This window comes from Flintibacter sp. P01028 (genome assembly GCF_041925235.1).
GTDB lineage: Bacteria > Bacillota > Clostridia > Oscillospirales > Oscillospiraceae > Lawsonibacter > Lawsonibacter aceti.
Genome location: NZ_JBHEVC010000002.1, coordinates 170713 through 226883, shown reverse-complemented (window position 1 = coordinate 226883; position 56171 = coordinate 170713). Strand labels below are relative to the sequence as shown.

57 protein-coding genes and 1 riboswitch (1 of these 58 running past the window's edge) are annotated in these 56171 nt (G+C 53.7%); of the genes, 15 read left to right on the top strand and 42 right to left on the bottom strand.

Features of this window, described 5'->3' with window-relative positions; genetic code table 11:
* The 6 genes from ACEVJK_RS05325 to ACEVJK_RS05300 all read right to left on the bottom strand — a co-directional run.
* Positions 1-714, bottom strand: partial view of a hydroxyacid dehydrogenase gene (locus ACEVJK_RS05325; RefSeq protein WP_374740152.1) — the 5' portion only. It extends 246 nt beyond the left edge of the window; only the first 714 of its 960 coding nucleotides appear in the window; it begins with the start codon at positions 712-714; its stop codon lies off the left edge, out of view.
* 23 nt (positions 715-737) lie between these two features.
* Positions 738-2273, bottom strand: a complete 1536-nt coding sequence (locus tag ACEVJK_RS05320; protein WP_374740151.1) for a tripartite tricarboxylate transporter permease — start codon at positions 2271-2273, stop codon at positions 738-740.
* Positions 2274-2292: 19 nt separating this feature from the next.
* Positions 2293-2754 (bottom strand): tripartite tricarboxylate transporter TctB family protein, encoded by a 462-nt coding sequence (locus ACEVJK_RS05315; protein ID WP_374740150.1) that lies wholly within the window; start codon positions 2752-2754, stop codon positions 2293-2295.
* Between the two features lie 162 nt (positions 2755-2916).
* Positions 2917-3939, bottom strand: coding sequence for a tripartite tricarboxylate transporter substrate binding protein (locus ACEVJK_RS05310; protein ID WP_374740148.1), 1023 nt, complete (start codon positions 3937-3939; stop codon positions 2917-2919).
* 57 nt (positions 3940-3996) lie between these two features.
* On the bottom strand, positions 3997-5043 hold the full coding sequence (locus tag ACEVJK_RS05305; RefSeq protein WP_374740146.1) for an Ldh family oxidoreductase: 1047 nt from the start codon (positions 5041-5043) through the stop codon (positions 3997-3999).
* A gap of 2150 nt (positions 5044-7193) precedes the next feature.
* Positions 7194-7388, bottom strand: coding sequence for a hypothetical protein (locus tag ACEVJK_RS05300; protein ID WP_374740144.1), 195 nt, complete (start codon positions 7386-7388; stop codon positions 7194-7196).
* Positions 7389-8821: 1433 nt separating this feature from the next.
* Here ACEVJK_RS05300 and ACEVJK_RS05295 point away from each other — a divergent pair.
* A complete protein-coding gene (locus tag ACEVJK_RS05295; RefSeq protein WP_374740142.1) occupies positions 8822-9004 on the top strand; it encodes a hypothetical protein in 183 nt (60 codons plus the stop codon).
* A 214-nt stretch (positions 9005-9218) separates the two neighbouring features.
* Here ACEVJK_RS05295 and queA read toward each other — a convergent pair whose 3' ends face one another.
* Together queA and ACEVJK_RS05285 are read right to left on the bottom strand one after the other, a co-directional pair.
* Positions 9219-10241 (bottom strand): tRNA preQ1(34) S-adenosylmethionine ribosyltransferase-isomerase QueA, encoded by a 1023-nt coding sequence (queA, locus tag ACEVJK_RS05290; protein WP_374740141.1) that lies wholly within the window; start codon positions 10239-10241, stop codon positions 9219-9221.
* Between the two features lie 24 nt (positions 10242-10265).
* Positions 10266-12077, bottom strand: coding sequence for a SpoIID/LytB domain-containing protein (locus tag ACEVJK_RS05285; protein WP_374740139.1), 1812 nt, complete (start codon positions 12075-12077; stop codon positions 10266-10268).
* A gap of 66 nt (positions 12078-12143) precedes the next feature.
* Positions 12144-12323: riboswitch (Lysine riboswitch) on the top strand.
* Positions 12324-12487: 164 nt separating this feature from the next.
* Between ACEVJK_RS05285 and asd the strand changes: the two genes are divergently transcribed.
* From asd to dapB, 3 genes are read left to right on the top strand one after another with little or no spacing between them, the layout of a single operon-like run.
* Positions 12488-13576 (top strand): aspartate-semialdehyde dehydrogenase, encoded by a 1089-nt coding sequence (gene asd, locus ACEVJK_RS05280; RefSeq protein WP_147571760.1) that lies wholly within the window; start codon positions 12488-12490, stop codon positions 13574-13576.
* Positions 13577-13629: 53 nt separating this feature from the next.
* Complete coding sequence (dapA, locus tag ACEVJK_RS05275; RefSeq protein WP_147571759.1) at positions 13630-14520, top strand: 4-hydroxy-tetrahydrodipicolinate synthase; 891 nt, start codon at positions 13630-13632, stop codon at positions 14518-14520.
* 13 nt (positions 14521-14533) lie between these two features.
* On the top strand, positions 14534-15289 hold the full coding sequence (gene dapB, locus ACEVJK_RS05270) for a 4-hydroxy-tetrahydrodipicolinate reductase (RefSeq protein WP_147571758.1): 756 nt from the start codon (positions 14534-14536) through the stop codon (positions 15287-15289).
* Between the two features lie 100 nt (positions 15290-15389).
* Here the strand turns inward: dapB and ACEVJK_RS05265 are convergent, their stop codons facing one another.
* The 8 genes from ACEVJK_RS05265 to ruvC form a co-directional block, all read right to left on the bottom strand.
* Positions 15390-15671, bottom strand: coding sequence for a zinc-ribbon domain containing protein (locus tag ACEVJK_RS05265; RefSeq protein WP_147571757.1), 282 nt, complete (start codon positions 15669-15671; stop codon positions 15390-15392).
* Positions 15672-15764: 93 nt separating this feature from the next.
* Positions 15765-16349 carry a sigma-70 family RNA polymerase sigma factor gene (locus ACEVJK_RS05260; protein WP_262670311.1) on the bottom strand — a complete coding sequence of 195 codons (585 nt, stop codon included), beginning with the start codon at positions 16347-16349 and terminating at the stop codon, positions 15765-15767.
* Positions 16350-16458: 109 nt separating this feature from the next.
* Positions 16459-17817, bottom strand: a complete 1359-nt coding sequence (gene glmM, locus ACEVJK_RS05255) for a phosphoglucosamine mutase (RefSeq protein ID WP_147571756.1) — start codon at positions 17815-17817, stop codon at positions 16459-16461.
* 34 nt (positions 17818-17851) lie between these two features.
* Positions 17852-18925, bottom strand: coding sequence for a Holliday junction branch migration DNA helicase RuvB (gene ruvB, locus ACEVJK_RS05250; protein ID WP_340405704.1), 1074 nt, complete (start codon positions 18923-18925; stop codon positions 17852-17854).
* A 21-nt stretch (positions 18926-18946) separates the two neighbouring features.
* Positions 18947-19279 carry a DUF6054 family protein gene (locus tag ACEVJK_RS05245; RefSeq protein ID WP_340405703.1) on the bottom strand — a complete coding sequence of 111 codons (333 nt, stop codon included), beginning with the start codon at positions 19277-19279 and terminating at the stop codon, positions 18947-18949.
* Between the two features lie 106 nt (positions 19280-19385).
* Positions 19386-19994 (bottom strand): Holliday junction branch migration protein RuvA, encoded by a 609-nt coding sequence (gene ruvA, locus ACEVJK_RS05240; RefSeq protein ID WP_147571753.1) that lies wholly within the window; start codon positions 19992-19994, stop codon positions 19386-19388.
* A gap of 33 nt (positions 19995-20027) precedes the next feature.
* Positions 20028-20459, bottom strand: coding sequence for a hypothetical protein (locus tag ACEVJK_RS05235; RefSeq protein WP_147571752.1), 432 nt, complete (start codon positions 20457-20459; stop codon positions 20028-20030).
* Between the two features lie 4 nt (positions 20460-20463).
* A complete protein-coding gene (gene ruvC / locus ACEVJK_RS05230) occupies positions 20464-20985 on the bottom strand; it encodes a crossover junction endodeoxyribonuclease RuvC (RefSeq protein WP_147572012.1) in 522 nt (173 codons plus the stop codon).
* 199 nt (positions 20986-21184) lie between these two features.
* Here ruvC and ACEVJK_RS05225 point away from each other — a divergent pair, with 199 nt between their 5' ends.
* From ACEVJK_RS05225 to ACEVJK_RS05215, 3 genes are read left to right on the top strand one after another with little or no spacing between them, the layout of a single operon-like run.
* Complete coding sequence (locus ACEVJK_RS05225) at positions 21185-21688, top strand: RNA polymerase sigma factor (protein ID WP_147571749.1); 504 nt, start codon at positions 21185-21187, stop codon at positions 21686-21688.
* Entirely contained in the window at positions 21681-23222 is a 1542-nt protein-coding gene (locus tag ACEVJK_RS05220; RefSeq protein ID WP_374740136.1) for a hypothetical protein, read from the top strand. Before ACEVJK_RS05225 ends, ACEVJK_RS05220 begins: the two co-directional genes overlap by 8 nt.
* 57 nt (positions 23223-23279) lie before the next feature.
* A complete protein-coding gene (locus ACEVJK_RS05215; protein ID WP_147571747.1) occupies positions 23280-23825 on the top strand; it encodes a nitroreductase family protein in 546 nt (181 codons plus the stop codon).
* A gap of 49 nt (positions 23826-23874) precedes the next feature.
* Here the strand turns inward: ACEVJK_RS05215 and ACEVJK_RS05210 are convergent, their stop codons facing one another.
* The 14 genes from ACEVJK_RS05210 to ACEVJK_RS05145 form a co-directional block, all read right to left on the bottom strand.
* The gene (locus ACEVJK_RS05210; RefSeq protein WP_147571746.1) at positions 23875-24591 is read right to left on the bottom strand and encodes a Bax inhibitor-1/YccA family protein; all 717 of its coding nucleotides are present in this window, start codon (positions 24589-24591) and stop codon (positions 23875-23877) included.
* Positions 24592-24605: 14 nt separating this feature from the next.
* Entirely contained in the window at positions 24606-24932 is a 327-nt protein-coding gene (gene hisE, locus ACEVJK_RS05205) for a phosphoribosyl-ATP diphosphatase (RefSeq protein WP_147571745.1), read from the bottom strand.
* Between the two features lie 61 nt (positions 24933-24993).
* Complete coding sequence (gene hisI / locus ACEVJK_RS05200; RefSeq protein ID WP_147571744.1) at positions 24994-25314, bottom strand: phosphoribosyl-AMP cyclohydrolase; 321 nt, start codon at positions 25312-25314, stop codon at positions 24994-24996.
* A 5-nt stretch (positions 25315-25319) separates the two neighbouring features.
* Positions 25320-26075 (bottom strand): imidazole glycerol phosphate synthase subunit HisF, encoded by a 756-nt coding sequence (gene hisF / locus ACEVJK_RS05195; RefSeq protein WP_374740134.1) that lies wholly within the window; start codon positions 26073-26075, stop codon positions 25320-25322.
* The gene (locus tag ACEVJK_RS05190) at positions 26069-26404 is read right to left on the bottom strand and encodes a hypothetical protein (RefSeq protein ID WP_374740132.1); all 336 of its coding nucleotides are present in this window, start codon (positions 26402-26404) and stop codon (positions 26069-26071) included. Before ACEVJK_RS05190 ends, hisF begins: the two co-directional genes overlap by 7 nt.
* A 41-nt stretch (positions 26405-26445) precedes the next feature.
* A complete protein-coding gene (locus ACEVJK_RS05185; RefSeq protein ID WP_374740131.1) occupies positions 26446-26568 on the bottom strand; it encodes a hypothetical protein in 123 nt (40 codons plus the stop codon).
* Positions 26565-27284 (bottom strand): 1-(5-phosphoribosyl)-5-[(5-phosphoribosylamino)methylideneamino]imidazole-4-carboxamide isomerase, encoded by a 720-nt coding sequence (gene hisA, locus ACEVJK_RS05180; RefSeq protein WP_147571741.1) that lies wholly within the window; start codon positions 27282-27284, stop codon positions 26565-26567. Before hisA ends, ACEVJK_RS05185 begins: the two co-directional genes overlap by 4 nt.
* 64 nt (positions 27285-27348) lie before the next feature.
* Positions 27349-29463 carry an LTA synthase family protein gene (locus ACEVJK_RS05175; protein ID WP_147571740.1) on the bottom strand — a complete coding sequence of 705 codons (2115 nt, stop codon included), beginning with the start codon at positions 29461-29463 and terminating at the stop codon, positions 27349-27351.
* Positions 29464-29493: 30 nt separating this feature from the next.
* Positions 29494-30102, bottom strand: a complete 609-nt coding sequence (gene hisH / locus ACEVJK_RS05170) for an imidazole glycerol phosphate synthase subunit HisH (RefSeq protein ID WP_147571739.1) — start codon at positions 30100-30102, stop codon at positions 29494-29496.
* Between the two features lie 19 nt (positions 30103-30121).
* Positions 30122-30697: an imidazoleglycerol-phosphate dehydratase HisB gene (gene hisB / locus ACEVJK_RS05165; RefSeq protein WP_374740128.1), complete on the bottom strand. Its 576-nt coding sequence runs from the start codon at positions 30695-30697 to the stop codon at positions 30122-30124.
* 112 nt (positions 30698-30809) lie between these two features.
* A complete protein-coding gene (hisD, locus tag ACEVJK_RS05160) occupies positions 30810-32111 on the bottom strand; it encodes a histidinol dehydrogenase (RefSeq protein ID WP_374740127.1) in 1302 nt (433 codons plus the stop codon).
* Positions 32108-32749: an ATP phosphoribosyltransferase gene (gene hisG, locus ACEVJK_RS05155; RefSeq protein ID WP_147571736.1), complete on the bottom strand. Its 642-nt coding sequence runs from the start codon at positions 32747-32749 to the stop codon at positions 32108-32110. The genes hisD and hisG overlap by 4 nt, the downstream gene beginning before the upstream one ends.
* A complete protein-coding gene (hisZ, locus tag ACEVJK_RS05150; RefSeq protein WP_374740125.1) occupies positions 32746-33915 on the bottom strand; it encodes an ATP phosphoribosyltransferase regulatory subunit in 1170 nt (389 codons plus the stop codon). The genes hisG and hisZ overlap by 4 nt, the downstream gene beginning before the upstream one ends.
* Before the next feature lie 132 nt (positions 33916-34047).
* Positions 34048-35430 (bottom strand): sodium-dependent transporter, encoded by a 1383-nt coding sequence (locus tag ACEVJK_RS05145; RefSeq protein WP_186852537.1) that lies wholly within the window; start codon positions 35428-35430, stop codon positions 34048-34050.
* Positions 35431-35633: 203 nt separating this feature from the next.
* Between ACEVJK_RS05145 and ACEVJK_RS05140 the strand changes: the two genes are divergently transcribed.
* Together ACEVJK_RS05140 and ACEVJK_RS05135 are read left to right on the top strand one after the other, a co-directional pair.
* Entirely contained in the window at positions 35634-36245 is a 612-nt protein-coding gene (locus tag ACEVJK_RS05140) for a TetR/AcrR family transcriptional regulator (protein ID WP_374740124.1), read from the top strand.
* Between the two features lie 130 nt (positions 36246-36375).
* A complete protein-coding gene (locus tag ACEVJK_RS05135; RefSeq protein ID WP_147571732.1) occupies positions 36376-36858 on the top strand; it encodes a hypothetical protein in 483 nt (160 codons plus the stop codon).
* A 229-nt stretch (positions 36859-37087) separates the two neighbouring features.
* Here the strand turns inward: ACEVJK_RS05135 and ACEVJK_RS05130 are convergent, their stop codons facing one another.
* The 10 genes from ACEVJK_RS05130 to pyrH all read right to left on the bottom strand — a co-directional run bounded on the left by ACEVJK_RS05130 (position 37088) and on the right by pyrH (position 48497).
* Positions 37088-37600 carry a ferritin gene (locus ACEVJK_RS05130; protein ID WP_186852534.1) on the bottom strand — a complete coding sequence of 171 codons (513 nt, stop codon included), beginning with the start codon at positions 37598-37600 and terminating at the stop codon, positions 37088-37090.
* Between the two features lie 124 nt (positions 37601-37724).
* On the bottom strand, positions 37725-41909 hold the full coding sequence (locus ACEVJK_RS05125) for a PolC-type DNA polymerase III (protein ID WP_374740123.1): 4185 nt from the start codon (positions 41907-41909) through the stop codon (positions 37725-37727).
* 64 nt (positions 41910-41973) lie between these two features.
* Positions 41974-43011: a flavodoxin-dependent (E)-4-hydroxy-3-methylbut-2-enyl-diphosphate synthase gene (gene ispG, locus ACEVJK_RS05120; RefSeq protein WP_186852532.1), complete on the bottom strand. Its 1038-nt coding sequence runs from the start codon at positions 43009-43011 to the stop codon at positions 41974-41976.
* 29 nt (positions 43012-43040) lie between these two features.
* Positions 43041-44105 (bottom strand): RIP metalloprotease, encoded by a 1065-nt coding sequence (locus tag ACEVJK_RS05115; protein WP_186852531.1) that lies wholly within the window; start codon positions 44103-44105, stop codon positions 43041-43043.
* A gap of 22 nt (positions 44106-44127) precedes the next feature.
* On the bottom strand, positions 44128-45264 hold the full coding sequence (locus tag ACEVJK_RS05110) for a 1-deoxy-D-xylulose-5-phosphate reductoisomerase (protein WP_147571727.1): 1137 nt from the start codon (positions 45262-45264) through the stop codon (positions 44128-44130).
* A gap of 1 nt (position 45265) precedes the next feature.
* The gene (locus tag ACEVJK_RS05105) at positions 45266-45448 is read right to left on the bottom strand and encodes a hypothetical protein (protein ID WP_147571726.1); all 183 of its coding nucleotides are present in this window, start codon (positions 45446-45448) and stop codon (positions 45266-45268) included.
* 85 nt (positions 45449-45533) lie between these two features.
* Positions 45534-46355 carry a phosphatidate cytidylyltransferase gene (locus ACEVJK_RS05100; protein ID WP_186852530.1) on the bottom strand — a complete coding sequence of 274 codons (822 nt, stop codon included), beginning with the start codon at positions 46353-46355 and terminating at the stop codon, positions 45534-45536.
* 1 nt (position 46356) lies between these two features.
* Positions 46357-47103: an isoprenyl transferase gene (locus ACEVJK_RS05095; protein ID WP_262670293.1), complete on the bottom strand. Its 747-nt coding sequence runs from the start codon at positions 47101-47103 to the stop codon at positions 46357-46359.
* 80 nt (positions 47104-47183) lie between these two features.
* Complete coding sequence (gene frr, locus ACEVJK_RS05090; RefSeq protein WP_147572011.1) at positions 47184-47738, bottom strand: ribosome recycling factor; 555 nt, start codon at positions 47736-47738, stop codon at positions 47184-47186.
* 42 nt (positions 47739-47780) lie between these two features.
* Positions 47781-48497: a UMP kinase gene (gene pyrH / locus ACEVJK_RS05085; protein WP_147571723.1), complete on the bottom strand. Its 717-nt coding sequence runs from the start codon at positions 48495-48497 to the stop codon at positions 47781-47783.
* A 200-nt stretch (positions 48498-48697) separates the two neighbouring features.
* Here pyrH and ACEVJK_RS05080 point away from each other — a divergent pair, with 200 nt between their 5' ends.
* Both ACEVJK_RS05080 and ACEVJK_RS05075 read left to right on the top strand, forming a co-directional pair.
* On the top strand, positions 48698-49525 hold the full coding sequence (locus ACEVJK_RS05080; RefSeq protein ID WP_374740122.1) for a putative RNA methyltransferase: 828 nt from the start codon (positions 48698-48700) through the stop codon (positions 49523-49525).
* Between the two features lie 11 nt (positions 49526-49536).
* Positions 49537-50325, top strand: coding sequence for a ZIP family metal transporter (locus tag ACEVJK_RS05075; protein WP_147571721.1), 789 nt, complete (start codon positions 49537-49539; stop codon positions 50323-50325).
* 144 nt (positions 50326-50469) lie between these two features.
* On the opposite strand, the gene gltX is transcribed toward ACEVJK_RS05075, so the two are convergent.
* Entirely contained in the window at positions 50470-51957 is a 1488-nt protein-coding gene (gene gltX / locus ACEVJK_RS05070) for a glutamate--tRNA ligase (protein WP_240287725.1), read from the bottom strand.
* A gap of 157 nt (positions 51958-52114) precedes the next feature.
* On the opposite strand from gltX, the gene ACEVJK_RS05065 reads away from it, so the two are divergent.
* The 4 genes from ACEVJK_RS05065 to ACEVJK_RS05050 are packed head-to-tail and all read left to right on the top strand — an operon-like array spanning position 52115 to position 55112.
* Positions 52115-52855: an SH3 domain-containing protein gene (locus ACEVJK_RS05065; protein WP_147571719.1), complete on the top strand. Its 741-nt coding sequence runs from the start codon at positions 52115-52117 to the stop codon at positions 52853-52855.
* 27 nt (positions 52856-52882) lie between these two features.
* Positions 52883-54202, top strand: coding sequence for a LysM peptidoglycan-binding domain-containing protein (locus ACEVJK_RS05060; RefSeq protein WP_374740119.1), 1320 nt, complete (start codon positions 52883-52885; stop codon positions 54200-54202).
* Positions 54203-54235: 33 nt separating this feature from the next.
* Positions 54236-54628, top strand: a complete 393-nt coding sequence (locus tag ACEVJK_RS05055; protein ID WP_147571717.1) for a thioesterase family protein — start codon at positions 54236-54238, stop codon at positions 54626-54628.
* 4 nt (positions 54629-54632) lie between these two features.
* Complete coding sequence (locus ACEVJK_RS05050) at positions 54633-55112, top strand: YbaK/EbsC family protein (protein WP_240287729.1); 480 nt, start codon at positions 54633-54635, stop codon at positions 55110-55112.
* An 83-nt stretch (positions 55113-55195) separates the two neighbouring features.
* Here ACEVJK_RS05050 and ACEVJK_RS05045 read toward each other — a convergent pair whose 3' ends face one another.
* Positions 55196-55963, bottom strand: a complete 768-nt coding sequence (locus tag ACEVJK_RS05045) for an SDR family NAD(P)-dependent oxidoreductase (protein WP_186852525.1) — start codon at positions 55961-55963, stop codon at positions 55196-55198.
* Between the last annotated feature and the right edge of the window lie 208 nt (positions 55964-56171).

The window sequence follows — 56171 nt, the reverse complement described above, 5'->3', positions numbered from 1 at the left end:
ATCTACGACTGCCCCTCTGGAGGTGTTAATGAGGTAAGCGGTAGGCTTCATCCAAGCAAACTGCTGGGCACCAACCGATTTGATCGTTTCCTTGGTGGCAGGGGTATGTATGCTGATAAAGTCCGCCTGCTCATACACTTCCCGGATGTCATGCACCACCAGTACACCATCCTCCCGCTTTCCCTGGGGGAGGAAGGGATCATAGGCCACAACCGACATGCCAAAGCCGCCCGTGGCGATGGAGGCCACCCGGGAGCCAATATTTCCAAAGCCAATCAGGCCCAGCACCTTGCCGGTGACTTCATTACCCAGCATCCGGTCCTTAACGCCATAATCCTCGCTGCGGTAGCAGGCGGATTTATAGTTGATCTGTTTGGCACAGGCGAGCATCAGGGTGATGGCATGCTCGGCCACGGACAGGCTGTTAGCGTGAGGAGTGTTCACCACCACAATCCCGTGGGTACGGCAGTAGTCCAGATCAATGCTGTCCACTCCAACTCCGTGCTTCCCAATCACCTTCAGTTGGGGGTTGGCCGACAATACATCGGCATCCAGTCTGGCTACCCGCATGATGACTCCATCGCAGTCCTTCAAATCTGCGATCAAATCCTCCTTGCGGATACTGCTTGTTTGTTTGATCTGAAGACCATGTTCCTGTAAAAGATTAAGACCTGATTCTGCCACCACTTCCGGCACTAAGATTTGATGTTTCATATGCAAACAATTCCTCCCCGCCGTCAGTCGTCGCTGTTGGCATCTGCACCCGTCGAAGCCACATCAGGCTTATTCATCTTTTTCGACAATGCATTCATCAGTACAGGCGCAAACACAGCCAAAATAATCATGGCCAGGAGCACCACACAGATGGGCCGACTCAAGTAGTACACCAACAGATTGGTATCCTTGGACATAATGATCGAGCGGAGCAAGCCTTGCTCTGCCATATCGCCCAGGATCAGGCCCAGTACAACAGGAGCAGTGGGGAAGTCAAACTTCCGCATATAGTAGCCTACAAAGCCAAAGGCCAGCATAACACAGCAGTCCACAAAGCTGATGTTAATGGCATAGGCACCCACCACGGACAGCACCACAATAACAGGTGCCAGAATTGCATAGGGAACTTTAACCACATTGACAACATACCGAGAGGCAAGCATACCCACAAGGCCCATGGCAATATTGGCAATGATAAAGCCAATAATAATGGAGTAAGTAATATCTGCCTGATCGGTAAACAGGGCAGAGCCGGGAGTCAGTCCATGGATCATCAGACCGCCCAGCAGAACGGCAGCGGCGGAGCTACCCGGAATACCCAGGGTGATCAAAGGAATTAGTGCACCGCCTGTTACTGCGTTGTTTGCAGTCTCAGAGGCACAAATACCCTCAATAGAACCGTTTCCAAATTCTTCCTTATGCTTAGAGAAGCGTTTCGCCTCGTTATAGCCCACCCAGGAGCCGATGTCGCCGCCGGCACCAGGGAGAATACCCACAATCAGGCCCAGCAACGCAGAGCGGAAGAAATTGGGGATCAGCATCACCATTTCCTGAGCGCTGGGCAGAAATCGTCCTTTTAGTTCTGCCGTTTCCAATACTTTGTTTTCCTTGGCGCCTATGTTCTCTGCCTGAATCATTACCTGGGACAGGGAGAACAAGCCAATCAGAGCAGGTACAGTCTGGATACCGCTTTGCAAAGCGGTAATACCGTAATCAAAACGGGGGGTTCCATAGACAACATCATAGCCTACCAATGCCAGACACAGGCCAAGCACACCGGAAATAATGCCTTTCAGCAAATTGTTGGCTGACAGTGTACCAATAATAGACAGGCCGAAGATGGCAAGGAGAAAATACTCCGGAGCGTTGAACCGCAGAGAGAATCGGGCCAAGGGCGGAGAGATGAGCAGCAGCATAACACCGCTGATGGTACCGCCGATCATGGAGCCTACAGTGGACATACCGATGGCTCGCAGGCCCTCGCCGCGCAGGGTCAGCTTGTAGCCGTCCATAGCGGTTGCGGCAGACGCAGGAGTGCCGGGCGTGTGCAGCAGAATGGCGGTGATAGATCCTCCATAAATGGCAGAGGTGTAGATGGCGGTGAGCATGACGAGTGCTGGCACAGGTTCCATGGTATAGGTCACAGGAATTAAAATGGCAATACCCATGGTTGCCCCCAGGCCAGGCAAAGCGCCAATGACAATGCCGCCTACCACGCCAACAAATAAGGCCATCAGGGTTTGCAGCGTAAACAGATGTGTCAATACTTCAGCTATCATAGTTCAACCTCCTCCCCTCTCACATGGGGAAATATACGTTGAGCAGCTGCACAAACAGCAGGTAGACAAACAGCTCCAGTCCTACCACAGTAAGCAGCATGCGCAAAATCTTTCTCTCCCCAAAAATCCACATAATTAAAGGAATAAAAATTGCGGTAGCGACAAAAAAGTTGATAAAATCAAATAAAATCAAATAAATTACCGTGGCTCCAAACACAAACAAGGGATGGGTCACTACACTCCAGCGAATGGATTTATTGCTCTGTCCGTACCGCTTATCGTACCGTTCCGGATTAAACGTATAGTAAAGACCCTGAATCAGCAAAGCTGCCGAAAGGACCAGCAGCACTGTCAAAATAATTCTGGGATACTGGGCCGCATTCTGATTTAACGTGCTGCACTGCTGCAGGAAAAAGGCAGAAAACAGCACCAAACCAAGTCCAAGCCACACTTCACGCACAATGGCACAGCGTTTCTTCATCACTTGACCTCCTCTCGCCCCCCAGGGCTTTCCCGAAAAATGCACTTATGTAGCAACTATGTTCCCAAAAGACAGGGACGGCGCGCCTTCATATGTACCCCGAAAGCGGAGGCGCGCCGTGTCCATTTTCATGCCATACCTACAAAGAAGACTTGTCTGGAATCAGGTGGTCTCCCAGCCCATAATGTCGGACATACCAATCAGAGTCTGCTCCTGCTCCTTAATGAGGGCAGTATAGTCATCAGCAGCAATGTAATCGGTCTTCAAACCCAGCTTTTCCATCTCGGCAATGTACTCCGGGTTATTGATGGCGTTTTCAAAAGCAGTATCCAGGATCTCCAGGATGGCAGGATCCGTGCCGTCCTTAACAGCATAACCGCGCTGGCTGGAGTTCACAATGCTAGTGTCACACAGGCCGAGGGAATCGAAAGTGGGAACACCGAAAAGCAGTTCATTCTCTTCCTCGGCAAAGACACACAGAACAATCAGCTCACCGTCATTGGCCAGGGTCATAACCTCGCCAACGTTGGCAGCAGTAGCATCAATGTGTCCACCCTGAATGGCGGCATTGTTGTCCGCCCAGCCGGAGCTGGCCACCTGAACCAGGTTGGTGCCCAGAGCGTCGTTCAACATACACATCAGGATATGGTCATCCGTTCCGTTGCCGGTGGTACCGAAGGTAACCTCGTGGGTTTTAGCGTACTCAAAGAATTCCTCTGCGGTGGTGTAGCGGGTCTCATCCTTATTGATAGCGATCACGCAGTCATCGGTAACTGCGTTGGCAATCAGCTGGAAGTCATCCAGAGTGTACTCGCGGCCATAGGAGGGATCCAGATAGCCGGGCAACAGGGTGGGCCAGTTTACCAAAGAGATCATCATACCATCCGCATCCGCATGAAGCATCTGCTCCCAGCCAACCCATCCGCTGCCGCCGGTGGGGTTAATCACGGTGATGGTAGTGTCCAATTCCTTCTCCAAGTAGGGCACCAGTAGACGCACACCATTGTCACTGCCGCCGCCGGCCGACCAGGGACAAATCATGGTAATGGTCTTCCCGTTGGGATAAGACACTTCGCCGCCGCCAGCGGTACTGCCTGCATTACCGCTGGAGTTGCTTTCCTTGCCGCATGCGGTCAGGGAAAGGGCCATTGCAAGTGCAAGTGCTAATGCTACAATCCTTTTCATAATAATTCTCCTTCTCTGATCATATTTGAGGTGTTTTCTACACCAAGGGGTACAGGTTTAAATAGAAGGCTTCACACCATATGTGCGCCCCAACTCCACCAACTCGTCATATACCACATCAGAAAGCTGGATGCCGTTTTTCAATGCAATCTCTTTCCGGCCAAGCTCTACCTCACCGGGCAGGAAAATCTGATCCACACCAGGATTTTTGGGCAATGCCTTAATGTCCGCCTCCATTTTTTCCAACCGGTCTTTGAAGGTTTCCAAGTCGGTAAACTTGCTGATGTCAGCGGCAAAGAAAATGTGCCCCACATTTTGAGGATTGACAAAATCGTTCCACATATTGCCTAGATAGGGACCGAATTGAGCGCCGCTTAACAATCCGCACAGGATATCCATAAAGAGCGACAAGCCGTAGCCCTTGGGGCCACCGATGGGGAGGACGGTTCCTTTCATGCCCCGATTCGGGTCGGTGGTGGGACGGCCGTCGGCAGTGATGGCCCAGCCCTCGGGAATGCTCTTGCCTAGCTTGGCCGCCAAAATTACCTTTCCCATGGCCACTACACTGGGGGCCATATCTAAGAGCACAGGATCTCCGTGCCGTGGCGCGGCAATTGCCAGCGGGTTTGTTCCCACATAAGCTTTGTAGCTGCCCCAGGGGGCGATATTGGGAGGAGCATTGGTGCCGCAGACACCAATCATGCCCTGTTCAGCAGCCATTCTGGCATAGTAGCCTGCCATGCCGAAGTGATTGGAGTGATTAACGGCAATAAAGCAGCAACCGCTCTCCCGTGCCTTTTCCATACACCGTTCCATCGCCTTCACACCGGTGACCATTCCCATGGAGTTGCAGGCATTCCACTGTACGGTGGCCGCATATTCCTGCTCGACCTGGTGGCTCCACCTTGGATTGACCACACCTTCTTTCAGGCGCTTTAAATAAATGCTGGTCCGGCTCACACCGTGGGAGAGGACGCCGTATAGCTCTGCCTCAACCAAGTGATCAGCAATCAGTTCAGCTTCATCCTCTGGCACATTCTGTGTCTGCATCAGCTTGTTGCAGTACGCTGTCAATGCCTGCCAATCCACCACATGTCCGCTCATCTTTCATATACCTCCTACGTTGCGCCCGTGCGTCCTCTTTTCCTCCCAATGAGCGATCTTCAAACACCATTGGACACATGAATTTAGTCGCTCCGTTGTATAATGCATGATGCATTGTATGTTAATTATGACACTGCTAACCTCTTTTGTAAAGATGCTTTTTACATTTTCGTTTAATATTCTAGTTTTTTTCTGTTTATTTTAGCTATATTGCTGCATCAATACACAAACATAATCTAAACTATTCTTTGTCGGTTCTAAGAATTTTTCATTATTACCGTCCCCTAAGCAGGTGTTTAAGGGGCACTTAGGGTGTTCATCAATAGAAATTGAATTTCCAATTTTCTCGATGAAGAAATACCTATTTTGTTTCAAGTTGCAAAGCCAGAGACCATACCTCCAAACGTCTACTAATATAGTCCCTAAGAAATTCAGAAGGTACTAAATAATAGAAAAAACTTGGAGGCATCTACTAAATTCGTAGACACCCTCTAAAATCGGTCTTGTTGTTGCCTCATTGCTAGGGCACCTTTGAGTAATCGCCTGTAAAGTTAAATGGTTGTATGTTCAGGAGCTTTCGTATCGACGGAATATCAATTTCTATGTCATCTGGTCTTTTTCTGGTGTGCATACTCATAGTTTTCAAAGACCAATGCTCTACCCGGCTACAAGAAATATGTAATTTTTCCGCAGTATGGACCAAATTCAACCCTTCCAGACACAGTTTCAGTACCTCCAAGCCAAGCTGGGGCATGGATGATTTACCGGGCCGGTATGGATCATGGAAAAGCTCTACTAATTTTTTGTCGGATGGGATATCCTCCAAAATCTGGAAATTAAAATTGCCTTTTTAGCCATTGCTATCTTCAGAAATGGAATGACATTGCTACGTTTCTTCGGCGGTCTTCTTTCTCTCAAGCCAGGTTTTTCCGCGACTATTTCTGGGAGAAAATCGCTCGCCTACCTGTGGCCATTTCCATACTTCCCCTTTTATTTCTGATTGTGTCCATCATCCAAACTGGGCGTGTCCCTTTCTTGGAGCCACAAGGAGCTGTACGGGACTGGATCTCCGAGTCTAGGTCTACAGGTTTTCAGTTTGCGAATAGCTCATACAGGATCATCGAGCCAACACTGTGAACGAACCGAAGCTCAAATTCATTTCCGTACTCAGATGTGAAGTAGTAATCCCCGTCTTGCCACTGGTACAGCTTGTCGGCCATCGCCCTGATGTAGGCCGCTGCATCCTAGAGGTTTTCGTTCACCCGCTTCATCCCTTCCTTGCGGGCTTTCTTCTGCCTGTCCCCTGCTGCTTGATGGTTTCGACCTGAGCCATCTGCTACGCATCTTCTTTGGTCATCGTATCGGCTGCCATGTAGATTTCTTCCACTCTCTTGTACTCTCTGCATAGGTAGCTTCATTGTCTACCGCCTCGGTGCCGTTCAAAAACTCACTGTAAAGCATTTTTGCTATCCCTTCTATGTGGGACGGAGGCTTTCCAGAACTATTGCTCCGGCTACCTTCCGGCCATCTGCAATTTATTTACCGTAACTTAACTATACATTACTATCTGGTAAAGTCGATATAAGATCTTTATAATTTTTTAATTTTTTCAAAATATTCATATTCATTTATAATAAGCCGTAGAAAGCTGTTAAATCAGTTGTGGCGGTTTTCCCGTCCAAGGGTATAAGTGTATCTGGAGTTTCTAAAATGCCCATAAGAACAATTTTGTAAAGACGTGTTTTCTTTTTTTTGTGCAGAATGGAGAGCTTATAGAAAAGCAAATCTCCCTCTTGGCTACAGCAAGGGGGAGTTCAGCAAATCATATTCAGTTCTGATCGCTTTCTTCGGCAGCCTTCGATCCACGGTGGAGGTCAGTCCCATACTTGTTGATGAAAACGGCCGCATCCCTAGCGGATACCATCGTGATCCGATCCTTCATGCCTTCCCAATTCGTATACTCAGTAAAGAAGTATCGTCCTTCATTGTCTACATAATATAGCTCCATAGCCTTTCCATCGGTGTATTCGTTTACACCGTCGGCGTAGAAGTTGTTTGCAAGGGCACTGGCACTTCAGTGTCATACTTCACCATGTCCACCATGGCACGGATACGGCGGACGACACCAGCGATATGGGTCTTCAAGGCCTTCACCTCTCTCTTACGGTGCAGGCCACATCAATCCCGATGGCATCCATAAAGTCGAGGAATTCATCAGCCCTCATAGAGTTTCGTATAGACCTGCCGCTCAGTTGCTGTGCCGACCAGCCAAGCCGGGTGACAGTCTCAGCTTGAGTAGTCCCTGTTGCTTTCAGACCAGCGATGATGGCTTCCTTTGATGTCATTGATACACCTCCGTTCGATACTATAGGCCCATAATCTTGAACTTTTTCAGACCGGCGATCTGATCGCTGGAGCCTCGCACCCGTTGGTCCACACCGCAATCTCGCCAGACCATGTAATCAAAGTAACTTTCTCTTGGACACATCGCCACGAGCTTATTCCGGGATAGACCATGCTTCTAGCAGGCTAAAGCGATGTCTTTCTCCTGGTGTGACGGAACGGTATATGCAACAGTCCCATCCGTCTGAATCAACACCTCTAGGTAGTAATGTACTTGGCTTTTTGCTTCTCCGCATCAAATGGGCAGTAGATGTCATATTCATTCTCCGTTTTTAACGCCCCCCTCCCCGCAATTATCGCCGCATCTTCGAGCTTTTCTACGACCATTTCGTACATTTTTCGGTGTGTATCTCTCTACCCGGAGGGCGGTGACTTCTTCGGCTTCCTCCTGTCGGTTGCCCATTGGAGGAGCATAGTTTGGGTTCGGGTTCTCTGCTTTGTCGGCCTGAAGTCCGAGCGAGGCCTAGATACAACGGCCAATCTTCTTCATCTCGCCCTCAGAACATTTCCCAATGTAGTTTCCAATCCACTCTATCCGCTCCCCTCTCCACATTGCGCTTCGTTCTTCAAGTTCCTCCTCGCTGCTCGGCCAATTAGGGTCAAGTCCCCGGCGCTGGTTGCTTCTTTGCCATACACCTTCATATCTCTCTCATCAATGCTGTATCCGTAGCCGACAGATGTCCGATCATGGATGATAAGGGGACGTAGATAGCCTTACCGCCGTGCCCGCATCACTTCATACCGCCCTACCGGCGGCTCCAATTTCCAACCGCTCTGCGTCAGGTATGCCCTTAGATTCCCGAGCATCCCGTGGCGCACCGTGATCCTGTTCTTCAAAACGGAACCTGCTCCTCTCCACATTTTCTGCAAACTCTGGCCTCCCCAAGCTTCATCCACTTTTTACATGACGGGCAGTATCACTCATTAACAGATTTCTGTATAGTTCCTGGCCGAGTCGCTCCAACACAGGTTGGGCATAGTGTCCGCTTCCCCTTCGTCCAATTCTGAAGACTGGTACGGCCGCAGCGGTCACACATTACTCCCTTTACCATCGGCGTATCAATCATCCTCCAAATACTTCCGGACAAGATCATCCTTGCCCCGGCCGGTGAAGTAGCCAAACAGAAACTCCCTTTGCGCCTTTGGGAGTCTCACACCTTCCTCCGGGGTTATTAAGGCCACGCCCATGCCTAGGTTATGCAGAAGTACCCATCCCTTGCTCTCCGAAAAGGCCCCAGCGCCATCAAATGGAACGGTCTTGCTCCAGAATCGGAAATCCTCAACCCAATCCGGCCTGCTCTCTGTGATGTATCCAACAGGAGTACCACCAGACTGTAACTAGAGATAAATTCATCAAAAGGCAAGCTACTTCATCATGGTCGAAAAACTGCTAGATAACCGCTATGTGGATTATGAGAAGTACATCCGTCGAATTGACCCAAGCGTTCCCCACAATTTCCTCAACAACATCATCAACCAGATTGAAGTCACCAATGGCCGTGTCACATCCATTTCTTTCAAGAACGGTATGACATACCAGTTCTTATACAAGGCATAAAATAAACCCAGGATTCCATTTTGGAACTCTGGGTTTATTCATCGTTATATACCTATTTTTGTATAAAAAATGTCTTTTTTATAAGTATCGGATACTTGACTTCAGTAAAGATGACTCATTTCAGCCCATTTTTGTACTGTATCCCTATTCGGCAGCAAGTCAAAACCGCCTAAAATCCGGTCGTTTTGGGTAATTGAGCTAAAATCTCCATCCTTTATAGTATCAGCATCGCGTCTCCGAAGCTAAAAAAGCGGTATTTCTCTTTCACCGCCTCTTGATAGGCGTTCAGTACATGTTCGTGGCCCGCCAGAGCGGATACCAACATGATAAGGGTGGACTGAGGTAGGTGAAAATTTGTGACCAGCGCGTCCAACACCTTGAAGCGATACCCAGGATAGATAAAGATATTTGTCCATCCAGACCGCTGTGTCATGGTGCCGTCCTCCGCCGCAAAGCTCTCAATGGTGCGGCAGGAAGTGGTACCCACACAAATCACCCTGCCTCCATTTCTTTTGGTTTCATTGATGATGTCCGCGGTTTCCTGAGATATCATGCAAAACTCAGAATGCATCTCATGGTCGCGGATGTCCTCCGCTTTGACAGGCCGAAAGGTACCAAGGCCGACATGGAGCGTAACGTAGCATACCTTCACACCCATTTCCTGGATATTATCCAGCAGTTCCGGAGTAAAATGCAGTCCGGCGGTGGGCGCTGCGGCGGATCCTACGACTTTAGAATAGACCGTTTGATAACGCTCCTGGTTCTCCAGCTCGGCCTTGATATAGGGCGGCAGGGGCATTTTCCCCAATTCCTCTAATATTTCAAGAAAAATTCCCTGGTAGTGGAACTGGACCAGCCGCTTGCCGTCCTCCAGCTCCCGTTCAATCGTTGCAGTCAGCTGCCCTTGTCCAAATATTATCTGGGCGCCTGTCCTAAGTTTTTTTCCTGGACGGACTAAGCATTCCCAGCACCCCTCGCCCCGGTCCACCAGCAGCAATACCTCACAGGTCCCTCCCGTGGGTCGGTGCCCGATCAGACGAGCGGGCAGCACTCTGGAGTCATTGAGGACTAGGCAATCTCCGGGGCGCAGGAAGTCCGGCAGATCATAAAAGTGGTGATGTCCGACTGCTCCTGTGTTCTTGTCCAGTGTCAGCAGCCGGGAGGAATCACGCCGCTCTAGAGGAGTCTGAGCGATCAGCTCTTCTGGCAGTTCAAAATTGAAATCAGAGGTCTTCAAAACAGTTTACGCCTTTCTCTTCTTTTAATAGGTGCCCACTTGGACGCCAGGAAAATAAAATTTCAGTATCTCGTCATAGTCAAACCCTTCGCGGGCCATGGCGTTGGCACCAAATTGGCTCATTCCCAATTGGTGCCCCCAGCCCGCTCCGTCAAATACATAAGTATCTCCAGAGACGGTCACTGTGCCGCCTCCCACATTGGTCCCGGAGGCACCGGTATTCCCCTCCGCCAGCGAGCTGATCTTTCCAGAACCGGAGATCACATACAGATCGCTTCCAGCTCCAGATACCGAACCGGTACCAGAAATCACATATACATCGTCCGTACCACTCAGTGTACCGGAACCATTGACTGCATAGCTTCCAGATCCGTTTCCGGCTGGCTGGCTGACCATCTTTCCATTTACTGTAAACCGGATCGACTTAACACCAAAATTTCCTCGGATACCCATATCTATACCGCCAGAGGATGCACTTGGCTTGAACGTGTTGCTGTTCCCATTTTTCCAGTGTACCTGAAGTCGAATGACGTTTCCCATCTCAGAGTAGGTCAGTTCTAGGTAATCGATGGAAGTACCAACCCCAAAGCCGTTGCTCTGAAGTTTACTGGTCAGCTCCTCTGAGGTATAGGTAACCGTCCAGGGAGAATAGGGATTTAAGTCGTCTACTAGGGATTCGTAAGGATCTATCACACCCTTCAGGTAGGGATGGGTGTTGACTGTATCCGTCCCCCAGACATTCTTTGCGTCCTCTGTGGCTCCGCCCGCGCTGGAGGAATATACGGTCTCTGCCAATTTTCCGTTATAGAGAACCACCTGGCCCGCTGTTTCCTCTACCGCCTGGTCGCTTACCTCACTGGGTCCGGAGTTGGAACGTCCATCTCCGCAACCATGGTATGCCTGACATTCCGTACTGCCACATACGTCAAATCCGTAGCTCTGGTGCCGGCCCATGTTCCTCAGAACATAAGTCCTGGCACAGGTGGCTTGGGCCTTCAGGGCCTCCAAGGGCCAGGTGCGGCCCATCTCATAACAGACCACACCCTTTACATAGTCCTCCAGCTCCACCACATTGACTACCGAGATATTTCCTCCATTGAGGCGCTGATAAAGAAAGCCACCTCGGTATTTATAATTGGAGAACCAAGTCCTGACATCCTCTGCTCCGGTCACGTCTGGCAGGATCGCCAGGATACCACCTGTTCCCTGGTCAAATTGAAACAGGATATGATCCGTCCCTGTTTCCACAATACTCATTCCGTAGGAAGTAGTCCCTACAACGGTCCCTTCCCCTAAGGTATCGATTGCGTCCAGCGCCTCGCCCTTTGAGAGATAGGCTCCCACCCGAACCTGGTATTCTTCATCTATCCAGGCCACGAAGCCATCCTCATAGTCTTCCGCGTCCCGCCGTGCGTCCTCGTAGTCTCCATACCCGCTATCGATCAAAATATGATAGCAGCCCACCGCGATATTGCTGGTAATGGAGGAGGAGTAGGTAGTCTTGCCCAACGAGGCGTCCCGTCCATAGTAGAGGTTTTGTGTCTTAAGCACCGCCACCTGGTCAATGTCCTTCTCCGTCCGTCCCAGCTCAACGAAATCCATATTCCCGTCGTAGTAGCCGAAGCGGAAACCGGCGCCATACCCTGTATTATTTTGGAGGTGAGCGGCCTCCAGCTCTCCCGTTTCTACGTACTGGTACGAGGATGCCAGCCCTACACGGATCATAACCTCACCGTCACTGTTGGTTCTTACGGCCCATCCGGTGGGGACTGCCAGGGTTATTGCAAGTACAGCGGCGGCAAGCCGCATCCAATTTCTCCTCATGGTCTGCTCCATTTCTCCACTTCTGCGGTTTTGTACTATTGACACCGACCTTCAAACGTGATAGGATAGGGTCAAATTCTGCAAGATAGAGGTGCGGCTACATCAGTAGACATGGCCAGGGAGCCGGTTCCCGCTGATCCATGTTCAAAGGGGACGCCGCCGAAGAGCTGCTCTTCCGGTCGAGAGTTTGCTCTGGTCGTCTGGTTAACAGCCAGCCGACTGTCATCAGGGTCAGGCTGATGGAGAGCTGTCTGCTTTTGTGAATATTTTGCCGGTCGAGCAATTTGCTCTTAGTCGACATTATAGTACAAAATCAGCCGCTTGAAAAGCCGCTGATTTATTTTTTTCTTTTCCCTGGTCGACTCATCTATGTTCAGACTTTGTCATACCCTTATATAAGAGAGATTTGGAGGTTGCTTTACATGGAAAAGTATAAAGTAGGTATCATTGGCGGAACCGGTATGGTTGGTCAGCGTTTCATCACACTGATGGAGGGTCATCCCTGGTTCCAGCTTACAGTCATCGCAGCCAGCCCCCGTTCTGCTGGAAAGACCTATGAGCAGGCTGTCTCCGGACGTTGGGCCATGGAGAAACCCATTCCTGAAGAGGCCAAGGGCTTGGTTGTCATGGATGCTCAGGCCGACGTGGAGAAAATCGCCGGTCTGGTGGACTTCGTATTCTGTGCTGTTGATATGAAGAAGGATGAAATCCGCGCTTTGGAGGAGCGGTACGCCAAAGCCGAGTGTCCCGTGGTCTCCAACAACTCCGCCCACCGTTGGACCGATGACGTGCCAATGGTGGTCCCCGAGATGAATCCTCAGCATATTGAGATCATCCCCGCACAACGCCGCCGCCTAGGTACCAAACGCGGCTTTATCGCCGTCAAGTCCAACTGCTCTATCCAGTCTTATGCTCCCGCCATCACCCCCCTGCTGAAGTACGGTGTGGAAAAGGTCCTGGTCTGTACCTATCAGGCCATCTCTGGCGCCGGCAAGACCTTTGAACGTTGGCCCGAAATGGTCGATAACCTGATCCCTTATATCGGTGGCGAGGAGGAAAAGAGCGAGCAGGAGCCGTTGAAGATCTGGGGACGCATCGAGAACGATAAATTTGTCAAGGCGGATGGCCCCTCCATCACCGCCCAGTGTCTGCGCGTCCCAGTATCCGACGGACACACCGCCGCCGTATTTATCAAGTTTTCCGGTGAAAAGCCCTCCATCGAGCAGATCAAGTTAGACTGGGCCAATTTCAAGGGCAGAGCCCAGGAGCTGGAGCTTCCCTCCGCGCCCAAGCAGTTTATCCATTACTTCGAGGAGCCAGACCGTCCCCAGGCCAAGCTGGACCGTGAGCTGGAAGGCGGAATGGCGGTTTCCATGGGGCGGCTCCGTGAGGACACACAGTATGACTATAAGTTCGTGGGCCTGTCCCACAATACCCTGCGGGGTGCTGCAGGCGGCGCTGTCCTGTTGGCCGAGCTGCTGTGCGCCGAGGGCTATATCGATCATAGGTGAGCCAGGAGGTCACCCTCCTTACTTCCCGCATTTGAAGAAAGGGTGTATTGTTTATGAGAAGTCCTGTTTTTACCGGTTCCTGTCCTGCGCTGGTCACTCCCTTTGACCAAAACGGCAGCATCAACTACGACGCCTTCGGAAAGCTGATCGACGACCAGATCGCCGCCGGCGTGGATGCGGTGTGTGTCTGCGGCACCACTGGTGAGTCCGCTACCATGTCTATTCGTGAGCACATTGCTGCCGTGGAATTTTGTGTCAAGCGGGTAGATCACCGTGTCAAGGTCATCGCTGGTTCCGGCAGCAACGACACCTCTGCCGCCGTCTACCTGTCCCAGCACGCACAGGATTCCGGTGCAGATGCCCTGCTCCACGTCACCCCCTATTATAACAAGGCAAGCCAGACCGGTCTGATCAAGCACTATGAGTATATTTCCGACCGGACTGACCTTCCCATCATCCTGTATAATGTTCCCAGCCGCACCGGCGTATCCTTTACTGCCGACACCTATAAGGTGCTGTCCGAAAATCCCAAGATCAACGGCGTCAAGGAGGCCAGTGGCAATTTCTCCCTCCTGGCCCATACCCGGTATCTGTGCCCTGACGACTTCTATATCTGGTCCGGCAATGATGACCAAGTGGTCCCTATGATGGCGCTGGGAGCCAAAGGCGTCATCTCTGTGGCCTCTAACATCATCCCTGAGGTCATGGTACAGATGAGCCACTGGTGCCTGGACAATGACTTCGAATCCGCGGCTAAACTCCAGATCGAATATATGGATCTAATCGACGCCCTGTTCTGTGAGGTCAATCCCATCCCCGTCAAGGCGGCTATGAATCTAATGGGGATGGAGGCTGGTTCACTTCGGCTGCCTCTGTGCGATATCTCTGACAAGAATCTGGCCGTACTCCGCACCTCGATGGAGCGGATGGGCCTGCTGAAGTAAGGAGCGTCCACACGTGCTAAAGATAATCATTTCCGGCTGTAATGGTCATATGGGCCGGGTGGTGACCTCTCTCTGTGAGGCAGATCCCCAGGTGCAGGTCGTCGCTGGCTTTGATGTACTAGGCGCCAGTGACCGAGAATTTCCGGTGTACTCCTCCCCTGCCCAATTTCATGGAGAAGCGGATGCTGTCATTGATTTTTCCTCTCCGGCCGCGCTGGATGGTCTGTTGTCCTTTGCCAGGGATACCCGAATTCCCATGATTTTGGCCACCACCGGATATACTCCTGAGCAAGTCGCTCAAATTGGTGCGGCCGCTCTAGAAGTTCCAATCTTCCGCTCGGCTAATATGTCCCTTGGCATCAATGTACTGCTTGAGTTGGTCAAGAAGGCTTCCACAGTATTGGGAGACAGCTATGATATCGAGATCATCGAGCGGCACCACCGCCGCAAGGTAGATGCCCCTTCGGGAACTGCCCTTATGATTGCGGACGCTGCCGCCTCCGCCTGTGGGCATGAAACCGAATACGTCTTTGACCGACACTCCGTCCGTCAACCACGGGATAAAAAGGAGATTGGCATCTCTGCTGTACGTGGAGGCACCATTGTAGGAGAGCATGAGATCATTTTTGCCGGCCACGATGAAGTAATGGAGATCCGTCATATCGCCCATTCCCGTGAGATTTTTGCCAAAGGGGCTCTTGAAGCCGCAAAATTCATGGCCACAGTGGATGCTCCGGGCCTGTACGATATGAGTATGCTAGTCAAATAAGTCCATCAAAAACGCTCGGACGCCGATGTGGCGATCCGAGCGTTTTTGATGGGGCAAGAAAAAGGACGCCCGATTGGGCGCCCTTTTTTCTTGGCAGATATCAGCCCTGCTGCTCACGCATCTTGGCGAAGCAGTCGCTGCAGTAAACGGGACGGTCAGACTTGGGCTCGAAAGGAACCTTAGCCTCACCACCACAGGCAGCGCACACCGCGGTAAAATACTCACGGGGGCCGCGAGCAGCGTTCTTGCGGGCATCACGGCAGGCCTTGCAGCGCTGGGGCTCGTTCTGGAAGCCGCGCTCGGCGTAGAACTCCTGCTCACCAGCGGTGAAGGTGAACTCGTTGCCACACTCTTTACATACCAGGATCTTGTCTTCGTACATGGACTTTCCCTCTCTTTGACTCGTTGCCCAAATCAATTCGCTTGGGCGATTGTAATATGCGATCAGCTCACGCTGGATACGCCGGGGATAAAATCACCGCGCCATTTTGCGGCGAATGCGTTGGATGGCGTTGTCTACCGACTTTTGGGAGCGGTCTACCTGCTTTGCAATCTCTCCACAGGAGAGGCCGTTTAAATAGAGCGGCAAAATATTGGCTTCAAGCTCAGACAACTGGCCCTTCAGAGCATCTAGCCGCTCTTTCAGTTCCTCCCTGCCGATGATGACGTCCTCCGGGCTTTCCACGATGGAAAACAGTTGCGCGTTGGTCCCGTCAAAAAGAGGGGGTTCAAAAGAGATGCTGTGATTCAATGGGGAATGCTTGCCGCCTTGGGCGGCGCGGACAGCAGTAATCAGACGGCTTCGGATACAGATTTCAGCATAAGTGCGAAAAGCTGTGTCCCGCCGGAGATCAAAGCCACGGATGGCAGTCAGTAGGCCCAACATACCTTCCTGGATCAGGTCCTCGCTATCACCGCCTGCTAAGAACAGAGGGCGGGCACAAGCACGTACCAGCTGACCATATCGAAGGACCAATTCATCCTCCGCCTCACGGCAGCCATTGGAAATCTGCTGACATAATTCCTCATCGGACAAACTCTGGAATCGCGTTACTTCCATATCAATAGGATGGCTCTTAATCATAATAAACAAAATCAACGGATTTGTCAAGCCCTTGGCAGAAATATTTTGTCAAAACCTCCAAGCTCGACCATATCCGATTCATCTTTTATAGTTGGGGGATCAGATCTGCCAGCCGTTTGGCAGCCGCCTGGGCAATCTCCTCTGTCTTGGCCTCCACCATCACCCGCATCAGGGCCTCGGTTCCTGACGGGCGGACCAGCACCCGGCCCTCGCCGTTTAGGGCGCTCTCCTCCTGCTGGACAGCCTGGGCCAGTAACGGGCTGGCCATCGCCGACTTTTTTACATCGTTATCCGTGACCGGAACATTGATAAGCACCTGTGGGAAACGGGGACAGCATCCAAACAGCTCCGAAGCCCTTTTTCCACTCTCCTTCAGCAGGGCCAACATCTGTAACGCAGTCAACTGGCCGTCGCCAGTAGTTGCGTACTCCAGGAAAATCATGTGGCCAGACTGCTCGCCGCCTAGACGGTACCCCTTTTCCAGCATCCGCTCTAGAACATTCCGATCGCCTACCGCAGTACATTCCAGGTCCATACCTTTTTCCTTGCTGTAAAGATGTAGGCCCAGATTGGACATGACAGTGGCCACGATGGCATTCCCAGGCAGCTTTCCCTTGGCTTTCATATCCAGTCCACAGGCGGCCATGATCTGATCCCCGTCGATGAGATTTCCCAGTTCATCGACCGCCAGACAGCGGTCCGCGTCCCCATCAAAGGCGATGCCAATGTCGTAGCCGCCTGCCTTGACCATAGCGGCCAATCCATCAATATGGGTAGAGCCGCACTTTTCGTTGATATTGATTCCATCCGGGTCGGCGTTGATGACATCGGTACGCAGCTTAGAGAAGCGGTCAAACAGCCGCGCGGCAGTGGTAGAGGCCGCTCCGTTGGCACAGTCTACAAGGATACGCAGGCCACCCAGGGTGGAGTCTATAGTGCTCTCCAGGTGGTCGATGTAGTCCTCGCTGGCCTTGGGGGCCACATAGCTCACCTTGCCAATATCGCCACCTGTTTTCATAGGGACATTGTTGTGGCCAAAGAGGACAATATCCTCGATTTTTTCCTCCAGTTCATCGGACAGCTTGAAGCCCTGGCCGTTGAAGATCTTGATGCCGTTGTGCTCAAATGGATTGTGACTGGCGGAGATAACGATGCCAGCGTCCGCCCCCTCGTCCACAGTCACCCAGGCCACGCCTGGGGTGGGAAGAGTGCCCAAGTCCAGCACATCGGCCCCAGCAGTGCACAGCCCAGCGATGAGGGAGCCTTTCAGCAGATCCCCGGAGATTCGGGTATCCTTCCCGATGGTAACCAGAGGCTTCTCCCCCGGTTTTTTGTCCTTGGACAGCACAATAGCGGCAGCCAGTCCTACTTTATACGCCAAATCGGCATCAAGCCCGGCGTTGACTACGCCGCGGATTCCGTCAGTCCCAAATAATTTACCCATAAATTCGCACCTCTATCATACAAAATGTGTCAAGTCAGAATGTCAGTTGATCCAGCTGGTCCACGGCTGCCGCTCCCGCGACAGGCAGTCCTAAATGTCGATAGGCTTTTTCCGTGACGCACCGCCCTCTTGGGGTACGGGTGAGGAAGCCAAGCTGCATCAGATAGGGCTCATAAACGTCCTCTAGGGTAACAGCCTCCTCGTTGATGGTAGCGGCCAGAGTTTCTAACCCCACTGGTCCCCCCCGATAGTTTTCAATAATGGAGCGAAGCATCCGGTGATCGATGGAATCCAGCCCCAGGTAGTCGATCTCCAGGGCGGTGAGGGCTTCATCAGCCACCTTCTTGGTGATGACACCGCCAGCCCTCACCTGGGCGAAGTCCCGTACCCGGCGTAGCATTCGGTTGGCGATGCGGGGGGTTCCACGGCTACGGCGCGCGATCTCCATGGCCCCGTCGGCTTCAATGGGCACCTCCAAGATGCCGGCGGATCGGGTAACGATCAACGCCAGTTCCGCCGGGGTATAGAGTTCAAGCCTTAAGGTCACACCGAACCGGTCCCGCAATGGGGCAGACAGTTGGCCAGCCCTGGTAGTAGCCCCGATCAAGGTAAACTTGGGCAGGTCCAAGCGGATAGAGTTGGCTGATGGGCCCTTGCCGATGATGATGTCGATGGCATAGTCCTCCATGGCCGGGTACAGAACCTCCTCCACCGAGCGGTTAAGGCGGTGGATCTCATCCACGAAAAGAATGTCGTTCTCATTCAGGTTGGTGAGCAGGGCGGCCAGGTCCCCAGCCTTTTCAATGGCGGGGCCGGAGGTAATACGCACATTGACTCCCATCTCGTTGGCGATGATACCGCTAAGGGTAGTCTTTCCTAATCCGGGTGGTCCGTGGAGAAGCACATGGTCCAGGGGCTCATGGCGCATCTTGGCCGCTTGGATGAACACCTCCAGGTTTCCCTTTGCCTTCTCCTGGCCGATATACTCCCGGAGGGTTCTGGGCCGAAGGGAATACTCCCCCTCGTCCTCCCTGGTGAGAGAGGTGGTCACCAGCGGTTCACCCGGCTCCTCACGGTCAAATTCTATGTTGGAAAAATCGATTGCCATGGGTTCACTTCCTGTTTGATTTTAGAGCTTTTCTACCAGTTCCCGGAGGGTATCTAAAAAGGCCTTCTCCCCCCAGGTGTTGAGCTTCAAAAACATGGCCTGGCTGCCGCCAGAGGTAATGGCGGACAGGAACAGCTCATCCCCATCCCCTGCCAAGGTCATGGCCAGGGACACTCGGTTACCACCGCCGAAGCTGTACCGCTCGTACACCCGTACACAGCAGCGCACTCCGGCGGACTGGAAATAACTCTCATCCTCAAAGCTTGCCGACATGCTGGCGTTCAAAATGCCTTCGTGGATATACCGCAAGGTGTCGTCAAAGTCCCCATGAAGCCTTGCTTCATACTTGGCCATAGCGTTTCACCTCAATCTCTTTTTTGAAATCAGTCCGCCCACACAATGGTACAAGGTACCTTGCGTCATATCGGGCCTTCACTACCTCGGAACTCAAGTCTGGCGCTCATCCCTTCATCATCTTTTTCAGGGCCTGCTTGATAATCTCCTCCAGCGCCAGGCTGTCCAAATCGATTCCCTTCAAAGCCAGATTGATCTCTCCCTGGGAATAGCCCAGTACCGCCAGAGCGGCGGACGCCTCTGACAGCTTATTCTCCGGGATGACGGTGATGCCCGTTCCGCCATAGGCCTCTCCCTTGGCAGAAATGGTCTGTCCTTTGGCCAGTTTATCTTTTAATTCCAAAATCACCCTCTGGGCAATTTTTTTGCCAATCCCTTGGGCGCAGGTAAGGGCCTTTTCGTCCCCAGTAATGATAGACAGCGCCAAATTGGCCGGTGTACTGGCAGACAGAATGGACAGCGCCGCCTTGGGCCCCACGCCGGACACAGAGATAAGATGCTGAAACAGGTTCAGCTCCTCCTGGGTGGCGAAGCCGTAGAGCTCCATGGCGTCCTCACGGACATTCAGGTATGTAAAAAGTTTTCCCTTGTTTCCTTTTTTCAGCGCTGACAAGGTGTAGCTGGTGGTACGGCAGGCAAACCCTACCCCGCCGCAATCAATCACGGCCAGGTAGGGCTCAATATGGGCCACCGTGCCGCTGAGATAGTAAAACATAAGTTCCTCCGCATACCGCCTTTTGGGCGGTGTTTATTCTTTTAGCAAATACCGTATTTCCCCGGTATAGTAGATCTCCAGTTTAAATTCTAATATGTGGTCCTGCAGATTCAGAAAACCGCTCAACATGGTCAGCCGAAAGCCATAGCTCTCGTCCATAATGTCCAGAGTACCGTCGGAATGCTCCAGCAGGAAGGTCTCCAGGGTCATTTTTTTGCCAGTAAAAGCTCCACAGTTGCCGCACAGGACGTCCTGGTACTCTATTATGTAGATGTAAGAGGAGTCCCAGTCCACCCCGGTGAGCTCCACATCCCCATCCACCTGTCCATAGGGGGCGGCGGTGCACACATAGCCGTACTGGGTCACCAGACGCAGGGTATCCTTCTCCGCCTGCAGTTCCATAATATGGGCGTCATGGAGGCTGTACTCCGGTTCTGAAGCGGGCTTTTTGACGATCATCCTCATCCCATTACCTCGTATCGTACTTTTTGGGGTCAAAGACCCGCTCAGTGTTCAGCAGAGATGTGGCCGCCCGGCTGTGGCAGATGGCGATGGCCAGGGCGTCGGCGGCATCGTCAGGCCGGGGAATCTCCTTCATGTTGAGAAGCCGCTGGGTCATGAGCATGACCTGCCGCTTGTCCGCCCCTCCGTAGCCAGCGACAGCTTGTTTCACCTGCATAGGGGTGTACTCAAAGACGGGCACGCCCAGCTTCTCCGCGGCCAGCAAAATAACTCCCCGTCCATGGGCTACGGCAATGCCAGTGGTAATATTTTTGGTAAAAAACAGTTCCTCCACGGCCATCTCGTCCGGATGAAAGGTGTGGATCAGCTCCTCCATATCGTCAGATATCTGACAAAGGCGGCGGGACAGAGGGAGCCCCGGCGGTGTGGTGATGACACCATATTGGAGCAGAGCGTTCCTGCCCCGATCAGCCCGAATGAGGCCAAAGCCAATGGTAGCGACCCCAGGGTCGATGCCTAAGACGACCATAATTCCCTCCGTGTCCATATCAATACATTGTAATGATAACATACTTTTGTTAGAATTGGAAGTTGGAAATAAACTTTGTTTTTATAGGTGGTCGTCACAGGACTTCAGGGGCTTGCGATCTATCCGTCTAAAAATATTTCTTAAGGCGGTGACATTTGGCCTTCCAGAGTTGAGTTATGGTAGAAAGGAGGTTTTGCCGATGGACGCTAAACCACTGCGCACGGGCGGCCAAGTGGAGGATATCCTGGTCCGCTATCAAAATACGGTATACGGTCTGGCTCTGGCTAGGACCGGCAGCCGAGCAGACGCAGAGGATGTATTTCAGGAGGTCTTTCTCGCTTACTTCCAATCAAACAAAGCTTTTCGAGATGAGGAACATCAAAAGGCATGGCTGCTTCGGACCACGATCAATTTCTGCCGGCGGGTCACCTCCTCCAGTTGGAGGAAAAGGACGGTCCCTCTTTCCCAGCGGGAAGACAGGCCTCTTCCCTTCCAGTCCGCGGAAGAAAACTCCGTGTGGCAGGCTGTGATGGAGCTGGAGGAGTCCCTCCGTGTCCCCATCTACCTCTTTTATTTTCAGGGGCTGACCACACAGGAAATCGCCCGCGCTCTGTCTATCCGTCCTGGTGCGGTCCGAATGCGGTTGTCCCGTGGTCGGGAGAGGCTGCGCCAGACTCTGAAAGGAGATTATTTCGATGAATAAGAATCTGTTTTGCTCCATGCAGAGAAAACTGATACCCAGCCAACAGGCAGTGGACCAACTGAAAGAGCGGCTTGTCCAATCCGCTCCCGCCGGACGGCAGCCCATCCCCTGGAAGTATGGGGCGCTGGCTGCCTGCGCCGCTTTATTGATCGCCGCGTATCCCATTTATCACACACTCTCCCCCACACTTCATCCTGTGTTGGATGGTGGTCAGGGCGGATATGGCACCTATGAGATAGCCAACGAGGATGCCTATGGCGAAATCGGGACAGAGCTGCCCCGGCTTAACATCTGGGATACCCAGGCACCATCCCAAGCCAGCGCGCACAGCTACGCCGCTGGAGAGGGGGTAAACCGAGAGGTTACTCAGTCCGACTTGGAGACCCTGCTGGGCGGCTTTATTCCCCAGGTATTGGGGTGGGAGGGGTTTGACCAGCTCTCCGGTATGTTAGCCTTCGGACCGGGGCACGGCGACCCCTTGGACACGCTGTTTTATGGTCACTTCTATGCCGACTGCGACTGGGGTAAGCTGACCCTAATGGTAGGAGGTCTAGGCACCAAGGTCTCTCCTGATGCCATTGGCCGCCCGGAGGGCTATCCGGGGGATGCCCTCACAGTCATCGAGGGTATCGAGGTCTTGGCAGCCCGATTCACCGATCTGGACGGCACAAACTATGGAGAGGTGTCCTTTACCACTAGGGACGGTTACAGCGTTTTTTACGCGGTAAACACTCCATCCCCGGAGCAGACGGAGGAACTTCTCGCCCGGCTGGTTAAGCTTGCGGTGTTGGAGGACGGCCTATCCCCTGAGGCTCTGGCCCCCGACCCTGACGCCTATGCCCAGGGCAGAGGAGAAACCGACCCCATGGAATCCAAAGACGCGGCCGCGCCGCCTCCTCTAGCCGGGGTATCTGCCTGGCAGAGTCAGCCTTGGTTCGGTGGATACTATTATGACAATGACACTGGCCGGTACGTCATCGTGCAGGTAGAGGGTCAGCCGCTCCCTGACCTGGACTTCGGAAACGCCGTCTTTGTCCCTGGAAAATATTCTTACACCTGCCTCAGCGGGCTGATGGACCAGCTCAACGAGCTTGTCCGTACTGACCCAGTGTGCAAGGCTGTCATGTCTGGCTGGTGGATCAATGAAATCGACAACCGTATCGACCTGACCATCACAGAGGAAGATCCCCATCTGCTGGCCATTCTGGCCCAGCTGGACCCGGAGGGGGACGCTATCCAGGTCTCTCTGGGCGGTTTTGCTGCTACAGACGAGGATGTGTCCGTGTCCTATCAGGTCCTTCCCAGCGCCCTTCCAGGCAGCCTACGAGACGGAGATCCGGCAGGCTGCCCCACTTCGGAGGAACCAATAGTCATCGAACCTACCGAGCCACAGGACGGTGGGGAAGTCAGTCAGCCGGCCCGTGAGGATTTAGCGCAGGAGCCCTTCTGTAATCAGACTGCCTCCTCCTACTCCGGCAGCATACCTTCAGGCGCACGGGCGGCGAATACCGGGTCCTATGAGCCCCAGGCTTGACAATCCCTTTCGGGCGAGATACCATGAATACAGCTTATGAAAAAGGAGCGTGTCGATATGGACGCCCAACAGTGTATTTTGACCCGGCGCAGCGTGCGCCAGTTTGCTGACCGGCCGGTCAGCCACGAGCTGCTGGAGAAAGTCGTTTCTCTGGCCTCCTATGCCCCAAGCTGGAAAAACACTCAGATCAGCCGCTATATCGCCATCGAGGATCCGGCCACACGGGAAACCATCGCTTCGGAGTACTGTCTGCCAGGGGCTAACAACCCCACCATTATCCGTGCTTGTCCCCTGCTTGTGGCCCAGACCTTCGTGAAGGCACGCAGCGGCTATGAGCGGGACGGCAGCTTTACCACAGACCGAGAGGCCGGTTGGCAGTATTACGACTGCGGTATCGCAGCCCAGACCTTCTGCTTGGCCGCTCATGAATTAGGGCTAGGTACCGTCATCATGGGAATCTTTGACCGGAAGAGGCTTCAAGCCTATCTAGAGGTGCCAGAGGATCAAGAGCTGATGGCCCTCATCGCGGTCGGCTGGCCAGGAGGGGCCGAGCTGACTGCTCCAAAGCGGAAGGACGTAGACATTCTGCTCTCCTATCGATAAATTGAGACAAAAAGCTCCCCAGTGCTAATTTAGCACCGGGGAGCTTTTTTTACCGTCTGCGATTTCCCAGGAAACGAAGGAGATATAAAAACAGGTTCAGGAAATCCAGATAAAGCTGCAAAGCGGAGAAGATAGACGCCTTGGCCAGCATGTCGGGATAGCTGGCATAATATTGATAGAAAGCCTTGATCTTCTGCGTGTCATAGGCGGTATAGGCCAGGAACACCGCGATGCCGAACAGGCAGGCCACCCGGTCGAACATTACCAGTCCAGGGATAAACATGGATAAAAGGCCAAAGGCGATGAGGAAAAGCAGCCCAAAAAACAGAAACGGCCGCAAATTGGACATGTCCCTGCGTGTCAAAAAGCCGTAGGCAGACAGGGCGCCAAAATAAAGCCCCGTGAGCAGGAAACTCCAAATGACTGACTCTATCTCATAGACAAACAGGTAGATGGACAGTGTAAAACCAAACAGGACGGAGAACAGAACGAATATCAGAACAGCCGTGCTGACCCGCATCCGCTCGATCCTTCGAGCCATGGTAAAAGATAAAATCATTGTAGCCACCAGAGCCAGCAGATGGAGATAGGGGACAGAAACCAAAGCATAGATGGTGAAATAGGACATCCGGCAGGCCAGCGCCGTACCAAAGGTGATTAATAGGCCCAGCATCACCCACAGGAAGGTCTTGGCTGTATACTGACCAAGGGGCTCAACATAACCGCTTGCGTAGCTGCGGTCAAATTCATTGGGATCAAAACTCAATAGAAACACTCCTTTCAGGTCTCATGATCGCTGACATGGAATTGTTTTAAGTTGCCGATCTTGGTGCTGCGGCGATCCAGCTCCTCCATGACCGCCTCCAACGGGATATCCTGTTGGACCATCATAACAGTCAGATGATAGAGAAGATCGGAAATCTCCCCCACCGTTTCCTCCTGCCTGCCGTTCTTGGCGGCAATAATGGTTTCCGAACACTCCTCCCCTACTTTTTTCAATATCTTATCCAGGCCCTTTTCTAACAAATAGCAGGTGTAAGAACCCTCTTGCGGTTGCGCTCTCCGGCTCTCTATCACCCGGTATAGCTGGGCCAAAGTATCATTCATCCTTATCGCTCCCATCCTAGGACAGTTTTCCCTCATTGAAAAAGGATACACTGTGTTTTTATTATATCTCGATTTCCCGGAAAAAGCAACTGTGTGCTCCGGTGTGGCAGGTAGGTCCATCTGGAATGCAGAGGTAGAGCAGGGTATCGGTGTCACAGTCTGTCATAATGCGCTTCACATGGAGAAAGTTGCCGGAAGTGCTCCCCTTGTTCCAGAGCTCCTGCCGACTTCGGCTCCAGAACCAAGCCGTCCCCGTTTCCAATGTCAGCTCCACCGCTTTTCTATTCGTGAAACCCAGCATCAGGACATCCTTGGTGTCCACATGCTGAATAATCACCGGAATCAGCTCTGACTTTTGAAAAAGGAGGTCTAAATCAAACATATCCATCACCTCACCGGGATATTCTTGCCCCGGAGAAAATCCTTGACCTGGGGCACCGTCAGCTCGCCAAAATGAAACAGGGAAGCCGCCAGGGCCGCATCGCAGCCTGTTTCCTGGAAAACCTGAGCAAAATGCTCCAGAGTGCCGCAGCCGCCGGAGGCAATCACCGGGATCGATACCGCCTGAGTGACCGAACGGGTCATTTCCAGGTCAAAGCCGGCCTTGGTGCCGTCCGCATCCATGGATGTAAGGAGGATCTCCCCCGCGCCCAGAGCTTCCCCCTGTTGAGCCCACTCCACAGCGTCCAGGCCAGTCGGAGTCCGGCCTCCGGCGGTGACCACCTCAAAGGTGCCGTCGGTCCGCTTGCGGGCATCGATGGCCAAAACGACACATTGGGAGCCAAAGCGTTCCGCGGCTCTGGAAATCAGAGTCGGGTCCTCAACCGCAGCCGAATTCACAGATATCTTATCCGCTCCCGCCCGGAGCAGACGCTGGAAATCCTCCAGCGTGCGGATCCCGCCGCCAACGGTCAGCGGAACAAAGACCTGGCTGGCTGTGCGCTCCACCACATCAGCCACCGTATCCCTTTTGTCGCTGGTGGCAGTGATGTCCAAAAAGACGATCTCGTCCGCCCCCTGATCCGAGTAAAATTTGGCCAGCGCCACCGGATCGCCCGCGTCCCGGATGTTGACAAAGTTGACTCCCTTCACCACCCGTCCGTCACGGACATCGAGGCAGGGAATGATTCGTTTGGCTAACATGACAGTCCCTCCAAAAATCGATTGATGGCCCTCTGGTCGTTCAGAACCACCGTCTTGTGGGGATACCGCAAGGCAACCGCTCTATAAAAAGCTCGGTTCCGCCCCTTCCACAGCAGCCAGGCAAGGAATTCCGGGTCCAACTTTTCCAGGCAACCTTCCGCCATATCCTCCCGAGTGCGGCCGTGGTAGATAACATATCTTTTGACCGCCCTTACCAGACAGGAAAAGCGGTTCAAAAGTAGGATTATGACACAGTCCGCCTCTTCCAGCCTTCGTTCTTGGAGAAAGGCACTATAATTTCCATCTATAACCCAGCTCTCTTGGGACATAAACTGTTCCACCTGGGACAGGGCTTCTCCCCTGTCCCGTTCTATCCATCCAGCCTCAACTGCACCTGGTCCAGATAAAGGACAGGACAGCCGTACCGCTTCCCCAACTCCCGGGATAACGTGGACTTTCCGGCCCCGCTGTATCCCAGGACCTCGATCTTCATTCCTGTGTGCCTCCGTCCGCCACCGCCCGCGCCAGATCAATCGTTCCGGCGTAGTACGCCTTGCCAATGATAGCGCCGTACAGTCCCATGGCGGCTAGTACACGGATATCTCCGTTATTCGATACGCCGCCGGAGGCCACGATATGGCAGCCGACGGTCCTCTGCAGCTCCTCCAGTCTTCCAAAGTTGGGGCCGGACAGAGTCCCATCTGTCTCAATATCTGTAAAGATGATCGTCCTTACACCGAGCTTCTCCATGGACCGCGCAAATTCCAGGTAATCCAGGCCAGAGTCCTCTACCCAGCCGGCGGTCTTGACCCGTCCGTCTTTGGTATCGACGCCCACCGCGATCTTATCTCCCCATCGTTTCACAGCGTCGGATACCAGTTGGGGATGGGTGACAGCGGCGGAACCGATGACGGCCCGAGATACGCCCAGGTCAAAGACCTCCTCCAGATCCGACATAGAGCGGATTCCCCCGCCCAGTTCGACATGAAGCCCCACATCTGACACCGCTTGGACGATCTCTCCATTTTTTCTGGTTCCATCTCTGGCTCCATCCAAATCCACAATATGGACCCAGCGAGTTCCAGCGCGCAAAAAGGCCCGTGCCGTCTCCACCGGATCTCTTGCCACCTGGTGGACTGTATCAAAATCCCCCTTGTAGAGTCGGACAACCTTTCTGTCTTTCAAATCGATGGCGGGAAGTATCTGCATAGGACCGCTCCTCCTTTGATTCAGATAAAAGCGGGACGGGGCCACTGGTCCCGCCCCAGCTTATTTAGCCATTCCCAAACACATAGCCGTAAAAATCATTCTCTATGACCAACGCTGTGCTGTCCAGCTTATATTGTACTAGCTTCTTCATGGCGGACACATAGTCCTCCTGTTCCTCTGCGGTCATGGAGACTCCCGCAGCCGGGGTAAAGGTACTGGTATAGCGGTCATAGAACCCCCGATCTGACCTCCAGCACTTGGAGGAAAAGACCACCAATCCCTCGTTGTCTGACAGAATATCGCTTCCGTCCAGCATCCGTGAGTCGTACTCCAGCCCCAGAAGATTGGACACCGTAGGCAGGATATCCACCTGGCAGCACACCTTATCTACCTCTACAGGCTCCTCCATGCTGGCCGACCACAGGATCAGGGAATTTCTGTATACGTCAAAATTGATGTTGCCCTCCTTCAGATACTCCAGGTCCTCTGAGCTTCCAAAGGATTCACCCGCCAGCTCCTCCAGTGTCGCTACATCGAAGTAAGGGATATGGTCGGGGGCAGCAACAATCAAGGTAGAGTCCAGCTTGCCCGCCTCCTCCAGCCGCTGGACGAGATACTCCAAAGCCCGATCCACTTCAATCACGGTGGCCACATAGTTCTTGGTGGTATCGCTGTAAGGCAACGGGTCCACAAGATCTCTGTACTGATTGGCCACACGGTTGTTGGAGTATGGCATGTGGCCGCTGATGGTCAGATAGTACACATGGAAGGGCGCCTCGCTATTGAGATAGTTGTCGATGCTGGCTTGGATCATATACTTGTCCCGCTGGGGCCACAGCAGCTTGCCGCTTTCGGACAGCTCCAAATTGTCAAAGCCCATGCCGAACTGTCGCCAATCGTAGCCCAGGTTAGGATGAGACTTCTCCCGGTTATACATATTGGAGTTGGGGTGATAGCCCTGGACCAGGTATCCCTCCCGTCCCAACTGCTGGGCCAGGGAGAAGTACAGGTTGGTCCCCAGGTCCCCGGTCCGGGGCAGGGTGGCCGGATTCCCGTTTTTCGGGTATAGTCCTAGCAAGTTCTGACACTCGCCGCCGGAGGTGCTAGTAAAATGGAGGGCGGTATAGAAGTTGTTGAATACAAAGCCCTCGTGGGTCAGCTTATAGAGTGTAGGGGTCAGCTCCGGGTCAATAGCGTAGCCAGAGAAACCTTCCAGTGTCAGGAAAATCACGTTATAGCCCTCGAACATCCCGGTATATTCATTCTTTCTGGTGGGAGTCACGCTGTTGAAATAGTTGGCTAACCACTGGATGTCCTGATTCGTAGCCGTTTCCGCAATTTGGGACAGGTCCACATCCATCACGTTGGGTGATGTGTCGATGACCGGCTCCGGGTCCTCTAGATTCTGGGAGGAGCCGCCCTCTTCCGAGGAGGAACTGCCTCCCAAGTCGCCCAGACCACTAAAGTCCGCGTCTAATGTGTTGTCCGCCGGGAAAAAGAGGTGCTTCACATCCAGTCTCAGCGATGTCAACATACCGAGCTGCTCTACTTGGTCATCCATATTGGTGTCCATGCGGTACAGCTGCTTCGGAGTCAGATCCCCCTTCCAGGGCAGATGGACCACACCCAGGCCAAGCAGATGAAAAATTACCGCCCCGGCCAACACTACCCCGGAAAAACGGATATCAAATCGTCCAAAGCCCAGTAGGCGCCCCCCAAAGGCGATAATCAAAATCGCCGGAAGGAAAAGCAGCAAAATGATGGGAATGGAGCGCACTAGGGTAGATACGATCACGTCGGCGTAGTCAATGAGCCGATTTCCCGCCGCCATTTTCACAGCGCTGAACCCATAATAAGTGGTCAAAATCTTTTTTGCGATAATCTCCACCACATAAATCAGAGAAAACAGGAACGCCAGCACTTTGGTGATAATACAGTTGGCCAGCCGAGAGAACGGCAGGGTAAATGCGGCCACAAAAAGGCCTCCCGCCAGGCTGAACACCAGATAAATAGGCAAGTACCCTAAATAATTGCCCATATAAATATGAAGCACCAGCTCCAAATAGAGGATCTGGAGGGGAAAGAACATCACTCGCCCCAAAGTCTGCCCAGAGCCGGACCCTGTTCGGCTAGACCGGCGCTCCTGATAAATGCGTTTACCACTGTAAGGACGGGACATGGGAAATTACCCCCTGGAAATTCAATAGGTTCAGCGGGTTAAACCCGCAAAATTTTGTAAGATAGCCAGCCCGGTCTCTCCGCTCTTTTCCGGGTGGAACTGACAGCCAAAAAAGTTCCCGTTTTGGACGGCGGCAATCACAGGGACCCCATATTGGGACACAGCACTAACCTGGTCTGGATCTGTGTGCTGTGCGGAGAAGGAATGGACAAAATATACATAGCTGCCCTCATCTACCCCTTCAAACAACGGGGATCGATTAGGAAATGTCAGGCTGTTCCAGCCGATATGGGGCAGTTTTTCTTCCGTGGGGATCCTGGCACAGACTCCTTTTATGACACCCAGACCTGGGCAGGGTCTGACCTCCTCTCCCCTGTCCAACAGCAGCTGCATTCCAAGGCAGATCCCCAGCACAGGCTTTTTACGGCCCTGTTTCACCACAGACTGATCCAAGCCTGTGGCCCTTAGTTTGTCTGCCGCATCCGGAAAGGCACCCACTCCAGGCAGGACGATGGCCTGAGCCAGCTCCAACTCGTCCGGGTCTCCGGTAATTTTCGTTTCTATTCCCAGATAGGCAAAGGCGTTGGATACGCTTTTCAGGTTGCCTACACCATAATCTACAACAGCGATATAGCTCATAACTCGTCTCTCTCCCGGCTTACAGCAGCCCCTTAGTGGACACCACCTGATCCCCTTCCACTCTGATGGCCTCTTTGACGGCCAGTCCCAAGGACTTGAACAGCCCTTCTGTGATATGGTGGGCATTGGACCCGTAATGGCACTTCTGGTGCAGTGTCAGCCCACCGTTCATCGCTAAGGCACGCATAAACTCGACCGTCAAACAGGAGTCGTAGCCACCGATCATCCCCTGGGGCATCTCCGCGTCAAAAACCAGGAAGGGCCGGTTAGAAAAATCCAGGGCGGTAAAGCACAGGGCTTCATCCATGGGAACAAAGGCAGCGCCAAAACGCCGGATGCCCGTTTTTTCCCCAAGCGCCTGCTTCAGTGTCTGGCCCAAGACGATCCCCGTGTCCTCTACCGTGTGGTGTCCATCCACATGAAGGTCGCCCTCTACCTCCAGTTCCAAACCCCAGCCGGCATAGAAGGCCAGGGCGGTGAGCATATGATCAAAAAAGCCGATTCTTGTTTTTATTTCAATTTTTCCGCCTTCTAAGGTCAACTTGACCTGTATATTTGTCTCCTTTGTCACACGGGAAATTTCAGCCGTCCGCACAGCACGACCCCTCCCTCTATGTTCTATTCTGATTCGCTTCTCGGGACTTTGTCCCGGCAGTTTTTTAGTCAAGAAGATTAAGTGTAGTAGCGGATGTCTATCCACCGCGGTTTTACCCCCGCCTAATCTCAGGCTCCCCTTCCTCAAACCTCACACGGATCGAGTTGGCATGGGCGGTAAGCTTTTCTGTCTGGGCCAACGTCATGATCTCAGAAGAAATAGGTGCCAGACTGGACCGGTCAAACTGAATAACACTCATTGTTTTCAAAAAGCTGTCAACGCTCAGTGGGGAGAAGAACCTGGCCGTCCCACTGGTAGGAAGCACATGGTCAGGTCCCGCCAGATAATCACCCAGGGGCTCCGGACTGTAGGCCCCCAGGAATACGGCTCCAGCGTTTTTGACGCGGGGCAGCAGCTCCCGTGGCTGGCAGGTCATGATCTCCAGGTGCTCCGGCGCGATTTCATTGGCCAGCTCCACACACCAGTCCAGATTCGGGCAGACGATGGCGCAGCCGAAATCCCGCAGAGACGCCTCCATGATCTCAGACCGCTCCAGATAGCCGGTCTGGCGGATGATCTCTCGGTCCACGCTTCGAGCTAACTCCATGCTGTCCGTCAACAGTACCGCGGATGCTAGTTTATCATGTTCCGCCTGACTTAGCAAGTCCGCCGCCACATATTTCCCATCGGCTGAACCGTCAGCAATAATCAACACCTCAGAGGGGCCGGCCACCATATCGATATCCAGCGTACCATAGGCCATCCGCTTTGCCGCGGCGACAAAGGCATTGCCAGGGCCCACCAGTTTATCCACCTTGGGAATAAAGCCGGCGCCATAGGTCAAAGCGGCCACAGCCTGGGCCCCACCCACAGCGATAACCCGGTCCACTCCGGCGATCTTAGCAGCAGCCAGAACGCCGTCATTCAGATTATCTGTAGGAGGAGTCACCATAATGATCTCCTCCACACCAGCCACCTTGGCGGGAATGGCGTTCATCAGTACGGAGCTGGGGTAGGCGGCTGTTCCACCGGGAACATAGATTCCAACCCTGGTCAGTCCCCGTACGATCCTCCCAACAGTGCCACCGTCCGGAGAGGTCCACTCCACTGTTTTGGTCAATAATCGCTGATTATAGTCACGGATATTGTCCGCCGCATGTTCCAGGGCAGATATCAACTCCGGCGGGCAGCTCTGATAGGCCTGTTCCAGCCTCTCATTAGGTACCTCATAGGGCATCCGGTGGTCAAACTTCCTGGTATATCGCTCTACTGCCGGCAGGCCTTCTTCCTTTACATTCTCCATAATGGAGGAGACAGCCAGTTCTATCGCTTCGTTCTTTTGGGCAGCCCGGGCCCGCATGGCCTCCAACTGCTCACGCTCTCGCCGTCCATCCGCTTCGATAATAGTAATCATAGCTCTTTCTCCAATCCAGTCTCACATTTGGCAATCAAATCGTTGATCTGACCCTTATAGAGCTTCATACTGGCCGTGTTGATGATAAGGCGGGCGGATACATCAGCCACTGTCTCAATGGGCTCCAGTCCGTTTGCCTTTAAGGTAGCCCCGGTCTCCACGATGTCCACGATGGCGTCAGTTAGGTCCAGGAGCGGGGCCAGCTCCACACTGCCCTCAATCTTGATGATATCTACATCCATCCCTTTCTTCTCAAAAAAGGCCCGTGTCACCTCAGGATATTTGGAGGCCACCCGGCGGGTCTTATACGTCCCATAAAAATCGCTGCCTGACTTCACTGCCAAAGCAAAGCGGCACCGTCCAAAGCCCAGGTCCAGGACCTCATAAAAGCTGCCGCCCTTCTCCAGAATGGTATCCTTTCCCACGATGCCCAGATCGCATACCCCATGCTCCACATAGGTAATAACGTCTGGAGCCTTGGCCAGCACGGCATCCAGTGGATAGTTAGGCAGCGAGTGGATAAGCCGGCGGCCCGGGTCCCGGATGGGTCCGCAATCCAGCCCGACCCGTTCAAACAACTCCACAGACTGGTCCAGGAGCCGCCCCTTTGTAATTGCGATTCGCAGCCGTTCGCTCATACCAGCACTCTCCTCTCTCCGTCCTTATCAAAGACTAGCACCATCTCTGCCCCCTTCTCCCGTGCCATATTTCTGCTGGACTCCAAGGTACGGCAGGGGGACAGCTCACAGGTGCCGGCGGGGCGCCCGTCCACAGCCTCCAATGCCTGGGATAGGTAGCCGGGCTCATAATGGACCACCGCCCGAAGCTGGGGCAGCGCGGTCTCCGGCAGGGTACGGGCTACGGCATCCACATCCACCGCAAAGCCAGTGGCCTGGGCCTCACGGCCAAATATCTCTACCAGCGCATCATACCGGCCGCCTGACAGGACCGCGTCACCAGCCCCCTCTACATAGCCCCGAAAAACGACACCAGTATAGTAGTCGATCTGGTGGACCATCCCAAGGTCAAAACGGACATACTGTCCGTATCCAGCGGCGGACAGCTCGTCATAGAGGGCATGGAGATAGTCCACCGCCTCTGTTTTCCCCGCCAGCCTCTCCGCTTCGGCCAGGACCTCTGTCCCGCCGAAGAGTCGGGACAGCCGCTCCAGCGCGGCACAAGCCGGGTTACCTCTATAAGGAGATAAAAAGGCGTTCAGTGCCGCAAAATTTTTTCCCTCTACCAGGGTGCGTATCTCCTCCTCCTGGCCATCGTCCAGGTTCAGACGGGCGGCCAGGTCCCGGAAAAAGCCGGCGTGTCCCAACTCCACATGGAAGCGGGGCGCTCCACAAGACCGCAGGGAGTCAATGGCGGTAACGATGATTTCCAGATCAGCTTTCAACCCTTTGGCTCCAATAAGCTCAACACCACACTGGGGAATCTCCCGGCTGCTGCCGTTGTGGGCAGGGTTGGCCCGGTAAACCTTCTGGTCGTAGTACAGCCTCTGGGGCAGCGCCATAGAGCGGAGCTTTGTGGCAGCCACACGGGCGATTGGAGTGGTTGAGTCTGGCCGCATCACACAAATTTTTCCACTTGGATCCCCGACTTTTAACATCCGCTCCTGGGGAATCGCACTGCCAGACAGCGCAAATAGATCATAGTACTCTGTTTCCGGTGTAGAAACCTCTAAGTAGCCTCGCTGCCGAAACAAGCGGATCAGACGGCTCTGGACTTGGCGGCGCTCCTGGCACTCCGAGAAAAGACGGTCCCTCGTTCCCTCTGGCGTATTGACTGTCAGCTTCATGGTATCGCTCCCTCTGTCTGGTGAGAAGCTTCCTTCTCAAATTCTTTACCACGCTAATATACTACTATACTAAAAATATGTCAAGAAAAATAAAAAGCAGGGCGCTTAACGCGCCCTGCTGACACAGCCGGTTCAGCCCTTCCAAAAGGTATTCCAATATCCCATCACGAAAATGAACAGCACAATCAGCGGCAGGACATAGGTGACATAGAAGCGAGTAGCGGCCGGAAAACGCAGTCCGCTGCCGGCGTTGGCCTCGGCAAGGAAGGCATCCCAGCCCCATCCCCGTTTGGAGACGCAGAACAATAGGTAGAGCAACGAACCTAGGGGCAGAATGTTCTGGGACACTAAAAAGTCCTCTATACCAGAGATATCCATTCCAAGGGGCCGGAAAGCTGCCCACAGGTTAGAGCCCAGCACACAGGGCATGGACAGGATCAAGACCCAGATAAAATTGACCAGCACAGCTTTTTTCCGGCTCCATCCCTTGTCCATACAAAAGGAGATGATATTCTCAAAGACAGCAATGATGGTGGACAAAGCCGCAAAGGACAGGAATAGGAAAAAGAGAGCTCCCCACAGCCGCCCCATGGGCATATGGTCAAAAATATTGGGCAGGGTAACAAAGACCAGAGAGGGCCCCTCTCCGGTGGGGACTCCAAAGGCGGAGCAGGCCGGGAAGATGATTAGCCCGGCTACAAAAGCTACGCAGGTATCCAGTACGCCGATCCTCAGAGCCTCCCCGGTCAAGCGGTGCTCTTTGCCGATGTAACTCCCAAAAATGGCGATGGCGCCAATTCCAAGCGACAGGGTGAAGAATGCCTGCCCCATAGCGGCAAAAATCGCCTCACCCAAAATCCAATTTCCTTGGGCGTCATACATCAAATTCCGAAAATTGGGCTGAAGATAAAACTTCAGCCCCTCCCCCGCTCCCTCCAGAGTGATGGAGTTGACCGCCAGCACCAGCATAAGCGCCAGCAGGCACAGCATCATGACCTTGTTTACCCGCTCCACTCCATTCCGCAGGCCCTGGGCACACACCAGCATTCCGATACATACCACGATCACCATATATATGGCCATAACGCCGGGGCGGGCCTGCATCTGGCTGAATTGCTCTGCCACGCCGGCGGAATCCAGGCCCATAAAATCACCCCGTAGCATTTTGACAAAGTAGTAGAGCAGCCAACCAGCTATGACCGTGTAGAACATCATCAGTAGATAGTTTCCCGCAAAACCGAGATAGCTGTACCAATGCCATTTGGAGCCGGCCGGCTCCAGAACGTGGAAGGACAAGGCCATGCTCCTCTGGCTGGCCCGGCCGACCGCCAGCTCCGTCACCATGACGGGCAGTCCAAGAATGACCAAAAACAGCAAATAGATCAGGACGAAGGCCGCACCTCCGTACTTTCCTGTGATGTAGGGGAATCTCCATACATTCCCTAGCCCAATCGCGCACCCGGCTGAAATCAAAATAAATCCCAAGCGGGACGAAAAGCTTTCTCTCTCGTCCATGGCTCCTGCCTCCTAAAATTTGTCTGATTATCCATAACACAGTGACTACATTGTACCGAAACTCTCCAGCCAGGTCAACCCAATGACTTCTGTTTGCCCGATTTTTCTTTTCAGAAAAAGACCTTCTGTGAAAAATATCCATTCCCTCCCGCCGGATATTCTGATATACTTGATTCTATCCAGGGGGAAAAAGGAGGGATACCATGGCGAAAAAAACTTATACCGTCCAGGATCGGGAGGACATTCGGGAGCAGCTGCTGGATCTGGGGCAGCGTTCTTTTTCTCAAAAGGGATATCGTGAGGCCTCTCTAAAAGAGATCTATGAGGCAGTCGGGATATCCAAAGCGTTTTTCTATACCTTCTTTCCCTCTAAAGAGGCTCTAGCAATTCAAGTGCTTCGTCGTCAGCGGACCAAGATGCTGGAGCGGGCCCGGAAGGTGGCACAGGAGAGCGCCTCTTGGAGAGGCAGTCTGGAGACTGTGTTTGACCTGTTCTTCCACGGCGACCGGCATGGCGTATTTGTATTGGAGTTAGATGATCTCCCCCATCTGTGCCGCCATATGTCCCAGCATGAATTGCAGGATTTCGAAATGGGACTTACTCAATTTTATCAGGCGCTTTTGGAACTTTGGAACATCCCAGTCACCGCTGGTCAGTGTCATCTGATCCAGAACATGGTCAATACGCTCTTACTCAGCTATCATTCCCATCTATACTCCTCCTTTCCCTTCCATCCTGGTGTCGATGAGGAAACGGTGTCCCTCCAGATTCGGCTGATCATTGACTACTTAGAGGGAATTTATCGAAACGCATAACTCGACTCCGGGCCCGGCAGAGTCGCTGGGCTTTGTCTTGACAAATAGACCTTCTGTTATTATACTGCATTTATAAATACCTTTTTATAGAAAAGTATTTATAAATTGAAGAATAGAAAGAGGTTTTCTCATGGGACTGTTTGGCAAGCTATTCAAAGGGCCTGAAGTTGATCAGGAGAAAAGTGAGAACAACAAGAAAAAGATGCGTGCTCTTTTTGACCAGGTAGTGGAAAACGGGGCACAGTATAAGCTGCTGGCCTGCTACACGGAGGATGTACGCCGGTTCAATTATGGTCTGGTCCACGGCAGCAAAAGCACCATCGCCAGTCTGATCGTGGGATGGAAGGAGGAGGACCCAACTGTGGTCATCCTTCCAACTGTGCCGGACTTGTCCGGTTGCGGTGACCCTCTAGTCTATAAAAAGTCCGAAATTGAAAAGGCGTATCGGGAAAAAATGCTGGATAGCCTTGTGATCTATCCCGATAAAAAGGGGTATACGGCACTGAAAACATTCAGCTGGCTGGATGACGAAAATTTGTATATCTATGTAGACCAGGAACAGGAGGAAAAAGACTTCCGCGACTTCTTCCTCAACGTTTACGCTACCAAATAAGGTATGGAGCATCTGATTTTATTTGGCGGCCTGTTAGCGGTCCTGCTTCTGATCCTTGTCGTGGGAAATCTCTGGTTCCATCTGGTAGAGGGGGCACTAGCACGAATCAAAGAGCTCTTCCTTCCGCAAAAGAGAGAAAACTGGCATACTTTTTCAGACCATGAAGAAAAGAAGTAAAAAGACCCGCCCCGCTTTCAGCGGGGCGGGTCTCTATTTTCCTTCTGGTCCCTTACAGTGTCAACGATGGGGCGGTATAGGTCCGGCCGGCCATCTCGCTGTTCAGCGCATACAGGCTTTTAGCATCGTCGCCAAAGAGCCTCATCTTCTTGATCATATCCTCAGCTGTCTTTTCTTCTTCGCCTTGCTCCTTAACAAACCAATCCAGGAACTGCATGGTCCGGAAATCCTTGGCGGAATAGGCAGCCTCATAAATCGTGTGGATCAGGCTGGTAACATATCTCTCATGCTCAAGCCCCAGTTCCAGCACCTGCAATTTGTCCTTCAACTCCTTGTCAGGCTTGGCAATAGCCTCCAGGGTGACCTTCTCACCATTATTCTGCAGGTACTGCAGCATCAGTACGGCGTGGTCTCTCTCTTCCTGGGCCTGGATCATATACCAGTTGGCGAAGCCGTCCAGCCCCACCTCCTCATAGTACACAGAGAAGTCCAGATACAGATAAGCGGAGTAAAACTCCTTATTGATCTGGTCATTGATGAGTTCCGCAACTTTTTTATCCAACATAAAAATGACCCTTTCTTTGCATGATTACCCCTTATGAGGCAGATGTATCCTATCACAGCAGGTAAACTTTTACAAGTCCCTTTCTTCCCCTTCCCTGGAAAAGAAGATCGGCCAGTCAAATGCTCTAACCAAATAGAGAAAACAAATCTATTTGGCTGGTTTCCGGCATATCTCCGAAGGCTCCGGCCTCCTTCAGCATCTCAATGTGTGTCTTGGACACTTTGGGGCAGGCCGCTGTCACCTCTTCAATGGAGATAAAATGCCGGTCCCTGGCCTGCTCCGCCAGAGAGATGGCCGCTGTTTCCCCCAGTCCAGCCACAGACACAAATGGAGGAATCAGAGTTCCCTTTTCCTCATCCATAGCGAAATGGATGGCCTGGGATTTATACAGGTCCAGCCGCTCGAAATGGAAGCCCCGGAGATAGAATTCATAACAGACCTCCAGGGTAATAAGCATATCCTGCTCCACCGCTGTGGCCTCCTTATCCTTGGCGATAATCTCTCTCATCTTCTTTTGGCACACATCCATGCCCCGGCACATAAACTTCTCGTCAAAAGCCTTGGCCCGGATGGAGAAGAAGGCCGCGTAGAAAGCCAAAGGGCGGTGGACCTTAAACCAGGCGATGCGAAACGCCATCATCACATAGGCTACTGCGTGAGCCTTCGGAAAGAGGTAAGCGATCTTTTTACAGGAGTTGATGTACCAGTCAGGGACGCCCGCCGCCCGCATCTCCTCCTCCGCTCCTTCGGGCAGGCCCCGGCCCTTTCGGACCGACTCCATGATCTTGAACGAGCGCTTGGGCGGCATCCCCTTGGAGATAAGGAACAGCATAATGTCATCACGACAGCCTACGCACTCCGACACGCCGCCCGTACCGCTCATGATAATATCCCTGGCATTGCCCAGCCATACATCCGTACCGTGGGTAAAACCGGAGATCCGAAGCAGCATATCAAATTGGGTAGGTTGCGTTTCCTCCAGCACCCCACGAGTAAATCTGGTGTTGAACTCCGGAACGGCTACGGCGCCAGTGGGCCCCAATACCTTGTCGTTCTCAAACCCAAGGACCTTGGATGAGGTAAACAGTGACATGGTGTCTGGATCATCCAGCGGGATCTCCCTGGCATTCACCCCCGTCAGATCCTCCAGCATACGCACCATCGTCGGGTCATCGTGTCCAAGCATATCCAGCTTGAGCAGGTTGGACTCCATGGAGTGGTATTCAAAGTGAGTCGTGATGATGTCACTGTTCGGGTCGTCCGCAGGATGCTGGACGGGACAGAAGTCATAGATCTCCTTATCCTGGGGAATGACCACCATTCCGCCCGGATGCTGTCCGGTGGTGCGTTTGACGCCGGTGCAGCCGATGGCCAGCCGGTTCTCTTCCGCCTTTGAAACACTCTTTCCTTTTTCCTCAAAATATTTTTTTACATAACCAAAAGCGGTCTTCTCCGCAACGGTCCCGATGGTGCCCGCCCGGAACACATGGGTCTGACCAAAGAGCTCAAAGGTATACTTGTGGGCGCTGGACTGGTACTCGCCGGAGAAATTCAGGTCGATATCTGGGACCTTGTCGCCGCCGAACCCCAGGAAGGTCTCGAAGGGGATGTTGAAGCCGTCCTTGACATATTTTGTCCCGCAAACGGGACAGACAGCGTCCGGCATGTCCACTCCGCAGCCATAGAGGTGAGCGGGATCCTGGGCATAATCAAAGTCAGAATGCTTGCACTTGGGGCAGCGGTAGTGGGCTGGCAGGGAGTTGACCTCGGTAATACCGGACATGAAGGCGACCAGAGAGGAGCCCACCGATCCCCGTGAGCCTACCAGATAGCCATGCTCCAAGGAGTTTTGAACCAACTTTTGGGCGGACATATAGATGACGTCATACTTACACCGAATAATGTCTCCCAGCTCGGCGTTGATCCGGTCCACCACGATTTGGGGCGGCTCCTCTCCATAGAGCTCATGGGCCTTCCCCCAGACCAGACGGGTCAGCTCTCCATCAGAGTCCTCAAGCTTGGGGGCGAACAGCCCCTTTGGGAGCGGTTCAATGGGGTCACACCAGTTGGCGATCAGATTGGTGTTTTCCACCACCACCTGATGCGCCTTCTCCTTTCCAAGATAGGAAAACTCCTTCAGCATCTCGTCCGTAGTCTTGAAATAGATTGGCAGGGCCTCGTCGGCATCCTCAAACCCCTTAGAGGCCAACAGGATGTGCCGATATATCTCGTCCTCTGGGTCCAAGAAGTGGACGTCGCCGGTGGCGCAGACTGGTTTCCCCAGCTCCTCCCCCAGCTTGACGATGGTACGGTTGAAGTCCCGCAGCTCCTCCTCGGTGCGGACCATCCCCTTACGCAGCATGAACATATTGTTGCAGATCGGCTGTATCTCCAGATAGTCATACCAGGAGGCAATACGCTTCAGCTCTTCCCAGCTCTTCCCGTCCACCACGGCCCGGAACAGCTCTCCCGCCTCGCAGGCCGAACCGATGATAAGCCCCTCCCGATTCTCTTCAATAAGAGATTTGGATATGATAGGGACTCGCTTAAAGTGCTCTAAGTAGGACAGGGAGATCAGCTTGTATAGATTGCGAAGGCCGGTCTGATTCTTAGCTAGAACAATCAGGTGCTTTGGCTGGCGCTTGGCTCTGCCGCCCTTGCGCAGCTTGGGCATGTAGCCGTTGATCTGGTTAAGGTTATCAAGGCCGGCTTCCTCCAGCATTTCAAAAAAGTGGGGCAGCATATAGGCCACTGTGGCTGCGTCATCGCTGGCCCGATGATGGTTAAAGGCCGGGAGATGCAGATGCTCCGCCACAATATTCAGCTTGTGCTTGTTCAGCTCCGGCAACAGATTCTGGGCCAGGATCAGGCTGTCAATGGAGGGATTGTGAAAGGGGATGCCATATCGCTGACACCCCTCTGCGAGAAAGCCCATGTCGAACTCGGCGTTGTGTGCAGCCAGAGGACGGTCACCGGCAAACTCCAAAAAGGCACGAAGTGCCGCCTCCTGGGATGGGGCTCCTACCAGCATTTCATCCGTGATTCCGGTCAGATTGATAATGTCGGCAGACAGGATACGGCCTGGTGAAACAAAGGTATTGAAGGTATCGGTGATCTCGCCGTTCTTCAGCACCACGGCGCCAATCTCAATAATGACCTCATATTTTTTATGAAATCCGGTGGTTTCCAGGTCAAAGCATACGATCTCTTCCTCAAATCCCTGGTCCGGTGTCCCATGGATGGCCACCCGGTCGTCCACGTCGTTGACAAAATAGGCCTCTACGCCATAGAGCAGCTTGATCTTTTTGGCCGAATGCCAGGCGTCTGGGAAAGAGTGGGCCACACCGTGGTCGGTGATAGCGATGGCAGGATGTCCCCAGGCCTCAGCCCGTTTTACCACATTTTTGTCTGGCCCCAGCTTTGGTCCCACAGAGGTCAGCGCATCCATGGAGGACATGGTAGTATGCAGGTGGAGCTCCACCCGCTTCTCCGGTGCTGTATCCTCCTTCATTTTCTTTTCCACAGCGGTAACGGCCACAGGTTCCAGCACCATATCACCATAAAACCGGTCCATGTTCAGCCGGCCCTGGACCTTGACATGCAGCCCCTTTTTGATCCCATCCACCAGCGGTTTTCCCTCATCGCCTGGAAAAAATTTATTGACGCGGATAGAGCCGGTATAGTCGGTCATATCAAAGGCGACTACCCAGGCTCCCCGCTTTTTCAGCTCCCGGTTATCCACAGCAAAGACATCGCCTTCCACCACCACTGTACCCATGTCCAGCTCCAGGTCCCCCATAGGGGTGGGAGCTTTGGTGATAGTCTTGCCGAAGATTGCTTTGCCGGTGCTCTTCTTCTCCCCCTTAGGAGCAGAAGGGCCTGAGGGCTTTACGCCGGCCCGCTTCAAGGCTGCCTGCCGAATGGCCTCGGTGCGTGCGAAGGGATCCTCGTCGCCGCGGGGTTCGCATCCTTCGCTTCCGGCTGTTGGCAAAAGCTCACTTACTTCGCCGCTCCTTTTCTCCAAATCGGACCCGCTTCTCTGGGCTCCAGTTTGGGATACGGAGTTGTCTGCCGGAGCTGCCGCCTCGATTTTCACACTGCCCAGGCCATAGGCTCTGCACACCGCCTCCTCCGCCTGGACTATTAGGTTCGGCCCCGCGCCTTCCGCTCTCTCCACCAATATTTTAGCGCTTCGGCTGCCTTTGTCGATGGCGGCGGATACGATCAGCCAGCCCTCCACGCCGTTGGACAGCTCGGTCCACTGGCGCAGGGCGGCAAACATCTCTAAAAAAGGTATCTTCTGGGACATTGGTGCTCGATTCTCCTTGCGCTTCTTACCTGGAACGCCCTCACCGCGCCCAGTCCATCTGTTTTTATAGTGTATCGATCAGTGCAAACAGCTCGTCCACCAACTGATCCTGTGGGACCTTTTTGACGATCTGCCCCTTTTTGAAGAGCAGGCCTTCCCCCTGTCCTCCCGCAATTCCACAGTCGGCGGCTGAGGCTTCCCCAGGACCGTTGACTACGCAGCCCATGACCGCTACGGTGATCGGCTTATCCACCGCCTTCAGACGCTCCTCCACCTCCCCAGCCAGGGAGATCAAATCGATACGAGTACGACCGCAGGTGGGGCAGGAAACCAGTTCCGCTCCCTCTCTTCGGATGCCTGCCGCCTTCAGGATATCCCGTGCGGCCATGACCTCCTGTACCGGGTCGGCGGACAGGGACACCCGCATCGTATCACCGATGCCCAAAGCCAGCAGCCCACCTATTCCAATGGCCGACTTTAGAGTGCCCATACGGACCGTGCCCGCCTCAGTTACTCCAATATGTAAAGGGTAATCACTTTTCAGACTCATAAGCTGATAGGCTTTCATAGTAGTGGGGACACTGGAGGACTTCAGGGACACGCAGATATCATCAAAGTCAAATCGGTTCAGCAACCGAATATGGCCGAAGGCAGATTCCACCATCGCCTCTGGGCACACCTTGCCGTATTTGGCCAGAATATCCTTCTCCAGCGAGCCGCCGTTTACCCCGATGCGAATCGGGATGTTCCTCTGGCGGCAGGCATCGGCCACCGCCTTTACACGGTCCTCACTCCCGATATTTCCGGGATTGATCCGGACCTTGTCGGCGCCGGCCGCAATGGCTTCCAGCGCCAGCCTATAATCAAAGTGGATATCCACCACCACAGGCAGCGGACTGCGCTCCTTGATTTTTCCTACCGCATGGGCCGCCGCCTGGTCAGGGACAGCCACCCGGACGATATCGCACCCGGCGGTAGCCAGAGCCCGTATCTGGGAGAGAGTGGCATCCACATCATCTGTACGGGTATTGGTCATAGACTGGATGGAAACCGGCGCCCCGCCGCCTACAGGTACGCCTCCTACACGGATCTGTCTGGTCATGTCACAAATCCTCCCTTTCCGGACACTTCTTATCTTCCGAACAGCTTGCCCACATCACTTAGGGTGACCACCAGCATCAGGCACATCAGCGCAGCCAGACCGGCCATGTGGACGTATCCCTCGTACCTGGGATCTATTCTCTTTCGGAACAGTCTATAAAGCACGGTGTTAAGCAACAGGAAAAACACTCTCCCGCCGTCCAACGCTGGCAGCGGCAGAAGATTCATGACCGCGAGATTGACCGCGATGAGGGCCGCAAAATAGGTCAGGCTGTAAAAGGCCGCATAGGCAGACGTAGCCGAGCTCCCCACTTCCGTCATGGTATCCACGATGCCGACAGGTCCGGACAGGTCGCGGACTCCCACAGATCCTGAAATCAGGTCCCCCAGACTGATCCACACCAGGCGGACAAAGTCCAGGGACATATTCCAGGCGTATTGCACCTTTCCAAATCCGGACAGAGGCGCAGCCTCCGAAGCCACCAGGATTCCGCGGCGGTTTGTGGTCACTCCTTCTTCGTCGGTACGCTCCTGACGGGGCAGATAGAGGCCGTCCAGTCGCACCGTCTGCCCGTCGCGCTCCACTACGATGTCTAGCGTATCCCCCGCCCGCTCCAGATACATCTGGGCATTGCCGTAAACCAGGATTCGGTGACCGTCAATAGACAGAAACCGATCCCCTGGCAGGAGCCCGCATTCTTCAGTTCCATAGCCGGGGGTAGAACCTCCGTAGGTTTCCACAAGGACAGCCTGCTGTGGAACATAGAGAATCAGGATCAGAAGCAGTCCAGTGAGAAAATTCATTGCGGCTCCGGCGCACAGAATGACCATTTTCTTCCAACTGGCCGCCTTTCCAAAGGCCCGCGGATCAACGGAGTCATCGTCCTCCCCCTCCATGGCACAGTATCCGCCAATAGGAAGGATACGGACGCTGTAAAGGGTGTCACCCCGCTGCTTTTTCCAGATAGCTGGGCCCATCCCCACAGAAAACTCGTTGACCTTTACCCCCAGCAGCTTTGCCGTGGCGAAATGGCCCAATTCATGGGTAGCGATCAGGACGCCGAAAATCAGAATTGCGACGATGATATAGAGCATAGAACCTCCAAAAAAGGTAAAATCAATCAATGGCCTCTCGCGCTGCCCGGTCAGCCTCCAGGACGTCGTCTAACCCAGGCTCCCGAACTACTGGTACCCGCTCCATGGCCAAGGCCACCTTCTCAGCGATCTCCAGGAATCCGATCTTCCCGGCCAGAAACTGGGACACCGCCTCCTCGTTAGCGCCGTTGAGGATGGCGCCGGCTGTTCCCCCTGTTTCGGCTGCTTCCATCGCCAGCTTTAGGCACCGGAAAGTATCTGTATCCGGTGTCCCGAAAGTCATTGACCCACAGTTCCACAGGTCCAGTGGGACAGCCGGACCGGGCGTCCGCTTAGGCCATGTCAGGGCATATTGGATGGGCAGACGCATATCTGGCGCGCCAAGCTGGGCAATCATGGCATTATCACAGTATTCCACCAGCGAGTGGATAATACTCTCCCGGTGGATCAGGACAGAAATTTTCTCCGGTGGCATCCGATATAGGTGCATAGCCTCAATAAATTCCAGCCCTTTATTCATCAGGGTGGCCGAATCCACAGTGATCTTCGCCCCCATTGACCAGTTCGGATGCTGTAAAGCATTTTCCCTGGTCATTCCTTTCAATTCAGCAGGTTTTTTGCCATAGAAAGGGCCACCGGAGCAGGTGAGAATCAGCCGTTTGACCTCTCCCCTGTCCCTGTTGCCCTCCAGACATTGGAATAGGGCGGAGTGCTCTGAATCCACAGGTATGATCTGGGCCCCATAGTCCCGAGCCTCCTCCAGTACAAGCTGGCCGGCACATACCAGCGTCTCTTTGTTGGCCAGAGCGATCCGCTTCCCCTCACGAATCGCGGCCAAGGTGGGACGCAGACCGATCATTCCCACCACAGCGGTAATGACAGTGTCAGCGCTGGAAAGGGAAGCTGCCTCCAGAATGCCCTCCATACCACCTAACACCCTGACGTTCGTATCGGCAAGTTTGACCCGCAGATCGCCGGCCGCTCTCTCGTCCATCAGAACAGCAAGCTCAGGCCGGTATCGGCGCGCCTGCTCCTCCAGCAGTTTCACACTGGAATTGGCTGTAAGCGCCACCGCCTCCATACCGCAGGCGGAAATCACCTCCAGAGACTGCCGCCCGATGGAGCCTGTGGAGCCTAAGATTGTGATTCGTTTACTCATATTAAAATACCCTCAAAATCAAAACGGCAAGGCACACAACAATCCCGGTCAGAAGGGAGGCAATCACTGTGTGCGGGTCCCACTGTTTCTTCTGTGCCGGGGTCTTATAGCACGCGGCAGCTCCAGAGAATATGGCAACGAAGATTGCCAGCCAAAGAAACCAGGGCAAACCGGCAAATTCCAAGTTTATCCTCCTTACAACGCCAAGTACACGAAGTTCGCCCGACCAAAATTTTCTTTACCTCTTTTCTTTTCTAAAAGAGAGGAAATTAGAAGGCCGGAATCAGCTCCACTAAAATCAACAGCATGGGTGCGGCGAAGATCATAGAGTCAAACCGGTCCAGCATCCCTCCATGTCCTGGAAGCAGAGTCCCATAATCCTTGATGCCGAACTGCCGCTTTACCAAAGAAAAAGACAGGTCACCCAACTCAGTAATAGCGCTTCCCAGTATCCCATAGAGCGCCATGATGTGAAGTTCCACAGACAAGCCTGCGAATTGCCGCAGAAGCAGGCCGTAACCCAGGAGGAACAGACCTCCGGTCAGCAGTCCTCCAATATAGCCTTCCACAGATTTATTAGGGCTGACCTTGGTGACACCCCGGTGTTTCCCAAGAAATACGCCCGCAAAATAGGCTCCGATGTCGGTAGTAAAGGCGCAGAGCACAGGCAGCAGCACTAAAAATCTGCCGTTCTCCATCATTTTGAGGGGTATCAGTGAGGACAGAAACAGGGGAACAGCGATGCCCCCAAAGAGGCAGACAACAATCTCACTGAATTTGATCTCTCGCTCTGTGCCGTACTGGCGGACAGCAAAGAAAAAGGCCACAGCCATCAATGCGAGAGAAACCGCCCGGATATACCAACCACCATAGCCCCACCGCCAGCATCCAAAGGGAATCATAGCCGCAGCGATGGCAGTAAAAATATACAGTCCATTATGGTGAGCTACCTGTGTCGCCCGCAGCAGTTCAAAAGAGGCAAGGGCCAAAATAAAGGCCAGCATCACGACCAAATAGATTGGCGGCAGGAAGAATAGCACGCTTAGAAAAAGGGGGGCCAGTACCACCCCGACACAAATACGTTTCAGCAAATCACACACCTCCAAACCGACGATCTCTATTCTGATACGCCGCAATAGCCTTGTGGAGCTCAACCTTAGAAAAGTCAGGCCAGAGTACATCAGTGAAGTAAAACTCCGAATAGGCAGACTGCCACAGGAGAAAATTGGACAGCCTCAGCTCCCCACTGGGGCGGATGACCAGATCCGGGTCCGGGACTCCTCTGGAAAAAAGGTATCGTCCAAACTGCTCTTGTGTCAGATGGTTCGGGTCCGCCTTTCCCTCCAGGCAATCTTTGGCATAGTCCATGGCCCCCCTAAGCAGCTCGTCTCGCCCCCCGTAATTCAGGCAGATATTGACCTGGCAGCCCTCGTAGTGGCGGGATATCTCTCTTGTCCGCTCACACAGCTGTCGAAGCTCAGGGGTCAGAGGGGAAAGATCTCCAAAAAATTCCATTTTTACTCTATCCCGCTCCATCTGCCCGATGGCCTCCAAAAGATATTTCTTCAACAGGCCCATGATGGCAGATACCTCATCCGGAGGCCGCTTCCAATTCTCCGTAGAAAAGGCATAAACTGTAAGGTATTCCAGTCCAATCTCCTTGCAGTAGGTGGCTATGGTACGGAAATTCTCTGCGCCGGCGGCGTGGCCGGCTGTACGCGGCATTCCTCGTTTTTTTGCCCAGCGACCATTTCCGTCCATGATAATCGCGATATGCCGGGGCAACCGCTTCAGGTCCACCGCTGGCGCTCTATCCGCTTTTGATCTGAAAAAATCCATAAATTGATATCCTATCCGCACAAATGCAGAATGCAGAAGAAAAAATCATTCCGCATTCTGCATTGTGCATTTTCAGTTCATTAGACTGCCATCAGCTCGGCTTCTTTTTTGGCTGTCAGGTCATCGATATCCTTGCATCGCTTATCTGTCAGGTCCTGCAGCTCCTTCTCCATGGATTTCTGGTCGTCCTCGGTGAGCTCGCCGTTCTTCTTCATCTTTTTGAAATCTTCCATGGCGTCCCGGCGAATATTACGGACGGCCACCTTGCCCTCCTCGCCGTACTTGCGGACCTGTTTACCCAGTTCTTTACGGCGCTCCTCCGTGAGCTGGGGAAAAGCCAATCGAATCACACGCCCGTCATTCTGGGGGTTAATGCCCAGGTCAGAGGTCTGAATTGCCTTTTCAATCGCCCTAAGCAGGGTGGCATCCCAAGGCTGAATCACCAGGGTCCGGGGATCGGGAGAGGACACGGCAGCCACCTGATTCAGCGGCGTGGGCGTTCCATAGTACTCTACCATGATCCGATCCAGCACGCCGGCATTGGCGCGGCCCGCCCGGACAGAGGCAAAATTGGACTTGACTACCTCGATGGTTTTGAGCATCTTATCATCGTATACCTTATTCTCTGGACTCATGGTCTTAACTTCCTTTCCTTGTTCCATTTCTCTGTTCAGGGCTCATCCGCCCACAATAGTACCAATCTTCTCCCCCATAACTACTCGGAGGATATTCTCCGGGTCCTTGAGTGCAAAGAGCAAAACAGGGATCTTATTGTCCATAGACAGAGATGTAGCAGTGGAGTCCATCACCTTCAGATGCTGGGCTAGCACATCGTCATAGGTGATGGCGTCATACTTGACCGCACTGGGGTCCACCTTGGGGTCTGCGGAATAGACGCCGTCGATATTCTTGGCCAGCAGGATGACATCGGCGTCGATCTCCGCGGCACGAAGGACCGCCGCAGTATCGGTAGAAAAGAAGGGATTTCCAGTGCCGCAGCCGAAGATGACCACTCTGCCCTTCTCCAAATGGCGGATGGCACGGGATCGGATATAGGGCTCTGCCACGGACCGCATCTCGATTGCCGTTTGGACCCGGACTGGCACCCCCTTTTGCTCCAGCACATCTGCGACCGCCAAGGCGTTGATGGTCGTAGCCAGCATACCCATATGATCAGCGCGGACTCGCTCCATCTGATCGCCGCCGTCTTTTACTCCGCGCCAGAAGTTTCCGCCGCCGACGACCACGCCTACCTGGACACCAAGCTCCACACACTTCTTCACTACATCACAGACACTGCCGATCACATGAAAATCCAGTCCGCGGGAAGCTTCGCCAGCCAGGGCCTCACCGCTGATTTTCAGCAGGACTCTTTTATATTTGGGCTGCTCCATAGGAACCACTCCTCGTGTTTCATTTTTTCTATTTTAATATAATTCTTTCCATTTGCATAGAGGGAAAGACAAAGTTTTTGAAAATATCTTTTTGTTCATGGCGGCCCCTAATCACGCTTGCAGCCCGGTCTCCTGCTCTGCTATAAAAATTCCTTGCCTTTTTCTTTGTCTCGCCCCATAATAAAGCTTGAGGTGACACCATGGAAAGTCTGTTTTGCTGTCCTCTCTGCTTAAGAAACTTGGAGCGGAGCGAGGGACGATACCACTGCTCTTCCGGACACAGCTTCGATGTGGCGTCGGCCGGCTATACTCATCTCTTGCCCGCCAACCGCAAGCACTCCAAGAATCCCGGTGACGACAAAGAGATGGTGGCCGCTCGTGCGGCCTTTTTGGAGCGCGGGCACTATGCCCCGCTGCTGTCTGCCCTGTGCGCCGCCGTGCTAGACCAGGTGACCGCCTCCTCCCCTGTCCTGCTGGACAGCGGCTGCGGCGAGGGCTATTATACCGCCGGACTGCACAATGCCCTTACTCACTCCGGGCGGCAGCCCAGAACAGCCGGCATCGATATCTCCAAATTCGCCCTGCGCCGTGCGGCCAAGCGGATTCCCCAGGGGGAGTTCGCCGTAGCTTCAGTCTACCGGCTTCCCCTTGCCGCCCGGAGCGTAGACCTAGTAACAAATATCTTCTCCCCGTTGGCGGCGGAGGAGTTTGCTCGGGTGCTTCGGCCTGGTGGACTATTCTGCTACGTGGTCCCCTCAGCCCGTCATCTTTGGGAAATGAAAGAGATCCTATACCCCGTCCCCTATGAAAATCCTGTAAAGCGGGAAGACTATCCAGGCTTTGATTGGGTTGGGGCGGAACAGGTTCGCTATGGTCTCCACTTGGATCGCCCTGAGGATATTATGGCACTGTTCCGCATGACCCCCTATGCCTGGAAAACACCCCGTGAGGGCATAAAACGGTTGAGCTCACTAAGCCAGATTGACACACAGATTGGATTTGACATCCACCTGTATCGCAGAGAGTAAAGGAGCGTTATATGTATCATCCTGTCCTATGGGCGGCCTTTGGCACCGGAATTACCTGTCTGTCCACGGTTCTTGGCTCCGCCACTGTTCTATTTGTCCGGGGTAAGACTACCCCCACCCTTCAGCGGATGTTTTTGGGCTTCGCGGCCGGGGTAATGGTGGCCGCCTCAGTATTCAGCCTGCTCCTGCCCGCTATCGAGGAGGCGGAGGCCGCTGGCGGGGTTGGGTGGCTCCCAGCAGCAGGAGGCTTTATTCTGGGGGTGCTGTTCCTGTGGGGACTAGACTCCCTTCTACCCCACCTACATCCGGAGTCAGACGCTCCAGAGGGTCTCCCTTCCTCCTGGCGGCGGACCACCCTGATGGTGCTGGCTGTCACCCTCCACAACATCCCAGAGGGAATGGCGGTAGGCCTTTCCTTCGCCCTGGCCGCCCAGAGTGACGGCGGAAGCCTGTCTGCCGCCATGGCGTTGGCGGTGGGCATTGGCCTTCAGAATTTTCCGGAGGGCGCCGCTATCTCCCTCCCCCTTCGTCAGGAGGGGATCAGCACCGGCCGAGCCTTTCTGTATGGCGCTCTTTCCGGAGTGGTAGAACCTATTTTCGGCATTTCAGTGGTTTTGGCCGCGGGAACCATCACCCCCTTTATGCCCTGGCTGCTCTCCTTCGCCGCCGGCACCATGATGTATGTAGTCACAGAGGAGCTCATCCCGGAGGCGCATTTGGGAGAGCACTCCAATACCGGCACGATGAGCGTGATGTTTGGCTTTGTCGTAATGATGATCTTAGACATCGCACTGGGATAGAAAAGCTTATAATTCTTATATGTCAACGCCCGTCCATCTACTTTCGTCAGATGGGCGGGCGTCTCTGTTTCCTGGGGTAGATTGAACACTGTTACGTCGGCCCATTAGGGAACGTTTCAGAGGGGGCTCCCACTTCTGCCTTGTTCAGCTCAACTTCTCCAGCCCCAGCTTCAGCCGGCGAATCGTTTCCTCCCGACCGAGGATCTGGCAGATCTCTACCGCTCCTCCAGGTGTCACCGCCTTGCCGGCGGCGGCGATGCGAATGGGCCACATCAAGGTGGCGTTCTTGACCTGCAGCCCCTCCGCCAGACCGACCAGGCTGTCGTGGATCATCTCCTGGTTCCATACAGGGATAGCCTCAAGCATGGGGATAGCCGCGTGGAGCATATTCCGGCAGACACCGGGATCGGTTTTTGATTTCTTGTTGGTAAACAGCGCCACATCATACTCTGGCAGAGCATCAAAGAAGTCCACCTTTTCGGGAATGTCTATCAGTTTCTCGCATCTGGCCTGAAGCAGGGCCGCCACGGCTTCTGCCGAGATATCCGGGTTCTTCACCCCCTGGCGGATATAGGGCTCCGCCGCCCGAGCAAATGCTTCGGGGGACATGGCCCTGATATACAGGGCGTTGAAATGGGTCAGCTTCTCTATATCGAAGATGGCCGGGGACTTGGACATCCCCCCAAGATCAAAGGCCCGTGCCAGCTCTTCCAGGGAGAATACTTCCTGCTCGGCCAGTTCTCCTCTGGGCGACCAGCCTAACAGGGCCACATAGTTCAAAATGGCCCCGGTCAGGAACCCCTGGGCCTTCAGATCCTCATAGGAGGGGTCTCCGTGGCGCTTAGACATCTTGTTCTGGGCGTCCCGCATGACAGGTGAGCAGTGGACATAGGTGGGAATGTCCCAGCCAAAGCCCCGGTACAACAGGTCATATTTTGGGGCGGAGGACAGGTACTCGCTCCCACGGACCACATGAGTAATGCCCATTAGGTGGTCGTCGATGACATTGGCGAAGTTGTAGGTGGGCATCCCATCCCTCTTGATGAGCACCTGGTCGTCCAGCGTGTCGTTCTCTACGGTGATATCGCCAAAGATGGCATCGTGGAAGGTGGTGCTCCCACCATGAGGGATCTTCTGCCGGATGACATAGGGCTGCCCGGCGGCCACACGGGCCTCCGCCTCCTCTTTGCTCAAGGAGCGGCAGGGGTCATCGGACCGGTCAAAATCACCGGAGTCCTCCTCCGACTCGCACTTCTCGCAGAAGCAGTAGTAAGCGTGCCCCCGCTCCACCAGTAGCCTTGCATATTTTCCGTAGGTATCCCTTCGCTCTGACTGGATATAGGGAGCCACAGGGCCACCCACATCCGGGCCCTCGTCATGATCCAGCCCGCACTCGGCCAGAGTCTTATAAATGACCTCGGTGGCTCCATCCACCAGGCGGCCCTGATCGGTGTCCTCAATACGCAGGATGAAGGTTCCGCCGGCGTTCCGGGCGATCAGCCAGGTATAAAGGGCTGTTCGCAGATTACCCACGTGCATATATCCTGTGGGAGAGGGGGCAAATCGGGTGCGTACCTTCCCTTTGGGGATTTTAGCCTCCATCTCCTCAAAATAGTTTCTATCCAGTTCCATATCTTGTTTCCCTCCGTCGCAGCGGTCATACCGCTTTCTCGCCAAGTGGTCTGCCGTTATTATATTGGATTTTTTTGCTCTTGGCAAGTGGTCAAGGACTCTGGCGCACCAGATACTCCCGTTTTTCATAGAATGGAGAAAAAACGGAGGTATCTCTATGCCCATTATCTATCTCTCCCCCTCCACCCAGGAGTGGAATTACTTTGTCACTGGCGGCACGGAAGAGCAGTACATGAACCAACTGGCTGACCTGATGGTACCCTATCTGGATGCCTCAGGTATCCGGTATGTCCGCAATACCCCTGATATGACCGCCGCCTCGTCCATTGCCGCCTCTAATGCCGGAAATTTTGACCTGCACCTGGCTCTTCACTCCAATGCCGCGCCGGAAGGACAGTATGGCACTGCACGGGGCTCCCTGATCTTCTACTATCCCGGCAGTGTCCAGGGAGAAAAGGCGGCACAAATCGTGGCTGATGGTTTGAAAGCGATCTATCCGGTCCCTAATCTGGTGCAGACAGTTCCCACCACCTCCATTGGTGAGGTGCGCCGGGTCCGAGCTCCCTCTGTTTTCATTGAGCTGGCATTCCATGACAACCTGGAGGACGCAAACTGGATCATCGACAACCTGGGCGCCATCGCCCGCAATATTGTTCTCTCCCTCACTGAATATTTCCAGATTCCCTTTTTTGAATCAGAAAACCGCCATCCCGGCGTAGTAGATGTCACTTATGGTTACTTGAATATCCGCTCCCGTCCCACTACCCAGGCCCCTGTGATCGCCCAAGCGCCGGACGGAGCTCCCATCACCATCATCAATCAGTGGGATGGCTGGTATTTGGTCAACTATCAGGGCTCTATCGGTTACGCTAAGGACGATTTTGTAACACTGAATTAGCTTTTTCCTAAGAAAGGAGGCTTTCCTATGGATATCCATGTAGTCAAGTCCGGAGATACTCTCTATTCCATCGCCCTCCAGCATGGCGTGCCCATGTCACAGCTAATCCTTGATAATCAGCTGCCGGAGCCGGACCGCCTGGTCGTAGGGCAGGCCATCGTAATCCAATACCCGGAACAGACCTACACGGTCCAGGCGGGCGATACTCTTTTTTCCATCGCTGCCGCGCACCAGACTACTGTGCGCCAGTTGCTGCGCGATAACCCGGCGCTGGGCGGCGGGGACCGGATCTTCCCCGGTCAGGTCTTGATTCTCTCCTACCGTCAGACGAGGGAGGGCACCTTATCTGTCAACGGATACGCCTATCCCCATATCGACCGCGGACTACTCCAGCGCACGCTCCCCTTCCTCTCCGATCTGACGCCCTTTACCTATCGATTTACAAACCAAGGGGCGCTCATCCAGCTGGACGACCAGTATATGATCGATGCCGCCCAGTATATGGGAGTACGGCCTGTCTTTCATCTCTCCAACCTGGATGACACTGAGGGAGCTTTTTCCCAGGATCTGGCACACATTGCCCTCACAGACCAGCAGGTCCAGACCAGACTGATTCATGAAGTGCTGGGAACTTTGCACAGCCTCGGCTATCAGGGACTTGATGTGGACTTTGAAAATGTGGCCGCCCAAGACGCTCAGGCTTATGCCCAGTTCATCAGCCGCCTCCGTGAAGCCCTATCTCCGCACAACATCCCTGTCCTAGTGGCCCTCACAGCCAAGACCTCACGGGATCAGCCCGGTTCTCTCTACGAGGGCCATGATTACCGCCTGCTGGCCCAGGCGGCGGACTATGTTCTGCTGATGACCTATGAGTGGGGCTACTCTTATGGACCTCCTATAGCCATAGCGCCTATCCGAAACGTACGTCAGGTGATAGAATACGCGCTAACGGAGATGAAAGCAGAACAGATCTTTTTAGGTATCCCCAACTACGGCTACGATTGGCTGCTCCCCTATCAGCAGGGGCGGCGCGCGCCCTCCATTTCTAACCAGGAGGCAGTCCAACTGGCGATCCGCCATTACGCCGCCATCCGCTATGATCAGGAGGCTCAGTCCCCCTGGTTCCGGTATGTGGATGGAAGTGGGCAGGAACACGAGGTCTGGTTCGAGGATGCCAGGAGCATCAAGGCCAAGCTCGCTCTGGCTCAGGAATACGATCTCTATGGAGTGGGGTATTGGAACCTGATGCGGCCCTTCCCGCAGAACTGGGTAGTCCTCAATTCCCTGTACCACATCCGGGAAGAGCTTTCATCGGGGACTGGATTTTTTTCCTCCTCTGCTGTATAATAGGCATTGATTTATACAAAGGAGGACGTTTTCATGTCTGTCACGATTGGAATGAAAGGCAGTGCAGAGGCCCTTGTCTGTGAAAGCAACACAGCTCAGGCGGCCGGCTCCGGCACGCTGCCTGTCTTCGCCACCCCGTGGATGTGTGCTTTGATGGAACAGGCATCTTGGACCGCCGTGGCCCCCGGACTAGAGGAGGGGGAGAGTACCGTAGGAACTAAGCTGGACGTCTCCCATGACTCCGCCACGCCCTTAGGTCTGAAGGTGTGGGCTGAAAGCGAGGTCACTGAAGTGGACGGCAAGCGCATCCTTTTTCAGGTAACCGCCTACGATGAGAGAGGGCCCATTGGGAAGGGCACCCATGAGCGGTTCATTATCACGGACCGGCGTTTTCTGGATAAGGCCGCCCGGAAGCTGGAGGGCTGAGTCCATGTCTATCGAGAAGGTCAAAGCCTACTTCCGTCCACTGGGCCGGGAACAGGATATCCTGGAGTTCCCGGTATCCAGCGCGACAGTGGAACTGGCCGCACAGGCGGTCGGTGTTATCCCTGCCCGGATCGCCAAGACGCTCTCTTTCCTGGTGGACGGGGCGTGTATTCTGGTGGTCACCGCTGGAGACGCAAAAATCGACAACAGCAAATTCAAGGCTTTCTTCCATACCAAGGCCAAAATGCTGACTCCGGAGCAGGTGTCCCAGCTCACCGGACACACGGTCGGCGGCGTCTGCCCCTTCGCCAACCCTCCGGGGGTGAAAACTTATCTGGATATTTCTCTCCGCCGGTTTCAGAGCATCTTCCCTGCCGCCGGCAGCTCCAACTCCGCCATTGAGCTGACCTGCCCGGAGTTGGAGGAATATTCCGGCAGTCTGGAGTGGATCGATATCTGCAAGGGCTGGCAAGAGGAATCCTAAACCATTTCACTTCCCCACAGTATGAAAAAACAGCGGACCCGACGTTTGTCGGGTCCGCTGTTTTTATGTAACTGTTCCAAGGCTCAACCAAAGTAGGAGGCGCCGTTGATGTTGACGTCCTCACCAGAAATATAGGAGGCCTCGTCAGAAGCCAGCCACACAATGGTATTAGCCACCTCACGGGCAGTGCCGGCGCGGCCCATAGCCTGCTTGGCGCGGGACTCCTTCTCCGCCTCATCAGAGAGTTCAGCACGGATATCAGTGGCAATCAGACCAGGACACACACAGTTGACGGTGATCATATCCTTGTACCGCTTGCACAGTTCCATGGCTTGGGCACGGGCAAAGGCTATGATGCCAGCCTTCGCAGCGCAGTAGTGAGCGCCGCCGTACACACCGCCGCCGCACTTGGCGGAAACGGAGGAAGTATTGACAATACGGCCATAGCTGTTTTTGACCATGTAGGGCACGACTAGCTTGGAGCACAGGAAGGTACCCACCAGGTTAACGTTCATAATGCGCATAAAGTCATCCTTGGTCATATCAGCGATGGCGACGGGCTGGGTGATACCGGCGTTGTTGCATAGCACATCGATACGGCCGTACTTGGCAAACACAGCCTCAAACATAGCGGTAACAGAGTCAGCATCGGTAACGTTGACGCTGACGGCCATGGAATCACAGCCAAATTCCGTATTCAGGTCGTCGGCGTTCTTCTGGGCACCCTCCAGATTCATATCAGCGACCACGACGTTACAACCCTTCTCGGTCAGAGCGCGGGTGATCTCCCGGCCAATCCCGTGTGGAGAGCCGGAGCCGGTAACAATGGCGACCTTACCTTCAAAATCCATGATGATTTCCTCCTGTTCAGCTTTTTTGATACTCCACAGTCCGAGCCCATGGAGCGGTTACACAGGGAATCTCTCCCCCGGTTCCCTTCAGCTCATGAGTATCATATCATTTAAATTATGAAATTTCAATCATTATATTTTAAAAATATTGAAATATTATTTCATTTATAATGCACAAAGAAATTTGTAGGTTGCCGCCGCCTCTCTG

What these genes read in the sequence shown, in the direction of transcription:
- ACEVJK_RS05320 (WP_374740151.1), bottom strand. Translation starts at nt 2,273, where the DNA reads ATGATAGCTGAAGTATTGACACATCTGTTTACGCTGCAAACCCTGATG.
- ACEVJK_RS05315 (WP_374740150.1), bottom strand. Translation starts at nt 2,754, where the DNA reads ATGAAGAAACGCTGTGCCATTGTGCGTGAAGTGTGGCTTGGACTTGGT.
- ACEVJK_RS05310 (WP_374740148.1), bottom strand. Translation starts at nt 3,939, where the DNA reads ATGAAAAGGATTGTAGCATTAGCACTTGCACTTGCAATGGCCCTTTCC.
- ACEVJK_RS05305 (WP_374740146.1), bottom strand. Translation starts at nt 5,043, where the DNA reads ATGAGCGGACATGTGGTGGATTGGCAGGCATTGACAGCGTACTGCAAC.
- ACEVJK_RS05300 (WP_374740144.1), bottom strand. Translation starts at nt 7,388, where the DNA reads ATGACATCAAAGGAAGCCATCATCGCTGGTCTGAAAGCAACAGGGACT.
- ACEVJK_RS05295 (WP_374740142.1), top strand. Translation starts at nt 8,822, where the DNA reads ATGGTCGAAAAACTGCTAGATAACCGCTATGTGGATTATGAGAAGTAC.
- ACEVJK_RS05285 (WP_374740139.1), bottom strand. Translation starts at nt 12,077, where the DNA reads ATGGAGCAGACCATGAGGAGAAATTGGATGCGGCTTGCCGCCGCTGTA.
- asd (WP_147571760.1), top strand. Translation starts at nt 12,488, where the DNA reads ATGGAAAAGTATAAAGTAGGTATCATTGGCGGAACCGGTATGGTTGGT.
- dapA (WP_147571759.1), top strand. Translation starts at nt 13,630, where the DNA reads ATGAGAAGTCCTGTTTTTACCGGTTCCTGTCCTGCGCTGGTCACTCCC.
- ACEVJK_RS05265 (WP_147571757.1), bottom strand. Translation starts at nt 15,671, where the DNA reads ATGTACGAAGACAAGATCCTGGTATGTAAAGAGTGTGGCAACGAGTTC.
- ACEVJK_RS05260 (WP_262670311.1), bottom strand. Translation starts at nt 16,349, where the DNA reads ATGGAAGTAACGCGATTCCAGAGTTTGTCCGATGAGGAATTATGTCAG.
- glmM (WP_147571756.1), bottom strand. Translation starts at nt 17,817, where the DNA reads ATGGGTAAATTATTTGGGACTGACGGAATCCGCGGCGTAGTCAACGCC.
- ruvB (WP_340405704.1), bottom strand. Translation starts at nt 18,925, where the DNA reads ATGGCAATCGATTTTTCCAACATAGAATTTGACCGTGAGGAGCCGGGT.
- ACEVJK_RS05245 (WP_340405703.1), bottom strand. Translation starts at nt 19,279, where the DNA reads ATGGCCAAGTATGAAGCAAGGCTTCATGGGGACTTTGACGACACCTTG.
- ruvA (WP_147571753.1), bottom strand. Translation starts at nt 19,994, where the DNA reads ATGTTTTACTATCTCAGCGGCACGGTGGCCCATATTGAGCCCTACCTG.
- ACEVJK_RS05235 (WP_147571752.1), bottom strand. Translation starts at nt 20,459, where the DNA reads ATGAGGATGATCGTCAAAAAGCCCGCTTCAGAACCGGAGTACAGCCTC.
- ruvC (WP_147572012.1), bottom strand. Translation starts at nt 20,985, where the DNA reads ATGGTCGTCTTAGGCATCGACCCTGGGGTCGCTACCATTGGCTTTGGC.
- ACEVJK_RS05225 (WP_147571749.1), top strand. Translation starts at nt 21,185, where the DNA reads ATGGACGCTAAACCACTGCGCACGGGCGGCCAAGTGGAGGATATCCTG.
- ACEVJK_RS05220 (WP_374740136.1), top strand. Translation starts at nt 21,681, where the DNA reads ATGAATAAGAATCTGTTTTGCTCCATGCAGAGAAAACTGATACCCAGC.
- ACEVJK_RS05215 (WP_147571747.1), top strand. Translation starts at nt 23,280, where the DNA reads ATGGACGCCCAACAGTGTATTTTGACCCGGCGCAGCGTGCGCCAGTTT.
- hisE (WP_147571745.1), bottom strand. Translation starts at nt 24,932, where the DNA reads ATGAATGATACTTTGGCCCAGCTATACCGGGTGATAGAGAGCCGGAGA.
- hisI (WP_147571744.1), bottom strand. Translation starts at nt 25,314, where the DNA reads ATGTTTGATTTAGACCTCCTTTTTCAAAAGTCAGAGCTGATTCCGGTG.
- hisF (WP_374740134.1), bottom strand. Translation starts at nt 26,075, where the DNA reads ATGTTAGCCAAACGAATCATTCCCTGCCTCGATGTCCGTGACGGACGG.
- ACEVJK_RS05190 (WP_374740132.1), bottom strand. Translation starts at nt 26,404, where the DNA reads ATGTCCCAAGAGAGCTGGGTTATAGATGGAAATTATAGTGCCTTTCTC.
- ACEVJK_RS05185 (WP_374740131.1), bottom strand. Translation starts at nt 26,568, where the DNA reads ATGAAGATCGAGGTCCTGGGATACAGCGGGGCCGGAAAGTCCACGTTA.
- hisA (WP_147571741.1), bottom strand. Translation starts at nt 27,284, where the DNA reads ATGCAGATACTTCCCGCCATCGATTTGAAAGACAGAAAGGTTGTCCGA.
- ACEVJK_RS05175 (WP_147571740.1), bottom strand. Translation starts at nt 29,463, where the DNA reads ATGTCCCGTCCTTACAGTGGTAAACGCATTTATCAGGAGCGCCGGTCT.
- hisH (WP_147571739.1), bottom strand. Translation starts at nt 30,102, where the DNA reads ATGAGCTATATCGCTGTTGTAGATTATGGTGTAGGCAACCTGAAAAGC.
- hisD (WP_374740127.1), bottom strand. Translation starts at nt 32,111, where the DNA reads ATGATTACTATTATCGAAGCGGATGGACGGCGAGAGCGTGAGCAGTTG.
- hisG (WP_147571736.1), bottom strand. Translation starts at nt 32,749, where the DNA reads ATGAGCGAACGGCTGCGAATCGCAATTACAAAGGGGCGGCTCCTGGAC.
- hisZ (WP_374740125.1), bottom strand. Translation starts at nt 33,915, where the DNA reads ATGAAGCTGACAGTCAATACGCCAGAGGGAACGAGGGACCGTCTTTTC.
- ACEVJK_RS05145 (WP_186852537.1), bottom strand. Translation starts at nt 35,430, where the DNA reads ATGGACGAGAGAGAAAGCTTTTCGTCCCGCTTGGGATTTATTTTGATT.
- ACEVJK_RS05140 (WP_374740124.1), top strand. Translation starts at nt 35,634, where the DNA reads ATGGCGAAAAAAACTTATACCGTCCAGGATCGGGAGGACATTCGGGAG.
- ACEVJK_RS05135 (WP_147571732.1), top strand. Translation starts at nt 36,376, where the DNA reads ATGGGACTGTTTGGCAAGCTATTCAAAGGGCCTGAAGTTGATCAGGAG.
- ACEVJK_RS05130 (WP_186852534.1), bottom strand. Translation starts at nt 37,600, where the DNA reads ATGTTGGATAAAAAAGTTGCGGAACTCATCAATGACCAGATCAATAAG.
- ACEVJK_RS05125 (WP_374740123.1), bottom strand. Translation starts at nt 41,909, where the DNA reads ATGTCCCAGAAGATACCTTTTTTAGAGATGTTTGCCGCCCTGCGCCAG.
- ispG (WP_186852532.1), bottom strand. Translation starts at nt 43,011, where the DNA reads ATGACCAGACAGATCCGTGTAGGAGGCGTACCTGTAGGCGGCGGGGCG.
- ACEVJK_RS05115 (WP_186852531.1), bottom strand. Translation starts at nt 44,105, where the DNA reads ATGCTCTATATCATCGTCGCAATTCTGATTTTCGGCGTCCTGATCGCT.
- ACEVJK_RS05110 (WP_147571727.1), bottom strand. Translation starts at nt 45,264, where the DNA reads ATGAGTAAACGAATCACAATCTTAGGCTCCACAGGCTCCATCGGGCGG.
- ACEVJK_RS05095 (WP_262670293.1), bottom strand. Translation starts at nt 47,103, where the DNA reads ATGGATTTTTTCAGATCAAAAGCGGATAGAGCGCCAGCGGTGGACCTG.
- frr (WP_147572011.1), bottom strand. Translation starts at nt 47,738, where the DNA reads ATGAGTCCAGAGAATAAGGTATACGATGATAAGATGCTCAAAACCATC.
- pyrH (WP_147571723.1), bottom strand. Translation starts at nt 48,497, where the DNA reads ATGGAGCAGCCCAAATATAAAAGAGTCCTGCTGAAAATCAGCGGTGAG.
- ACEVJK_RS05080 (WP_374740122.1), top strand. Translation starts at nt 48,698, where the DNA reads ATGGAAAGTCTGTTTTGCTGTCCTCTCTGCTTAAGAAACTTGGAGCGG.
- ACEVJK_RS05075 (WP_147571721.1), top strand. Translation starts at nt 49,537, where the DNA reads ATGTATCATCCTGTCCTATGGGCGGCCTTTGGCACCGGAATTACCTGT.
- gltX (WP_240287725.1), bottom strand. Translation starts at nt 51,957, where the DNA reads ATGGAACTGGATAGAAACTATTTTGAGGAGATGGAGGCTAAAATCCCC.
- ACEVJK_RS05065 (WP_147571719.1), top strand. Translation starts at nt 52,115, where the DNA reads ATGCCCATTATCTATCTCTCCCCCTCCACCCAGGAGTGGAATTACTTT.
- ACEVJK_RS05060 (WP_374740119.1), top strand. Translation starts at nt 52,883, where the DNA reads ATGGATATCCATGTAGTCAAGTCCGGAGATACTCTCTATTCCATCGCC.
- ACEVJK_RS05055 (WP_147571717.1), top strand. Translation starts at nt 54,236, where the DNA reads ATGTCTGTCACGATTGGAATGAAAGGCAGTGCAGAGGCCCTTGTCTGT.
- ACEVJK_RS05050 (WP_240287729.1), top strand. Translation starts at nt 54,633, where the DNA reads ATGTCTATCGAGAAGGTCAAAGCCTACTTCCGTCCACTGGGCCGGGAA.
- ACEVJK_RS05045 (WP_186852525.1), bottom strand. Translation starts at nt 55,963, where the DNA reads ATGGATTTTGAAGGTAAGGTCGCCATTGTTACCGGCTCCGGCTCTCCA.